Annotated in this window: 55 protein-coding genes, 1 tRNA gene and 4 pseudogenes (1 of these 60 cut by a window edge); 22 read left to right on the top strand and 38 right to left on the bottom strand. The window is 58.9% G+C overall.

Annotated features, from left to right (window positions below; genetic code table 11):
• The 19 genes from nuoL to AO268_RS17365 form a co-directional block, all read right to left on the bottom strand.
• Positions 1 to 88: the 5' end (the start) of an NADH-quinone oxidoreductase subunit L gene (gene nuoL / locus AO268_RS17455; protein ID WP_076963807.1), read on the bottom strand. It extends 1766 nt beyond the left edge of the window; only the first 88 of its 1854 coding nucleotides appear in the window; it begins with the start codon at positions 86 to 88; its stop codon lies off the left edge, out of view.
• Positions 85 to 393, bottom strand: a complete 309-nt coding sequence (nuoK, locus tag AO268_RS17450) for an NADH-quinone oxidoreductase subunit NuoK (protein ID WP_003174727.1) — start codon at positions 391 to 393, stop codon at positions 85 to 87. Before nuoK ends, nuoL begins: the two co-directional genes overlap by 4 nt.
• 2 nt (positions 394 to 395) lie before the next feature.
• Positions 396 to 899 (bottom strand): NADH-quinone oxidoreductase subunit J, encoded by a 504-nt coding sequence (gene nuoJ, locus AO268_RS17445; protein ID WP_017476146.1) that lies wholly within the window; start codon positions 897 to 899, stop codon positions 396 to 398.
• A 9-nt stretch (positions 900 to 908) separates the two neighbouring features.
• Positions 909 to 1457 (bottom strand): NADH-quinone oxidoreductase subunit NuoI, encoded by a 549-nt coding sequence (gene nuoI / locus AO268_RS17440; protein ID WP_003174725.1) that lies wholly within the window; start codon positions 1455 to 1457, stop codon positions 909 to 911.
• An 11-nt stretch (positions 1458 to 1468) separates the two neighbouring features.
• The gene (gene nuoH, locus AO268_RS17435; RefSeq protein WP_017737147.1) at positions 1469 to 2476 is read right to left on the bottom strand and encodes an NADH-quinone oxidoreductase subunit NuoH; all 1008 of its coding nucleotides are present in this window, start codon (positions 2474 to 2476) and stop codon (positions 1469 to 1471) included.
• Positions 2473 to 5187: an NADH-quinone oxidoreductase subunit NuoG gene (gene nuoG / locus AO268_RS17430; RefSeq protein ID WP_099169382.1), complete on the bottom strand. Its 2715-nt coding sequence runs from the start codon at positions 5185 to 5187 to the stop codon at positions 2473 to 2475. The genes nuoH and nuoG overlap by 4 nt, the downstream gene beginning before the upstream one ends.
• Before the next feature lie 135 nt (positions 5188 to 5322).
• Complete coding sequence (gene nuoF / locus AO268_RS17425; protein ID WP_076963809.1) at positions 5323 to 6678, bottom strand: NADH-quinone oxidoreductase subunit NuoF; 1356 nt, start codon at positions 6676 to 6678, stop codon at positions 5323 to 5325.
• On the bottom strand, positions 6675 to 7172 hold the full coding sequence (gene nuoE / locus AO268_RS17420) for an NADH-quinone oxidoreductase subunit NuoE (protein WP_029293358.1): 498 nt from the start codon (positions 7170 to 7172) through the stop codon (positions 6675 to 6677). The genes nuoF and nuoE overlap by 4 nt, the downstream gene beginning before the upstream one ends.
• An 8-nt stretch (positions 7173 to 7180) precedes the next feature.
• Positions 7181 to 8965: an NADH-quinone oxidoreductase subunit C/D gene (gene nuoC / locus AO268_RS17415; RefSeq protein WP_099169381.1), complete on the bottom strand. Its 1785-nt coding sequence runs from the start codon at positions 8963 to 8965 to the stop codon at positions 7181 to 7183.
• A gap of 71 nt (positions 8966 to 9036) precedes the next feature.
• Positions 9037 to 9711, bottom strand: a complete 675-nt coding sequence (locus AO268_RS17410; RefSeq protein WP_012724951.1) for a NuoB/complex I 20 kDa subunit family protein — start codon at positions 9709 to 9711, stop codon at positions 9037 to 9039.
• A 10-nt stretch (positions 9712 to 9721) separates the two neighbouring features.
• On the bottom strand, positions 9722 to 10135 hold the full coding sequence (locus tag AO268_RS17405; protein ID WP_003219575.1) for an NADH-quinone oxidoreductase subunit A: 414 nt from the start codon (positions 10133 to 10135) through the stop codon (positions 9722 to 9724).
• 657 nt (positions 10136 to 10792) lie between these two features.
• Entirely contained in the window at positions 10793 to 12118 is a 1326-nt protein-coding gene (gene aceA / locus AO268_RS17400) for an isocitrate lyase (protein WP_003219577.1), read from the bottom strand.
• A gap of 480 nt (positions 12119 to 12598) precedes the next feature.
• Entirely contained in the window at positions 12599 to 13339 is a 741-nt protein-coding gene (locus AO268_RS17395) for a secretin N-terminal domain-containing protein (RefSeq protein WP_076963810.1), read from the bottom strand.
• Positions 13340 to 13577: 238 nt separating this feature from the next.
• Positions 13578 to 14000: a GNAT family N-acetyltransferase gene (locus tag AO268_RS17390; protein ID WP_099169380.1), complete on the bottom strand. Its 423-nt coding sequence runs from the start codon at positions 13998 to 14000 to the stop codon at positions 13578 to 13580.
• On the bottom strand, positions 13993 to 15162 hold the full coding sequence (locus AO268_RS17385; RefSeq protein WP_076963812.1) for a ribosomal protein uL16 3-hydroxylase: 1170 nt from the start codon (positions 15160 to 15162) through the stop codon (positions 13993 to 13995). The genes AO268_RS17390 and AO268_RS17385 overlap by 8 nt, the downstream gene beginning before the upstream one ends.
• A gap of 85 nt (positions 15163 to 15247) precedes the next feature.
• On the bottom strand, positions 15248 to 16618 hold the full coding sequence (purB, locus tag AO268_RS17380) for an adenylosuccinate lyase (protein WP_029293372.1): 1371 nt from the start codon (positions 16616 to 16618) through the stop codon (positions 15248 to 15250).
• Positions 16619 to 16743: 125 nt separating this feature from the next.
• Positions 16744 to 17367, bottom strand: coding sequence for a high frequency lysogenization protein HflD (gene hflD / locus AO268_RS17375; protein WP_076963814.1), 624 nt, complete (start codon positions 17365 to 17367; stop codon positions 16744 to 16746).
• Positions 17364 to 18488 (bottom strand): tRNA 2-thiouridine(34) synthase MnmA, encoded by a 1125-nt coding sequence (mnmA, locus tag AO268_RS17370; protein WP_099169379.1) that lies wholly within the window; start codon positions 18486 to 18488, stop codon positions 17364 to 17366. The genes hflD and mnmA overlap by 4 nt, the downstream gene beginning before the upstream one ends.
• A gap of 59 nt (positions 18489 to 18547) precedes the next feature.
• Entirely contained in the window at positions 18548 to 18994 is a 447-nt protein-coding gene (locus AO268_RS17365) for an NUDIX hydrolase (protein WP_099169378.1), read from the bottom strand.
• Between the two features lie 275 nt (positions 18995 to 19269).
• Between AO268_RS17365 and AO268_RS17360 the strand changes: the two genes are divergently transcribed.
• Positions 19270 to 20166 carry a DMT family transporter gene (locus AO268_RS17360; protein ID WP_099169377.1) on the top strand — a complete coding sequence of 299 codons (897 nt, stop codon included), beginning with the start codon at positions 19270 to 19272 and terminating at the stop codon, positions 20164 to 20166.
• 78 nt (positions 20167 to 20244) lie between these two features.
• Complete coding sequence (locus AO268_RS17355) at positions 20245 to 21126, top strand: LysR family transcriptional regulator (RefSeq protein WP_099169376.1); 882 nt, start codon at positions 20245 to 20247, stop codon at positions 21124 to 21126.
• A gap of 51 nt (positions 21127 to 21177) precedes the next feature.
• Here AO268_RS17355 and AO268_RS17350 read toward each other — a convergent pair whose 3' ends face one another.
• Entirely contained in the window at positions 21178 to 23403 is a 2226-nt protein-coding gene (locus AO268_RS17350; protein ID WP_076963820.1) for an NADP-dependent isocitrate dehydrogenase, read from the bottom strand.
• A 495-nt stretch (positions 23404 to 23898) separates the two neighbouring features.
• Here AO268_RS17350 and icd point away from each other — a divergent pair, with 495 nt between their 5' ends.
• Positions 23899 to 25155 (top strand): NADP-dependent isocitrate dehydrogenase, encoded by a 1257-nt coding sequence (gene icd, locus AO268_RS17345; protein WP_076963861.1) that lies wholly within the window; start codon positions 23899 to 23901, stop codon positions 25153 to 25155.
• A 79-nt stretch (positions 25156 to 25234) separates the two neighbouring features.
• Here icd and cspD read toward each other — a convergent pair whose 3' ends face one another.
• Positions 25235 to 25531 (bottom strand): cold shock domain-containing protein CspD, encoded by a 297-nt coding sequence (cspD, locus tag AO268_RS17340; RefSeq protein ID WP_076963821.1) that lies wholly within the window; start codon positions 25529 to 25531, stop codon positions 25235 to 25237.
• A gap of 224 nt (positions 25532 to 25755) precedes the next feature.
• On the opposite strand from cspD, the gene clpS reads away from it, so the two are divergent.
• A complete protein-coding gene (gene clpS, locus AO268_RS17335) occupies positions 25756 to 26124 on the top strand; it encodes an ATP-dependent Clp protease adapter ClpS (protein ID WP_029293391.1) in 369 nt (122 codons plus the stop codon).
• Between the two features lie 29 nt (positions 26125 to 26153).
• Positions 26154 to 28424, top strand: coding sequence for an ATP-dependent Clp protease ATP-binding subunit ClpA (gene clpA / locus AO268_RS17330; RefSeq protein WP_070995983.1), 2271 nt, complete (start codon positions 26154 to 26156; stop codon positions 28422 to 28424).
• Positions 28425 to 28663: 239 nt separating this feature from the next.
• Here clpA and infA read toward each other — a convergent pair whose 3' ends face one another.
• The 3 genes from infA to aat form a co-directional block, all read right to left on the bottom strand.
• Entirely contained in the window at positions 28664 to 28882 is a 219-nt protein-coding gene (gene infA, locus AO268_RS17325) for a translation initiation factor IF-1 (RefSeq protein ID WP_002553999.1), read from the bottom strand.
• 100 nt (positions 28883 to 28982) lie between these two features.
• Complete coding sequence (locus AO268_RS17320) at positions 28983 to 29690, bottom strand: arginyltransferase (RefSeq protein ID WP_099169375.1); 708 nt, start codon at positions 29688 to 29690, stop codon at positions 28983 to 28985.
• A gap of 55 nt (positions 29691 to 29745) precedes the next feature.
• The gene (gene aat, locus AO268_RS17315) at positions 29746 to 30426 is read right to left on the bottom strand and encodes a leucyl/phenylalanyl-tRNA--protein transferase (RefSeq protein ID WP_076963823.1); all 681 of its coding nucleotides are present in this window, start codon (positions 30424 to 30426) and stop codon (positions 29746 to 29748) included.
• 520 nt (positions 30427 to 30946) lie between these two features.
• Between aat and AO268_RS17310 the strand changes: the two genes are divergently transcribed.
• The 6 genes from AO268_RS17310 to cysG are packed head-to-tail and all read left to right on the top strand — an operon-like array spanning position 30947 to position 38435.
• Positions 30947 to 33355 carry a DNA translocase FtsK gene (locus AO268_RS17310; protein WP_029293562.1) on the top strand — a complete coding sequence of 803 codons (2409 nt, stop codon included), beginning with the start codon at positions 30947 to 30949 and terminating at the stop codon, positions 33353 to 33355.
• Positions 33356 to 33412: 57 nt separating this feature from the next.
• On the top strand, positions 33413 to 34036 hold the full coding sequence (lolA, locus tag AO268_RS17305; RefSeq protein ID WP_029293564.1) for an outer membrane lipoprotein chaperone LolA: 624 nt from the start codon (positions 33413 to 33415) through the stop codon (positions 34034 to 34036).
• Between the two features lie 10 nt (positions 34037 to 34046).
• Complete coding sequence (locus tag AO268_RS17300; protein WP_099169374.1) at positions 34047 to 35372, top strand: replication-associated recombination protein A; 1326 nt, start codon at positions 34047 to 34049, stop codon at positions 35370 to 35372.
• Positions 35369 to 35743 (top strand): fluoride efflux transporter CrcB, encoded by a 375-nt coding sequence (crcB, locus tag AO268_RS17295; RefSeq protein ID WP_076963825.1) that lies wholly within the window; start codon positions 35369 to 35371, stop codon positions 35741 to 35743. The genes AO268_RS17300 and crcB overlap by 4 nt, the downstream gene beginning before the upstream one ends.
• A gap of 16 nt (positions 35744 to 35759) precedes the next feature.
• Positions 35760 to 37040 carry a serine--tRNA ligase gene (gene serS / locus AO268_RS17290; RefSeq protein WP_099169373.1) on the top strand — a complete coding sequence of 427 codons (1281 nt, stop codon included), beginning with the start codon at positions 35760 to 35762 and terminating at the stop codon, positions 37038 to 37040.
• Positions 37041 to 38435, top strand: a complete 1395-nt coding sequence (cysG, locus tag AO268_RS17285) for a siroheme synthase CysG (RefSeq protein WP_099169372.1) — start codon at positions 37041 to 37043, stop codon at positions 38433 to 38435.
• Positions 38436 to 38517: 82 nt separating this feature from the next.
• Here the strand turns inward: cysG and AO268_RS17280 are convergent, their stop codons facing one another.
• The 7 genes from AO268_RS17280 to AO268_RS17250 all read right to left on the bottom strand — a co-directional run bounded on the left by AO268_RS17280 (position 38518) and on the right by AO268_RS17250 (position 42728).
• Positions 38518 to 39513 carry a glutathione S-transferase family protein gene (locus AO268_RS17280; RefSeq protein ID WP_099169371.1) on the bottom strand — a complete coding sequence of 332 codons (996 nt, stop codon included), beginning with the start codon at positions 39511 to 39513 and terminating at the stop codon, positions 38518 to 38520.
• Between the two features lie 88 nt (positions 39514 to 39601).
• Entirely contained in the window at positions 39602 to 40603 is a 1002-nt protein-coding gene (locus AO268_RS17275; RefSeq protein WP_076963829.1) for a glycosyl transferase family protein, read from the bottom strand.
• Positions 40600 to 40935 carry a TusE/DsrC/DsvC family sulfur relay protein gene (locus AO268_RS17270; RefSeq protein WP_076963830.1) on the bottom strand — a complete coding sequence of 112 codons (336 nt, stop codon included), beginning with the start codon at positions 40933 to 40935 and terminating at the stop codon, positions 40600 to 40602. The genes AO268_RS17275 and AO268_RS17270 overlap by 4 nt, the downstream gene beginning before the upstream one ends.
• Positions 40932 to 41225 (bottom strand): sulfurtransferase complex subunit TusB, encoded by a 294-nt coding sequence (tusB, locus tag AO268_RS17265; RefSeq protein ID WP_076963831.1) that lies wholly within the window; start codon positions 41223 to 41225, stop codon positions 40932 to 40934. Before tusB ends, AO268_RS17270 begins: the two co-directional genes overlap by 4 nt.
• Positions 41225 to 41575, bottom strand: coding sequence for a sulfurtransferase complex subunit TusC (gene tusC, locus AO268_RS17260; protein WP_099169370.1), 351 nt, complete (start codon positions 41573 to 41575; stop codon positions 41225 to 41227). The genes tusB and tusC overlap by 1 nt, the downstream gene beginning before the upstream one ends.
• A gap of 1 nt (position 41576) precedes the next feature.
• Complete coding sequence (gene tusD / locus AO268_RS17255) at positions 41577 to 41969, bottom strand: sulfurtransferase complex subunit TusD (protein ID WP_076963833.1); 393 nt, start codon at positions 41967 to 41969, stop codon at positions 41577 to 41579.
• A gap of 87 nt (positions 41970 to 42056) precedes the next feature.
• Entirely contained in the window at positions 42057 to 42728 is a 672-nt protein-coding gene (locus tag AO268_RS17250; RefSeq protein ID WP_029293588.1) for a Bax inhibitor-1/YccA family protein, read from the bottom strand.
• Positions 42729 to 42880: 152 nt separating this feature from the next.
• Here AO268_RS17250 and AO268_RS17245 point away from each other — a divergent pair.
• The 7 genes from AO268_RS17245 to AO268_RS17210 all read left to right on the top strand — a co-directional run bounded on the left by AO268_RS17245 (position 42881) and on the right by AO268_RS17210 (position 47851).
• Positions 42881 to 42971 (top strand) — tRNA-Ser (locus AO268_RS17245).
• Between the two features lie 381 nt (positions 42972 to 43352).
• On the top strand, positions 43353 to 43796 hold the full coding sequence (locus AO268_RS17240) for an RES family NAD+ phosphorylase (RefSeq protein WP_099169369.1): 444 nt from the start codon (positions 43353 to 43355) through the stop codon (positions 43794 to 43796).
• Between the two features lie 750 nt (positions 43797 to 44546).
• Positions 44547 to 45020 (top strand): hypothetical protein, encoded by a 474-nt coding sequence (locus AO268_RS17230; RefSeq protein ID WP_099169368.1) that lies wholly within the window; start codon positions 44547 to 44549, stop codon positions 45018 to 45020.
• Positions 45017 to 45262, top strand: coding sequence for a hypothetical protein (locus AO268_RS17225; RefSeq protein ID WP_141562825.1), 246 nt, complete (start codon positions 45017 to 45019; stop codon positions 45260 to 45262). The genes AO268_RS17230 and AO268_RS17225 overlap by 4 nt, the downstream gene beginning before the upstream one ends.
• Positions 45263 to 45320: 58 nt before the next feature.
• Positions 45321 to 45689 carry a histone-like nucleoid-structuring protein, MvaT/MvaU family gene (locus tag AO268_RS17220; protein ID WP_099169366.1) on the top strand — a complete coding sequence of 123 codons (369 nt, stop codon included), beginning with the start codon at positions 45321 to 45323 and terminating at the stop codon, positions 45687 to 45689.
• Positions 45690 to 45745: 56 nt separating this feature from the next.
• Entirely contained in the window at positions 45746 to 46573 is an 828-nt protein-coding gene (locus tag AO268_RS32760) for a hypothetical protein (protein WP_176561388.1), read from the top strand.
• A gap of 81 nt (positions 46574 to 46654) precedes the next feature.
• Positions 46655 to 47851, top strand: a complete 1197-nt coding sequence (locus AO268_RS17210; RefSeq protein WP_141562824.1) for a hypothetical protein — start codon at positions 46655 to 46657, stop codon at positions 47849 to 47851.
• A gap of 105 nt (positions 47852 to 47956) precedes the next feature.
• On the opposite strand, the gene AO268_RS17205 is transcribed toward AO268_RS17210, so the two are convergent.
• From AO268_RS17205 to AO268_RS17195, 3 genes are all read right to left on the bottom strand, one after another.
• Positions 47957 to 48268: a hypothetical protein gene (locus AO268_RS17205; RefSeq protein WP_099169387.1), complete on the bottom strand. Its 312-nt coding sequence runs from the start codon at positions 48266 to 48268 to the stop codon at positions 47957 to 47959.
• Positions 48269 to 48330: 62 nt separating this feature from the next.
• Positions 48331 to 48942, bottom strand: coding sequence for a type VI secretion system-associated protein TagO (locus AO268_RS17200; RefSeq protein WP_176561387.1), 612 nt, complete (start codon positions 48940 to 48942; stop codon positions 48331 to 48333).
• 143 nt (positions 48943 to 49085) lie between these two features.
• Positions 49086 to 49667, bottom strand: coding sequence for a hypothetical protein (locus tag AO268_RS17195; RefSeq protein ID WP_099169363.1), 582 nt, complete (start codon positions 49665 to 49667; stop codon positions 49086 to 49088).
• Between the two features lie 450 nt (positions 49668 to 50117).
• Here AO268_RS17195 and AO268_RS33795 point away from each other — a divergent pair.
• Both AO268_RS33795 and AO268_RS17190 read left to right on the top strand, forming a co-directional pair.
• A pseudogene (locus AO268_RS33795) lies at positions 50118 to 50264 on the top strand (AraC family transcriptional regulator); the annotation flags it as partial.
• Between the two features lie 57 nt (positions 50265 to 50321).
• Positions 50322 to 50834: an AraC family transcriptional regulator gene (locus tag AO268_RS17190; RefSeq protein ID WP_373562146.1), complete on the top strand. Its 513-nt coding sequence runs from the start codon at positions 50322 to 50324 to the stop codon at positions 50832 to 50834.
• On the opposite strand, the gene AO268_RS17185 is transcribed toward AO268_RS17190, so the two are convergent.
• Entirely contained in the window at positions 50825 to 51565 is a 741-nt protein-coding gene (locus tag AO268_RS17185) for a substrate binding domain-containing protein (protein ID WP_099169361.1), read from the bottom strand. The genes AO268_RS17190 and AO268_RS17185 overlap by 10 nt on opposite strands.
• Positions 51566 to 51592: 27 nt before the next feature.
• Entirely contained in the window at positions 51593 to 51769 is a 177-nt protein-coding gene (locus AO268_RS17180) for a helix-turn-helix domain-containing protein (protein ID WP_099169360.1), read from the bottom strand.
• 384 nt (positions 51770 to 52153) lie between these two features.
• Here AO268_RS17180 and AO268_RS17175 point away from each other — a divergent pair, with 384 nt between their 5' ends.
• Entirely contained in the window at positions 52154 to 52603 is a 450-nt protein-coding gene (locus AO268_RS17175) for an SOS response-associated peptidase (RefSeq protein ID WP_373562144.1), read from the top strand.
• 44 nt (positions 52604 to 52647) lie between these two features.
• On the opposite strand, the pseudogene AO268_RS17170 reads toward AO268_RS17175, so the two are convergent.
• A pseudogene (locus AO268_RS17170) lies at positions 52648 to 53835 on the bottom strand (hypothetical protein).
• A 12-nt stretch (positions 53836 to 53847) separates the two neighbouring features.
• Positions 53848 to 54428, bottom strand: a pseudogene (locus AO268_RS17165) (nitrilase-related carbon-nitrogen hydrolase); the annotation flags it as partial.
• 604 nt (positions 54429 to 55032) lie between these two features.
• On the opposite strand from AO268_RS17165, the pseudogene AO268_RS17155 reads away from it, so the two are divergent.
• Positions 55033 to 55996 (top strand): annotated as a pseudogene (locus AO268_RS17155) (IS3 family transposase); the annotation flags it as partial.

Below are 55996 nucleotides of genomic sequence, written 5' to 3'. Positions count from 1 at the left end.
AGAGGTTTTCCGACCAGCGTCCACGGGAGAACGACAGCAGCAGGAAACCGATCAGGGGAAATACGAAAGTCAGAAAGATCATGTTCATCCGCGCATCTCACTGGCAGCGTCGATATCAAGCGTGTGGAAGCGACGATACAGTTGCAACAGGATCGCCAGGCCAATACTGGCCTCGGCAGCTGCCAGGCTGATCACCAGGATGAACATTACTTGCCCATCCGGCTGGCCCCAACGCGCACCCGCCACGATGAAGGCCAGTGCAGCAGCGTTCATCATGATTTCCAGGCTCATCAACACGAACAGAATGTTACGGCGAACCATCAGGCCGACCAGGCCAAGGCAGAACAGGATGCCGGCGACCGCCAGACCATGCTCCAAAGGGATAGCAGGCATCGTCATTGCTCCTTGGCTTCGTTGCGGCCCAAGTGGAAGGCGGTGATGGCTGCCGCGAGCAGCAGCATCGAAGCCAGTTCGACCACCAGCAGGTACGGGCCAAACAGGCTGATGCCCACGGCCTTGGCGTCTACGGTGGTGTGGCCGATGGCCTGGCCGCTCTGGTGAGCGAACAGCACATACAGCAGTTCAGCCAGCAGCAGCGCTGCCAGGATCACCGGGCCAAGCCAGATGCCGGGCTTGAGCCAGACGCGTTCCTGGGCGACCGAAGCCGGCCCCAGGTTGAGCATCATCACCACAAACACGAACAGCACCATGATGGCGCCAGCGTAGGCGATCACTTCCAGCACACCGGCGAACGGTGCGCCGAGGCTGAAAAAGGTCATGGCCACGGCGATCAGCGAAATGATCAGGTAGAGCAGGGCGTGCACGGGGTTGGTGTTGGTGATCACGCGAAGCGTGGACACCACTGCAATACCCGATGCGAAATAGAAAGCGAATTCCATCTTTCTTCCTTAAGGCAGCAAGCTCTTCACGTTGATCGGCTCGGCTTCGTTTTGTGCGGCGCCCTTGGGCTTACCGGCAACGGCCATACCTGCAACACGATAGAAGTTGTAATCAGGGTTTTTACCGGGACCAGAGATCAGCAGATCTTCTTTCTCGTACACCAGGTCCTGACGTTTGAACTCGGCCATCTCGAAATCCGGTGTCAGCTGGATCGCGGTGGTCGGGCAAGCTTCCTCGCAGAGGCCGCAGAAAATGCAGCGCGAAAAGTTGATGCGGAAGAAGTCCGGGTACCAGCGACCGTCTTCGGTTTCAGCTTTCTGCAGGGAGATGCAACCCACCGGGCACGCCACGGCGCACAGGTTGCAGGCTACGCAACGCTCTTCGCCGTCGGGGTCGCGGGTCAGTACGATGCGGCCGCGATAGCGCGGCGGCAGGTACACCGCTTCTTCCGGGTATTGCAGGGTGTCGCGTTTGCGAAAGCCGTGACCGAACACCATCACCAGGCTTCGCAACTGGGTACCGGTACCCTTAACGATGTCGCCAATATATTTGAACATGGGTCAAATCCTCACTGAACCGCGCCCGCTGGCGTGTTCAACAACACAACGGCAGCAGTCACCAGCAAATTGATCAGGGTCAGCGGCAGGCAGAAGCGCCAGCTGAAATCCATCACCTGGTCGTATCGTGGACGCGGAATGGAAGCGCGCAGCAGGATAAACAACATGATGAAGAACGCGGTCTTGAGGAAGAACCAGAAGAACGCCAACTGCGGCAGGATACCGAACGGACCGTGCCAGCCGCCGAAGAACAGCGTGACCAGCAGGGCCGAGATCAAGATGATGCCGATGTACTCACCCACGAAGAACATGCCCCATTTCATGCCGGCGTATTCGATGTGGTAACCGTCGGCCAGTTCCTGCTCCGCTTCCGGCTGGTCGAAGGGGTGACGGTGAGTCACGGCCACGCCAGCAATGAAGAAGGTACAGAAGCCGAAGAACTGCGGAATGATGAACCACAGGTTCTGCGCCTGGTACTCGACGATGTCGCGCATGTTGAATGAGCCCACCTGCACCACGATGCCCATCAGCGCCAGGCCCATGAACACTTCGTAGGACACAGTCTGGGCCGAGGCCCGCAAGCTGCCCAGCAGGGCGAACTTGTTGTTACTGGCCCAACCAGCGAACAGCACCGCGTAGACCGACAGGCCGGCCATGGCGAAGAAGAACAGCAAGCCGATGTTCAGGTCCGCCACGCCCCAGGTCGGGGTGATCGGGATGATCGCGAAGGCGATCAGCAAGGCGCTCATGGCCACGACCGGTGCCAGGGTGAAGATCACCTTGTCGGCAAACGGTGGGGTCCAGTCTTCCTTGAAGAACATTTTCAGCATGTCGGCGGCGATCTGGAACATGCCGAACGGGCCAACGCGGTTCGGACCGTAACGGTCCTGCCACCAGCCCAGCAGGCGACGTTCGACGAAGCTGAGCAGGGCGCCCGCGACGACCACGGCCAACAGGATCACGATGGCCTTGACGACCGAGATGATCACGTCGATCACTTCAGGGGTGAACCAGGTCATTGCGCTGCCTCCTGCAGACCGTCAACGGTTTGGCCAAAGATCGCAGGCGGAATCCCGGCGAGGCCTTTTGGCAGTGCAACCAGGCCAGCACCCAGCTCGTCGTTGATGCGCAGCGGCAGACGCAGGGTCTGGCCGGCCACGTTCAGGCTGAGCAGGGCACCGTCGTTGACGCCCAGGCGATCGGCTTCGGACTTGGCCACGGATACGTAGGCGGCGGGAATGCGCTCTTGCACCGGTGCGGCTTTGGAAGAGGTCTCTTCGCTGCCGAACAGGTGGAAGAACGGCACAACCTGCCAGGTGCCCTGGGCCGGGTTGAACGGACGCGGTACACCAGCGAACCAGTTCAGCGAATCACCGCTGCTTTCGATCAGGCGGGTGCCCGGGTCGCCAGCGCGGATATGCCCACCGACTTCGTCCTGGAACTTGTTCCAGGCCTGCGGCGAGTTCCAGCCCGGCGACCAGGCAAACGGCACCTGCTGACGCGGCTCGACCGAACCCGAGTAACCTTCCATGGAGAAGGCGAACGCGGTGTCGTTGTCTTGCGGGGTACGCGGTTCGTGCACGCTGATATCAGCGCGCATGGCGGTACGCCCGGAATAACGCAGCGGCTCACGGGCCAGTTTCATGCCCTTGATACGGAACGCGGCGGACGGTGCGGCATCGACGATACGCGCCAGTTGCGGGGCGCTCGCGGCGACGGCTGCGGTGACGTGGTCGAGCTGGGTCCAGTCGATCGGCTGGTTCAGCAGGGTTGCGCGCAGGGCATGTAGCCAGCGCCAGCCTTCGTGAACCAGGATACTGGCGTCCATGTACTTCGGATCGAACACCTGGAAGAAGCGCTGGGCGCGGCCTTCCTGGCTGACCAGGGTGCCGTCGCCTTCGGCGAAGGTGGCGGCTGGCAGTACCAGGTGGGCCCGCTCGCTGGTGGCGGTCTTCTGGTGATCGGCGACGATCAGCACTTTGGCTGCGTTCAGTGCAGCGTCAACCTTGGCCGCATCGGTGCGGGTGTACAGGTCGTTTTCCAGCACCACGATGGCGTCGGCATTGCCGTCGATCACCGCTTGCAGGGCGCTGTCCAGGGACTCGCCACCGAGCATGGCCAGGCCAAGGCTGTTGGCTTCCGGCACGACCAGGCTGATGGAGCCGTTCTTCTCGCGCAGCTTCAGGGCCTTGGCGATGTTGGCGGCGGCCTCGATCAGCGCCTTGGAACCCAACGAGGTGCCGGCAATGATCAGTGGACGCTTGGCCGCCAGCAGGGCGTCGGCGATGCGTTGAGCCAGGGCTGCGGCTTCTGCGTCCAGGCCTTCGACGGCAGGGGCGCTGGCGTCGAGGGCGTGGGCCACGGCGAAACCGATGCGCGCCAGGTCGTCGGGCGCGGCGTGCACGCATTCTTCGGCGATATCATCGAGCTTGGTTTCAGCGAGGCTGGCGATAAACAGCGGGTTCAGCGCGTGCTGGCCGATGTTTTTCACCGCGGCGTCGAGCCAAGGCTGCACGCGCATGGCGTCGGCCATTTCTTCGGCCTTGCCTTTGACCGACTGGCGCAGCGACAGGGCGATACGCGCGGCGGTCTGGGTCAGGTCTTCACCGAGTACGAAGATTGCGTCGTGGTCTTCGATGTCGCGCATGTTTGGCACTGGCAGCGGGCTGTCGTTCAGCACCTGGAGGACCAGGCGGATGCGCTCCAGCTCAGCGGCTTCGATACCACTGTAGAAGTGCTCGGCACCGACCAGCTCGCGCAACGCGTAGTTGCTTTCGAGGCTGGCGCGTGGCGAACCGATACCGACGATGTTGCGCCCGCGCAGCAGGTCGGCGGCTTTATCCAGTGCCGCGTCCAGGCTCAGCTTGGCGCCATCGGCCAGCAATGGCTGGCGCGGACGGTCTTCGCGGTTGACGTAGCCATAGCCGAAGCGGCCACGGTCGCACAGGAAGTACTGGTTGACCGAACCGTTGAAGCGGTTTTCGATGCGACGCAGTTCGCCGTAGCGCTCGCCCGGGGAGATGTTGCACCCGCTGGAGCAGCCATGGCAGATGCTCGGCGAGAACTGCATGTCCCACTTGCGGTTGTAGCGCTCGGAGTGGGTCTTGTCGGTGAACACGCCGGTCGGGCAGACCTCGGTGAGGTTGCCGGAGAACTCGCTTTCCAGAACGCCGTCTTCAACGCGACCGAAGTACACGTTGTCGTGGGCGCCGAATACGCCCAGGTCGGTGCCGCCGGCGTAGTCTTTATAGAAACGTACGCAGCGATAGCAGGCGATGCAGCGGTTCATCTCGTGGGAAATGAACGGGCCCAGTTGCTGGTTCTGGTGGGTGCGCTTGGTGAAGCGATAACGGCGCTCGTTGTGGCCGGTCATCACCGTCATGTCTTGCAGGTGGCAGTGACCGCCTTCCTCACAGACCGGGCAGTCGTGGGGGTGGTTGGTCATCAGCCATTCGACAACGCTGGCGCGGAACGCCTTGGATTCATCATCGTCGATGGAGATCCAGGTGTTGTCGGTGGCCGGCGTCATGCAGGACATGACGATACGACCACGGGTGTCGTTTTCATCGGTGTACTGCTTGACCGCACACTGGCGACAGGCACCGACGCTACCAAGCGCGGGGTGCCAGCAGAAATAAGGGATGTCGAGGCCTAGTGACAGACACGCCTGTAACAGGTTGTCCGCCCCATCGACTTCGAGCGCTTTGCCGTCTACGTGGATAGTGGCCATGGTTCAAAGTTCTTCGTTGGCCCGTTGTCAGCGGGCGTGGCTAATGGAATCTTGTTATGCATGTGCCTCAACACAGCCTTTACGGCGTCAGCACATGACAAGGCGAAGGGCACGGACCCTTCGCCTATTGAAACGTTACGCGCCGACTACGATCGGCTTTGCCAGAGGCGGGACGGCGGCGCTTTTGGGCGCGATGCCGGCCTCGAACTCCGAGCGGAAGTACTTGATTGCGCTGCCCAATGGCTCCACGGCGCCCGGTGCGTGAGCACAGAAGGTCTTGCCTGGGCCGAGGAAACCGACCAGGCCCAGCAGGGTCTCGATATCCCCCGGCTGGCCTTCGCCGTTCTCGATCGCCATCAGGAGCTTGACGCTCCATGGCAGGCCATCGCGGCACGGGGTGCAGAAACCACAGGATTCGCGAGCGAAGAACTGCTCCATGTTGCGCAGCAGCGAGACCATGTTCACGGTGTTGTCCACCGCCATCGCCAGGCCGGTCCCCATCCGGGTGCCCACCTTGCCGATACCGCCGGCATACATCTGTGCGTCGAGGTGCTCGGGCAGCAGGAAACCGGTGCCGGCGCCGCCTGGCTGCCAGGCCTTGAGGGTGTAGCCATCGCGCATGCCGCCAGCGTAGTCCTCGAACAACTCGCGGGCGGTCACGCCAAAGGGCAGTTCCCACAGGCCGGGGTTCTTGACCTTGCCGGAGAAGCCCATGAGTTTGGTGCCCATGTCTTCGCTGCCTTCGCGGGCCAGGGATTTGTACCAGTCCACGCCGTCGGCGATGATCGCCGGCACGTTGCACAGGGTCTCGACGTTGTTCACGCACGTAGGCTTGCCCCACACGCCAACGGCGGCAGGGAAGGGCGGCTTGGAGCGTGGGTTGGCGCGGCGGCCTTCGAGGGAGTTGATCAGGGCGGTTTCTTCACCGCAGATATAACGCCCGGCACCGGTGTGCACGAACAGCTCGAAGTCGAACCCCGAGCCGAGGATGTTCTTGCCCAACAGGCCGGCGGCCTTGGCTTCTGCCACGGCACGGTTCAGGTGCTTGGCGGCGGTGGTGTATTCGCCCCGCAGGAAGATGTAGCCCCGGTAGGTTTTCAGTGCGCGGGCACTGATCAGCATGCCTTCGATCAGCAGATGGGGCAGTTGCTCCATCAGCATGCGGTCTTTCCAGGTGTTGGGCTCCATTTCATCCGCGTTGCACAGCAGGTAGCGGATGTTGATGGATTCGTCCTTGGGCATCAGGCCCCACTTCACCCCCGTGGGGAAGCCTGCACCACCGCGGCCTTTAAGGCCGGCGTCCTTCACGGTCTGGACGATATCGTCCTGGGCCATGTCGGCAAAGGCTTTGCGTGCGGCGGCGTAACCGTTCTTGGCCTGGTACTCGTCAAGCCATACCGCCTCGCCGTCGTCGCGCAGGCGCCAGGTCAGCGGGTGAGTCTCGGCCGAACGCTTGATCAGGTTGGCGGGACCAAAGGAAGTCAGGGTCATGGGTAGCCCTCGAGCAATTGGGTGACGCCAGAGGCCTGGACGTCGCCGAATGTGTCGTCGTCGATCATCAACGCCGGCGCCTTGTCGCAGTTGCCCAGGCAGCACACCGGCAGCAGCGTGAAGCGCCCGTCTGCCGTGGTTTGGCCCAGGCCGATGCCCAGCTTGCTCTGGATCGCATCGACCACCGACTCGTGGCCACCGATGTAGCAGACCATGCTGTCGCACACGCGAATGATGTGGCGGCCGACCGGCTGGCGGAAGATCTGGCTGTAGAACGTCGCCACGCCTTCCACATCGCTGGCCGGGATGCCGAGGATCTCGCCGATGGCGTAGAGGGCGCCGTCGGGCACCCAGCCACGTTCCTTCTGGACGATCTTCAAGGCTTCGATCGACGCCGCGCGCGGGTCTTCGTAGTGATGCAGCTCGTGCTCGATGGCCGAGCGCTCGGTTTCACTCAAGGTGAAACGGTCTGTCTGGATAAGCGTGCTGTTCATGCTCATGCTTAGCGGTCCACGTCGGCCATAACGAAATCGATACTACCCAGGTACGCAATCAAGTCCGCGACCATCTCGCCTTTGATCACCGAAGGGATCTGCTGCAAGTGCGCGAAGCTTGGGGTACGAATCCGGGTGCGGTAGCTCATGGTGCCGCCATCGCTCGTCAGGTAATAACTGTTGATACCCTTGGTCGCTTCGATCATCTGGAAGGACTCGTTGGCCGGCATCACCGGGCCCCACGAGACTTGCAGGAAGTGCGTGATCAGGGTTTCGATGTGCTGCAGGGTGCGCTCTTTAGGCGGCGGCGTGGTCAGCGGGTGATCCGCCTTGTACGGGCCTGCCGGCATGTTGCGCATGCACTGCTCGATGATCTTCAGGCTCTGGCGCATTTCTTCGACGCGCACGATGCAACGGTCGTAGGCATCGCCATTGGCCGCCAGCGGAACTTCAAACTCGAAGTTCTCGTAGCCGGAGTACGGGCGCGCCTTGCGCAGGTCGAAATCGCAACCAGTGGAACGCAGGCCGGCACCGGTGACGCCCCATTCCAGGGCTTCCTTGGTGTTGTACTGCGCGACGCCGATGGTCCGACCCTTGAGGATGCTGTTATCCAGCGCAGCCTTTTGGTACTCGTCCAGACGCTTGGGCATCCAGTCGATGAATTCCTTGACCAGGCGCTCCCAGCCATTTGGCAGGTCGTGGGCCACGCCGCCGATGCGGTACCAGGCCGGGTGCAGGCGAAAGCCCGTGATGGCTTCGATGACCTTGTAGGCACGCTGACGGTCGGTGAAGGTGAAGAACACCGGGGTCATGGCGCCGACGTCCTGGATATAGGTACCCAGGAACAACAGGTGGCTGGTGATGCGGAAGAACTCGGCCATCATGATGCGGATGGTGTCGACGCGGTCCGGGACCTTGATGCCGGCCAGCTTCTCGACCGAGAGCACGTACGGCAGGTTGTTCATCACGCCGCCGAGGTAGTCGATACGGTCGGTGTACGGGATGAAGCTGTGCCAGGACTGGCGCTCGGCCATCTTCTCGGCACCACGGTGGTGGTAGCCGATGTCCGGTACGCAGTCGACGATTTCTTCGCCGTCCAGTTGCAGGATGATACGGAAGGCACCGTGGGCCGAAGGGTGGTTCGGGCCCAGGTTGAGGAACATGTAGTCCTCGTTGGTGCCGGAACGCTTCATGCCCCAGTCTTCCGGGCGGAAACGTGCAGCCTCTTCTTCAAGCTGTTGCTTGGCCAGGGTCAGGCTGAACGGATCGAATTCGGTAGCGCGGGCAGGGAAGTCCTTGCGCAGCGGGTGACCTTCCCAGGTTGGCGGCATCATGATGCGCGTCAAGTGCGGGTGGCCCGGGAAGTCGATCCCGAACATGTCCCAGACTTCACGCTCGTACCAGCTGGCGTTCGGCCAGATACCGGTCACGGTCGGGATGCTCAGGTCGCTTTCCGAGAGGGCGACCTTGATCATCACGTCGCTGTTACGTTCCAGCGACATCAGGTGATAGAACACGGTGAAGTCGGCGCCGCTCGGCAGCCCCTGGCGCTTGGTGCGCAGACGCTCGTCCACGCCATGCAGGTCATAGAGCATGACGTACGGCTTGGGCAGGTTGCGCAGGAAGGTCAGGACTTCGACGAGCTTGGCGCGCGCCACCCACAGCACCGGCATACCGGTGCGTGTGGCCTGGGCGGTGAAGGCGTCAGGGCCAAAACGGTTATTGAGCTCGACGACCACATCCTGGTCGTCTGCCTTATAAGGCGGGATGTACAGAGCACTGCCTGTAGTCATGGTTTTTTATCGCTTTCGGTCAACGTAAAGAATGAAGCCAGGTTTTCGTTCTATAAAAGAAGCGGGCTGGATCAGACTTCGTCGGGGCTGCGCAGGTTGGTGACTGCGATTCGCTGTTCGCGGCGCTGTTCCTTTTGCGAAGGCATCTCGGCGCGGTACACGCCTTGATCACCGACGACCCAGGACAGTGGGCGACGCTCCTTGCCAATCGACTCCTGCAGCAGCATCAAGCCTTGCAGGAATGCTTCTGGGCGGGGCGGGCAGCCAGGCACGTAGACGTCCACGGGCAGGAACTTGTCCACCCCCTGGACCACGGAGTAGATGTCGTACATGCCACCGGAGTTGGCGCACGAACCCATGGAGATAACCCACTTCGGCTCGAGCATTTGCTCGTAGAGACGCTGGATGATCGGCGCCATCTTGATAAAGCAGGTGCCGGCGATAACCATGAAATCCGCCTGGCGCGGCGATGCCCGGATAACCTCGGCGCCAAAGCGCGCGATGTCGTGGGGCGCCGTGAAGGCGGTGGTCATTTCCACGTAGCAGCACGAAAGGCCGAAGTTGTACGGCCACAGGGAATTCTTGCGCCCCCAGTTGACCGCGCCACTCAGCACGTCTTCCAGCTTGCCCATGTAGATGTTTTTGTGGACTTGGTCTTCTAACGGATCGGAGACGGTTTCCCGTTCGCCGATGGGGTACTGATCGTTAGGAGCATCCGGGTCGATCCTGGTGAGATTGTATTGCATCGCCAAAGCCTCATTGTTTCAGCTTCGCTTGCCGCTTGCGACGAGCTTCTGGAGCCCAGTCAAGGGCGCCTACTCGGAACAGGTAGACAAGACCTGCCAACAGAATTGCTATGAAAACGAGAGCTTCGACGAATCCGGTCCAGCCGCTTTCGCGGACGGACACAGACCAGGCAAAGAGAAAGAGGGCTTCGATATCGAAGATCACGAACAGCATCGCGACCAGATAGAATTTGGCTGAGAGCCGCAAGCGGGCGCCACCTGTAGGTAGCATGCCGGACTCGAACGGTTCGTTTTTGCTGCGGCCCCAGGCTTTTGACCCAAGGAGGCTGGAAACACCGAGCATGAAGGCGCAGAGGCCGACAACACCGAGGAGGAAAATGGCAAAGCCCCAGTTGTGGGCCATGAGTCCTGTCGCTTCGGTCATGCTGGAAATCCTTAACAGAGAGCAAAGGTCTCTGAGCTCGAAAAAGTAACGGCGCAGTGACGATATGTCGCAGCGCAATCAATCAGGGTGATTTTATGGCTAAACACCTAGCAAGTAAAATTCCTGTAGCTAAATTATTCGCTGAAATAAGGACATAGTGCACCTTTATGGGGCTGTAGCCCAGACGCTGCGGGCATTAGCTTGATTTTAATCAATTGTGTTTTGTTTAGGGTGTAACGAAGTTTTATTGCTCTAAATGATAATGAATATTGTTTGCGAGAGTTTTAAGTGGGTGTTGGGTGCGTCGCGGGGAAAGTTGTTGTTACTTGCCCGTTTGGCGCAAGTTGCCAGCGCGCAACTTTTAACGGATTTTTCCTAAGCGAATACCGCCCTGGATCAAGGTTTTGCGCAAAAACATCAGGCTGAGCGCATTTTCATAGTGGGGGCGGGCTTGCTCGCGATAGCGGTGTGTCAGCCAGCACTTTCTTGACTGACATATCGCTATTGCGAGCAAGCCCACTCCCACATTTTGATCTTCGCTGGGTCAGGAGAGATTTTTTCAGGATAAAAAAACGCCCCGAACCAGTCGGGGCGTCAGATCGTGCGGCACTGCGGTTAGCTTTCTATCGGGCCCGCAATGGCCGTGTACTCAGTTGCTTAGTGAAACTGTTCTTCTTCGGTCGAGCCGGTCAGCGCGGTCACGGACGAGGTGCCGCCCTGGATTACGGTGGTCATGTCGTCGAAGTAGCCAGTGCCCACTTCCTGCTGGTGCGCCACAAAGGTGTAGCCTTTGGCGGCGTCAGCGAATTCCTGCTCCTGCAGTTTCACGTAGGCCGTCATGTCGTTGCGGGCGTAGTCGTGCGCCAGGTTGAACATGCTGTGCCACATGTTGTGAATGCCGGCCAGGGTGATGAACTGGTGCTTGTAGCCCATGGCGGACAGCTCGCGCTGGAACTTGGCGATAGTCGCGTCGTCCAGGTTCTTCTTCCAGTTGAAGGAAGGCGAGCAGTTGTAGGACAGCAGTTGGTCCGGGTATTCCTTCTTGATCGCCTCGGCGAAGCGACGGGCTTCGTCCAGGTCTGGCTTGGCGGTTTCGCACCAGATCAGGTCGGCGTACGGTGCGTAGGCCAGGCCGCGGGCAATGGCTTGGTCCAGGCCAGCGCGTACCTTGTAGAAGCCTTCCTGGGTGCGCTCGCCAGTCACGAACGGCTGGTCGTACGGGTCGCAGTCCGAGGTCAGCAGGTCAGCGGCGTTGGCATCGGTACGGGCCAGGATGATGGTCGGCGTGCCGGCTACGTCAGCGGCCAGGCGGGCAGCGGTCAGCTTCTGTACGGCTTCCTGGGTCGGAACCAGTACCTTGCCGCCCATGTGGCCGCATTTTTTCACGGACGCCAGTTGGTCTTCGAAGTGCACGCCGGCAGCGCCTGCCTCGATCATGCTCTTCATCAGCTCGTAGGCGTTCAGGACGCCACCGAAACCGGCTTCGGCGTCAGCCACGATTGGCGCGAAGTAGTCGATGTAGCCTTCGTCACCCGGACCTTTGCCGGCTTTCCACTGGATCTGGTCGGCGCGGCGGAACGAGTTGTTGATGCGCTTGACCACGGTTGGTACGGAGTCCACCGGGTACAGCGATTGGTCAGGGTACATGGACTCGGCGGAGTTGTTGTCCGCCGCCACTTGCCAGCCGGACAGGTAGATTGCCTGGATACCGGCCTTGACCTGTTGCACAGCCTGGCCGCCGGTCAGGGCGCCCATGCAGTTGACGAAATCTTTCTCGGGGCGGAAGGACGGCTTGGCGCCCTGGGTAACCAGCTTCCACAGCTTCTCGGCGCCCAGTTTTGCAAAGGTGTGCTCAGGTTGAACCGAGCCGCGCAGGCGGACGACGTCAGCAGCGGAGTAAGCGCGAGTCACGCCTTTCCAGCGTGGGTTTTCAGCCCAGTCTTTTTCAAGGGCTGCAATTTGCTGTTCGCGTGTCAGTGCCATGGGGAAAAACCTCGTCGCATAGGTCTGGGTGGAAAATTCCGTTTGCCAGCCACGTATTCAGTGCGTGGGATTGGCTGCTCGCTGACCAGAAGCTTAGGCGGTCAAGTTGGGCTTGGCGGGGAAGGCGACGGGATGAACGATGGGCTCAAGGGAGAAAGTGAGCAGGTAGAGGCGAACCGAGAACAGTCTTCGGGCGTCGTGGGCCTTGGTACGATCCATCAGTGTGTTGCCGGGTTACCTGGTTAGCTTCCGTCCCTCGGGACAACTTCGTTCCAGTCGCAACCTCGTCAAACACGCCTTGTGGGCGGTACAGACACGAATCGGCTCGGGTAGGTAGCTTGGAGCGACGATCCGAAGGCCCTTGCCAGGGCCCCTGATTAGCGGGAGCGAGGCCATCATGCCCATGCTTTTTTGGATCGTCAAATGTTTTGTAGTGCTTTTTTTGTGGCACTACATCTTTGGTCTAATACGACTAATCAGTCAGTTTTTGGTGCTTGAGTTCAAGGTCTCGACTTTGACCCTCAGTGTCAGGTCATCCCGGCCCTGGGTCGAGTAGCTGCGGGTTGCGCCCTGTTTGTCGGCCTGGGTCTGGCGATTGATACCGGCCAGGGTGATCCACTCGCCCAGGCGCCCGCTGACGGTTGTGTCGGTACTTTGCACATTCACTACATCGGGACGTTCCTGGCTCATACGGTCACGATTGGTACTGATGCTCAGGTGTACGGTCTCGCCGGTGACGCTGGCCGTGACGTAAAAGCCCTGGGTGACGTTGCGGTACTGGGTCTGGTTTTGCGGGCGACCATAGGCATCGGGCTGGGTGGTGGTCAATGGCACGCTCTGGCCGACCTGGATCAGCGCAGGCACGCCTTCGCTGGCCTGGATCTGCTGGATCCCGCCGTCTCGGCTTTCGGTGCTGTAGGTGATGATGTGGCTATTGGTTTGCTGGTTGTTCTCGTTGGTGTCGACGGTGATCAGCAAGCGTTTGGAGGGGGTGTCCAGCTGTGCGAGCAGGGCGCGCAAGCCCTGGATTTTGTCCGGCTCGGCATTGACGATCAATTGATTGCCGTAGGCGCTGACCGTGCCGTCCTTGCCAATGAAATTCTGCGCCACGGGTAGCAGGTCGGCGCTGGTGCGGTTGTTCAGGGGGACGACTTCGGTGGCCGCCATTGCCGAAAAGCTGACGGTCATGAGCAGGCTGGCGACTAGGGTGCGTAGGGACATGTCCGTGATCTCTGCAAGTCATTTGGGCTTGATGGTGCCAGTTTATCGGCCTGGCGGGGCGCAAGTTGAATCGTAGACGGCAAAAGGCCCTGGCATCGGGGGATGGCAGGGCCTTTTGGGGTGTTGCTGATATGGTCATCGCAGGCAAGCCAGCTCCCACACCGACCGCGTTGCTCAAGACATATGTGGTCAAATATGGGCGCTGGCTTGCCTGCGATGGCCGCGCCACGGTCTTAAATCAACCCTCGCGCTCCATATCAACATGGGGAATCCCGACTTCCAGGAATTCTCCGCTGACGATCTTGAAGCCCAGTCGCTCATAAAACGGCGCGGCATACACCTGCGCGCTGAGGAACTGCCGGGTCTGGCCGCGTTTCTCGGCCTCGCCAATCACCGCTTCCATCAGCTTGTCGCCGACTTTCTGCCCGCGCCAGTCCTTGAGGACCGACACGCGACCGATCTCGCCGCTGGGCAGCAAGCGAGCGGTGCCAATGGGAAAGTCGCCTTCAAACGCGAGGAAATGCATGGCCCCGGCGTCGTCTGCGTCCCATTCCAGCTCAGGCGGGACCGATTGTTCAGCGATAAACACCGCTTCACGAATGCGCCGAATCTCGGCGATATCCTTTTGCCAGTCCGCGACACTTACGTGAATTTTATTCATCGGCAAACCCCAGGCTTCCTTGCTTGACCAGTTCGCACAGCAGGTCGCGGCCATCTTCATCGGCCAGCCACGGACCCAGGTTGTCCACGTGCAGGGCATCGGCAGCGCAGATCATCTTCAGCAGTTCGCGCAGTTTGCCCGGCAGGTAACGGCTCTGGCCGCTGGCGAACAGCAGTACGTCGTCGTCCACTTCCGACCAGGCCAGGCGCGCGCTTGGGTTGCGGATCAGTACTGCACCGTCTTCCAGGCTGCTGATGACTTCATCCTGCGCCAATTCTTCGGGGCCGGCGACCAGTTCCGGGTAGCGCGGCTCGGTCATGAACTGGCCGAACCAGGTCAGCAGCATGCGCTCGTCGCTCATGTGCTCGGCCAGCAGGCTTTTCAGGCGGTCGAGGGCGTCGCTCTGGATCTGGTGCGGGTCGCTGACGGGCTGGGCGTCGGCGTCGGTGTAGCGCTCTTCATCCGTCAGGTACTGGCTGAGGAAGTCGGTGAAGTGGGTCAGCACTTCGGCAGCGCTTGGTGCGCGGAAGCCAACCGAGTAGGTCATGCAGTCATCTTCAGCGATGCCGAAGTGCGCCAGGCGCGGCGGCAGGTAGAGCATGTCGCCCGGCTCCAGGACCCATTCGGCGCTCTCCTCGAATTCGGCGAGGATGCGCAGGTCGGCGTGTTGCAGCAGCGGGCTCTCTGAGCTGCACATCTGGCCGATCTTCCAGTTGCGCTTGCCCTGGGCTTGCAGCAGGAACACGTCGTAGTTATCGAAGTGCGGACCTACGCTGCCACCGGGGGCGGCAAAGCTGATCATCACGTCGTCGATGCGCCAGCTTGGCAGGAAGCGGAACTGCTCCAGCAGCTCGGCCACTTCCGGTACGAACTGGTCGACCGCCTGCACCAGCAGGGTCCACTCGCGCTCGGGCAGGGTGCTGAAGGCGTCTTCGGCAAACGGGCCGCGGCGCAGTTCCCATGGGCGCTCGCCGTGCTCGATCACCAGGCGCGACTCGACTTCTTCTTCCAGCGCCAGGCCGGCCAGTTCGTCGGCATCGATCGGGCTTTCGAAATCAGGGATGGCCTGGCGGATCAGCAGCGGTTTTTTCTGCCAGTAGTCGCGCAGGAATTCCCGTGCCGTGATGCCGCCCAGAAGTTGAAGAGGAATATCAGGATTCATGTGTAACCTATTGAAAAAAAAGCACTTTTCAGACGGGAATAAAAACGCCCGGCGCTGCCGGGCGTCTCAAGGGGTCAAGCCGCAATCAGATGCGTTTGGCTTGGTCTACAGCGTTGCCGATGTAGTTGGCCGGGGTCAGCAGTTTCAGCTCGGCCTTGGCCGCGGCTGGCATGTCCAGGCCGTCGATGAAAGTTTGCAGCGCCTCGGGGCTGATGCCCTTGCCGCGTGTCAACTCTTTCAGCTTTTCGTACGGGTTTTCGATGTTGTAGCGACGCATCACCGTCTGGATCGGCTCGGCCAGGACTTCCCAGCAAGCGTCCAGGTCAGCGGCGATTTTCTGCGCGTTGAGTTCCAGTTTGCTGATGCCTTTGAGGCTGGCTTCGTACGCGATCACGCTATGGGCAAAGCCCACGCCGAGGTTGCGCAGTACGGTGGAGTCGGTCAGGTCGCGCTGCCAGCGGGAGATCGGCAACTTGCTGGCCAGGTGCTGGAACAAGGCGTTGGCGATGCCCAGGTTGCCTTCGGAGTTTTCAAAGTCGATCGGGTTGACTTTGTGCGGCATGGTCGACGAGCCGATTTCGCCCGCGATGGTGCGCTGTTTGAAGTAGCCCAGGGAGATGTAGCCCCAGATATCGCGATCGAAGTCGATCAGGATGGTGTTGAAGCGCGCAATGGCGTCGAACAGCTCGGCGATGTAGTCGTGGGGTTCGATCTGCGTGGTGTACGGGTTGAAGCCCAGGCCCAGCTCGTCTTCGATGAAGGCGCGGGCGTTGGCTTCCCAGTCGATCTCAGGGTAGGCCGACAGGTGGGCGTTGTAGTTGCCCACGGCGCCGTTGATCTTGCCCAGCAATGGCACGGCGGCCACTTGCGCGATCTGGCGCTCCAGGCGGTACACCACGTTGGCCAGTTCTTTGCCCAGGGTGGTCGGCGAGGCCGGCTGGCCGTGGGTGCGCGACAGCATCGGCACGTCGGCGAAGCGGATGGCCAGTTCGCGGATGGCGTTGGCGGTCTGGCGCATCAGGGGCAGCATCACGTCATCACGGCCTTCGCGCAGCATCAGGGCGTGGGACAGGTTGTTGATGTCCTCGCTGGTGCAGGCAAAGTGGATGAACTCGCTGACCTGGGCCAGTTCCGGCAGCTTGGCCGCTTGTTCTTTGAGCAGGTACTCGATGGCCTTGACGTCGTGGTTGGTGGTGCGCTCGATCTCTTTCACACGCTCGGCGTGCTCCAGGGAGAAGTTTTCCGCCAGGGTGTTCAGTACAGCGTTAGCCTCGGCGGAGAACGCCGGCACTTCGCTGATGGCGGGGTGAGCGGCCAGGCGCTGGAGCCAGCGCACTTCAACCAGTACACGAGCACGGATCAGGCCGTATTCGCTGAAAATAGGGCGCAGGGCCTGGGTTTTGCCGGCGTAGCGGCCGTCAACAGGGGAAACCGCAGTGAGCGAAGAGAGCTGCATGGGGTGTTCTCGGACAGTCGGGCAACGAAATGGGGCGCGTATCATACATGAAAAAATCCGCCGGTCCGTTGCCAACTGACCGGCGTATTACGCGTAACGGCTTGAAAATGGCCCGTGGCTGCGACTTATTCGTTGCGCATCAACGGGTAAAGCTCTTTGAGCAATTTGCGACGGCTGATGACCAACTGCCAACGATGACCACCCAACTGCCGCCACAACCGCGCCGAACGAATACCGGCCAGCAGCAGGGCGCGGATTTTCGAGGCGTTGTTGGGCTGTTGCAGGTTGCGCATGTCGCCGTGGACCTGGATCCGCTGGCGCAAGGTGCTCAAGGTGTCCTGGTACAAAGCGCCACAGGCGGCGATCACGTTCTCGTGGGCCGGGCCGAAGTGCTCGACCTGGGACTGGATCTGCGGCAGGCGCTTGCCGATGGTTTCCAGCAGATCGTCGCGCTTGGCCAGTTGCCGCTCAAGACCGAGCATCGACAAGGCATAGCGCAGTGGCTCGCGCTGCAGGGTGCTCGGGTCGCGCTCCAGGGCGCCGATCAGGGCGCGATAACCTTCGCGCAGGCTCAGGTCATCGCCGCCGTACACGTCCAGGGTGTCCTTCGGGTCGACCACCAGCAGGCTGCCGAGCATGCAGGTCATGCCGGCCTCGGTCACCTGGCCGGTCTTGGCGATCTTGTCCACCAGCACGGCGGCGAGAAATACACCGCCCAGTGCCGTCAATTGCTCCTGGGTCGGGCTCATGCCGGGGTGCTCCAGGGTTCGGCGACTTCAATCACGCCGCCCCCCAGGCAGATCTCACCGTCGTAGAACACCACGGACTGGCCGGGCGTGACCGCGCGTTGCGGGTCATCGAACGTGGCGCGGTAGCCATTGGCGGTTTTTTCCAGGGTGCAGGGCTGGTCGCTCTGGCGGTAGCGCACCTTGGCGGTCAGACGGCGCGGGCTGCTCAGGTCGATCGGGTTGACCCAATAGATCTCCGAGGCCAGCAGCGCACCGGAGAACAACAGCGGATGCTCGTTGCCCTGGCCGACGATCAGCACGTTATTTGCCAGGTCTTTGACCAGCACGTACCACGGCTCGTCACCGGCGTCTTTCAGGCCGCCGATGCCCAGGCCCTGGCGCTGGCCGATGGTGTGGTACATCAGGCCGTGGTGACGGCCGATGACTTCGCCTTCGGTGGTCTTGATCTCGCCCGGCTGTGCCGGCAGGTACTGCTTGAGAAAGTCACTGAAGCGGCGCTCGCCAATAAAGCAGATCCCCGTGGAGTCCTTCTTCTTGGCGGTGGCCAGGCCGTGTTTCTCGGCGATCTTGCGCACTTCGGGTTTTTCCAGCTCACCCACCGGGAACAGGGTCTTGGCGATCTGTTCACCGCCCACGGCGTGCAGGAAGTAGCTCTGGTCCTTGTTCGGGTCCAGGCCCTTGAGCAATTCGGTGTGGCCCTCGATATCGCGACGGCGCACATAGTGGCCAGTGGCTATCAGGTCGGCGCCGAGGATCATGGCGTAATCGAGGAACGCCTTGAACTTGATTTCGCGGTTGCACAGGATGTCCGGGTTCGGCGTGCGGCCGGCCTTGTATTCGGCCAGGAAGTGCTCGAACACATTGTCCCAGTACTCGGCGGCGAAGTTGGCGGTGTGCAGCTTGATGCCAATCTTGTCGCACACGGCCTGGGCGTCGGCCAGGTCGTCCATGGCGGTGCAGTATTCCGTTCCATCGTCTTCCTCCCAGTTCTTCATGAACAGGCCTTCCACCTCATAACCCTGCTCCATGAGCAGAACGGCGGAAACGGAAGAATCCACGCCGCCGGACATACCGACGATGACGCGCTTCTTTTGTGTGTCAGAAGGGGCTGGATCACGCATAGGATTTCAACGGGTGTCTTGAAAAAGGACGCGATTCTAGCAGGCCCGAGCCCGCAAGGCTAAAGAGAAGGGCGGATCAGTTCGAGACTGTGGCAGTGACCGGCCAGATAATCATCGATACAGCGAATGATCAACTCGCTGCGCCAGTCGTCGCGTACCGCCATCAGCTCGTCTCGGGTCAGCCAGCGGGCGCGCACGATACCTTCGTCGAGCTGATAGTCCGGGCGGTGTTGCAGGGCCTTGGCAATGAAGCAGACCCGCTGGTAGGTCACGCCATTGCTGGGGGCGGTATATAGGTAGAGGCCGACGACACCGGTGGCTTCGACGTCCCAGCCGGTTTCTTCAAGGGTTTCGCGCACGGCGGCTTCGGTCAGGGTTTCGTGCGGGTCGAGATGGCCGGCAGGCTGGTTGAGCACGGCGCGGCCGCCCTTGAGCTCTTCGACCATGAGGAAGCGGCCATTGTCTTCGACGATGGTGGCGACGGTGATGTGGGGTTGCCAGGTCATGGAAAGCCTCAGTTTAAAGTGCGACGCGGTCTTTAGGCTGGAATGCAGTCTGTGTGGGAGCGGGCTTGCTCGCGATGGCGCTGTATCAGTCGCCGAATATGTTGGCTGAACTACCGCTATCGCGAGCAAGCCCGCTCCCACATTTTGATGCGGTTTATTCAGTGAGATTGTGCTGCATAAGCAATCTGCATGGTGTGCCTGACATTATGTGATTTTACCGGAGCCAGGCGGGAGCGCAGCTTACTTCTCCAGAACAGTCGTTATTGGAGAGTGTCATGAATCAGATTGCCCACAAAGGCTACGAAGTGCGTCTTACGTCGCCGCTGCCCATTGCCTTCATCCTGCTGTGGAGTTCTGGTTATATCGGCGGAGCATTTGGTGTGCGTTATGGCGAGCCCTTCACCATGACGTTCTACCGTTTTGCTTTGGCGGCTTTGGTTTTTCTGGGGGTGGCGCTCGCTATCAAGGCGCAATGGCCAAAACGGCCAGCACCTTACCTTCATGCAGCAGCAGTGGGCGTCCTCCTGCAAGCTCTGCAGTTCGGTGGCCTTTACACCGGAATCAGTCAGGGGGTTCCTGCGGGGCAGGCGGCATTGATTGTCGGGCTGATGCCAGTTTTCGTCGTAATCGGTGCCTATTTCTGCCTGGGTGAGCAATTAAGTTGGCGTGACCTGCCGGGCTCGATCCTGGGCGTTGGCGGTGTCGCCATTGTTGTGGCCAACAGTTTTTTTGGCTCCGAGGCATCAATTGGCGGTTATGGCGCAGTAGGTCTGGCTCTGGTGGGAATTACGCTCGGCACGCTCTATCAAAAGCGCTTTCTCGGTGGGGTCAACCTGTGGGTGGGGTGCTTCATTCAGATGGTCACCGCGTCGTTGGTAATGCTGGTGTTGGCCTACACCACAGAAACCATGCAAGTCACCGAATGGGCACCCTTCGCCGCTTCGGTGGCCTGGATCACCCTGATGAACTCGGTAGGTGCACTGACGCTGTTGTATCTGATGATTCGTCGCGGTGAAGCGAGCAAGGCTACCAATCTGTTCCATGTGATTCCTGCGGTCACGCAGATCATGGCCTCTATGACCCTGGGTGAAGTCCCTGGTGCACTGGCGATTGCAGGTTTTGTGGTGTCCGGGGTTGGCGTTTACATGATGAATCATGCGCGTGCCCGTTAGGGGCTAGCGTTCTTGACAGACAGGGGCGCAGCCTTGCACTAATGCTCGGGCGCATTTACTCACTCGCTTCGGTGTGCCATGAGAATCAATCTTGATATTCAGTCCCTGCGCAGCTTCCTCAAGGTTGCGCAGCTGGGCAGTTTTACCCGGGCCGCCGAGGCGCTGAGCCTGACGCAACCTGCTATCAGCCAACAGATCCGGCGGTTGGAGGAGTTGCTGAGTGTCGGTCTTTTTGTTCGCGATAACCGCCAGGTGTTGCTGACCCTGGAAGGTGAGCGGCTGATCGGTTATGCCCAGCAGATCCTGGAGGTCAACGATAAGGTCGGGAGGTTGTTTGATGTCAGTCGCACCCAGGAGTCGGTGGCGCTCGGTATCCCTGAATATTTTTGCGAGGAGATTCTGCAGCGTGTTATTGCAGCGGTGGCCGTTGAATTGCCGTCGGTGCGAATCGGGGTCAAGGTGGCGCGCTCCCTGGTGCTTGCGCAAGCGTTCAATGAGGGCGCAATTGATATTGGCCTGATGATTGATGAGCTGCCAAAGGTCGCCGGGGAGCCTTTACATACGCTTTCGCTGAAATGGCTGGGTGGCAAGCAGGCCGCCGTGCCTGCCGAGGGGCAGGAAGTTTTGCTGGCCTTGTTCAAGGCGCCTTGCATATTCAGGAGTCTGGCGATCCGGCGCCTAGAGGAGAGCGGTATCAGATGGCGCTGTGTGTATGAATCCGAGGACCTGGTGTCGTTGCGTTCGGCGGTCCAGGCTGGGGTTGGTGTAACGTTGTTGCCCGGGTTTGCTCAGGTGCAGGGCTTGAAAAGCCTGGAAGCGCTTGCGCATCTGCCGGCGCTACCCAGGTTTGGTGTCGGGCTCAAACAGAGGCCGGGTTGGGAGCCTTGGTATCGGTCGCAGTTACTGGCGATTATTGAAAACGCCTGGCGTGCGGAGTACGGCGCGCTTTTAAAGGGCTGAAAACACAAACCCCGGCACATGGCCGGGGTGTGTGATGTCGCCCTTACAGCATTACTTCAACGCAGCAATCGCAGCATTGAGCGTAGCACTCGGGCGCATAGCCTTGCTGGTTAGCTCAGGATTCGGTGCGTAGTAGCCGCCGATGTCCACTGGCTTGCCCTGTACGGCGTTGAGTTCGGCAACGATGGTTGCTTCGTTCTCGGCCAGGGTTTTTGCCAGTTGAGCGAATTGCCCTTGCAGCGCGGTATCTTCAGTCTGGGCGGCCAGGGCCTGGGCCCAGTACAGTGCCAGGTAGAAGTGGCTGCCGCGGTTGTCGATGTTGCCGACTTTGCGCGATGGCGATTTGTTGTTGTCGAGGAACTGGCCGGTGGCCTGGTCCAGGGTCTTGGACAGTACCAGGGCTTTCGGGTTGTTGTAGTTCACACCCAAATGCTCAAGGGAGGCTGCCAGGGCCAGGAATTCGCCCAGGGAGTCCCAGCGCAGGAAGTTTTCTTCCAGCAGTTGCTGCACGTGCTTTGGCGCCGAACCGCCAGCGCCGGTTTCAAACAGGCCGCCACCGTTCATCAGCGGTACGATCGACAGCATCTTGGCGCTGGTGCCCAGTTCCATGATCGGGAACAGGTCAGTCAGGTAGTCGCGCAGTACGTTGCCGGTCACCGAGATGGTGTCCAGGCCCTTGCGGGTGCGTTCCAGGGTGAACTTCATCGCGTCGACCGGCGACATGATGCGGATGTCCAGGCCTTCGGTGTTGTGGTCTTTCAGGTAGGCCTGGACTTTCTCGACCACGACGCCGTCGTGGGCGCGCAGTGGGTCCAGCCAGAAAATGGCCGGGGTGTTGCTGGCGCGGGCGCGGTTGACGGCCAGTTTGACCCAGTCCTGGATCGGCGCGTCTTTGGTCTGGCACATGCGGAAGATATCGCCGGCTTCAACCGACTGTTCCATCAGCAGCTTGCCCTTGCTGTCGGTGACGCGGACGACGCCGTCAGCCTTGATCTGGAACGTCTTGTCGTGGGAGCCATACTCTTCGGCCTTCTTCGCCATCAGGCCAACGTTTGGCACGCTGCCCATGGTGGTAGGGTCGAAGGCGCCATGGGCCTTGCAGTCTTCGATGACCGCCTGGTAGATGGTGGCGTAGCAGCGATCCGGGATCACGGCCTTGGTGTCGTGCAACTGACCGTCAGTGCCCCACATCTTGCCGGAGTCACGGATCATGGCTGGCATCGAGGCGTCGACGATCACGTCGCTCGGTACGTGCAGGTTGGTGATGCCTTTGTCGGAGTTGACCATCGCAAGCGATGGGCGAGCGGCGTAGACCGCCTGGATGTCGGCTTCGATCTGCGCTTGCTGGTCGGCCGGCAGGGCCTTGATGCGGGCGTACAGGTCGCCGATGCCGTTGTTCAGGTTGAAGCCGATCTCTTCCAGCACGGTCGCGTGCTTGGCCAGGGCGTCTTTATAGAACTCGGCAACGATCTGGCCGAACATGATCGGGTCGGAGACCTTCATCATGGTGGCTTTGAGGTGAACCGACAGCAGCACGCCCTGTTGCTTGGCGTCTTCGATTTCGGCGGCAATGAACGCGCGCAGGGCGTTCTTGCTCAGCACGGCGCTGTCGAGGATTTCGCCGGCCAGTGCGCTGGTCTTTTCTTTCAGGACGGTGGTGCTGCCATCCTTGCCGACCAACTCGATTTTGACAGCATCGGCCGCTTCGATCTGTACGGCTTTTTCGCTGCCGTAGAAGTCGCCGTTGCTCATGTGAGCCACGTGGGACTTGGAGTCAGCGGCCCAGGCGCCCATTTTGTGCGGGTGCTTGCGTGCGTAGTTCTTGACCGACAGGGGCGCGCGGCGGTCGGAGTTGCCTTCGCGCAGGACCGGGTTCACGGCGCTGCCCTTGACCTTGTCGTAACGTGCACGGGTTTCTTTTTCCGCGTCGGTGGTTACGGTTTCCGGGTAGTCCGGCAGGGCGTAGCCCTGGGCCTGCAGTTCCTTGATCGCGGCTTGCAGCTGCGGGGTCGAGGCGCTGATGTTGGGCAGCTTGATGATATTGGCTTCAGGGGTCACGGCCAGGGCGCCCAGTTCGGCGAGGTGGTCCGCAACGGCCTTGGTGCCCAGTTGCTCGGGGAAGCTTGCGAGGATGCGCCCTGCGAGGGAGATATCGCGGGTTTCCACTTCAATATCAGCGGAAGCGGTGAAGGCCTCTACGATAGGCAGCAGTGAATAGGTGGCGAGGGCTGGGGCTTCGTCGGTGAAGGTATAGATGATCTTCGAGCGGGTGGGCATATTCGGATTAACTCTCTTCTTTGCTAAAAGCGTGCGCGGAAACTCGAGATGCGCCGGGTAAAGCGCGTTCGTTCAAAGTCATCCATGAGCCGAATGTCGATGTTTCTTCGCGGTGATGTTGGGTTGCATCAGTCGAGCGTCAAGCGGGTGGGCTACGGTGGCAGCCCGGCTTTTTCAGGCGCAGGTGCTCGATATAGAGCGGTCGGCCATCGTGACTCTTTGGTCAGCGGCGGCATTATACATAGGTCGCTATGCTTACGCCGAGCCTTCATACAAAAGGTGGGTCGTCCATTGGTCTAAAGGTCGCAGGGACCGGATTGCGCCTAAAGTCGCACGTAGTGCTCAAGTTTGGCGTTTTTCCCTTTTGTTTCAAGGTTGTAGACCACTAAATCTAGGTTTTTCGCAGCAAATGTGCCGGGCGCAAGGTTCCAGTCCACATTCAACTGGAGTAGGCTCGGGCACAGCCAGATGTTCAATCCACAAACGGAGTTCAGCATGGGATACAAGAAGATTCAGGTTCCGGCAGTCGGCGACAAAATCACCGTCAACGCAGACCATTCTCTCAATGTTCCTGACAACCCGATCATCCCTTTCATCGAAGGTGACGGTATTGGCGTCGACATCAGCCCGGTGATGATCAAGGTGGTCGATGCAGCTGTTAACAAGGCCTACGGCGGCAAGCGCAAAATCTCCTGGATGGAGGTGTATGCCGGCGAGAAGGCCACTCAGGTTTACGACCAGGACACCTGGCTGCCCCAGGAAACCCTGGACGCGGTCAAGGATTACGTGGTTTCCATCAAGGGCCCGCTGACCACGCCGGTCGGGGGCGGTATCCGCTCGCTGAACGTGGCCCTGCGCCAGCAGCTGGATCTGTATGTCTGCCTGCGCCCGGTGCGTTGGTTTGAAGGTGTGCCAAGCCCGGTCAAGAAGCCCGGCGATGTGGACATGACCATCTTCCGTGAGAACTCCGAGGATATTTACGCCGGCATCGAGTGGAAGGCCGGTTCGCCGGAAGCCATCAAGGTCATCAAGTTCCTCAAAGAGGAAATGGGCGTCACCAAGATCCGTTTCGACCAGGATTGCGGGATTGGCGTCAAGCCGGTTTCCAAGGAGGGCACCAAGCGCCTGGCGCGCAAGGCCCTGCAATATGTGGTGGATAACGACCGTGAGTCGCTGACCATCGTGCACAAAGGCAACATCATGAAGTTCACCGAAGGTGCCTTCAAGGAGTGGGCCTACGAAGTGGCGGCCGAAGAGTTCGGTGCGACCCTGCTCGATGGCGGGCCGTGGATGCAGTTCAAGAACCCGCGCACCGGCCGCAATGTGGTGGTCAAGGATGCGATTGCCGACGCCATGCTCCAGCAGATCCTGCTGCGTCCGGCCGAATACGATGTGATCGCCACCCTGAACCTCAACGGCGACTACCTGTCCGACGCCCTGGCGGCAGAAGTGGGGGGCATCGGTATTGCACCGGGCGCCAACCTGTCTGACACCGTGGCCATGTTTGAAGCCACCCACGGCACGGCACCAAAATATGCCGGCAAGGACCAGGTCAACCCGGGTTCACTGATCCTGTCGGCGGAAATGATGCTGCGCCATATGGGCTGGACCGAAGCGGCTGACCTGATCATCAAGGGCACCAACGGGGCGATTTCGGCCAAGACCGTGACCTATGACTTCGAGCGCTTGATGGAGGGCGCCAAGCTGGTGTCGTCGTCGGGCTTCGGCGATGCGTTGATTTCGCATATGTAAGTCCAAAGCTATAAAAAACGGCCATCCTGATTGCTCGGGATGGCCGTTTTTTTTTGCAGGGTTGCTACTCAGTGGCTGATCAGGCCGTTTGCTTCTTTTTGGAATGAGCGCAGTTGTCTGCCTTGTCGTGCTTGTCTTCGTGGGATTTTCCAGGCGGAGCCGTTGCTGCACAAATTTCGACAGCATGCAGGCCCTTGGGGCCCTGGATGACTTCAAAGGTCACCAGTTGGCCTGCTTTCAGCGTTTTGTAACCCTCCATGGTGATCGCCGAGTAATGCGCAAAAAGGTCTTCTTCCTTGCCGTCTTCATTAATGAAGCCGTAGCCCTTGGCATTATTGAACCATTTGACCTTGCCACTGATCTTGACGCCAGACATACCCATATCCCTCTGCACCAGACTCCATCACTGGAGTATCATCCAGTTTATCCGTCCTAACCCGAATAAATAAGGTTGACTGCGCGGACCTTTTTTACCCACTGTGGGTTCTATTGGTTGTAACACCGTTTTGCCGATAGTCAAGGTGACCAGTCGGTCGGAGTTGAATTTCTGACAGGTCGCCCCCATCACTGTAAATGCACAACTGACGAACCTTTCTTTCCATGCATGCATTCAGCCAGATTCGACTAACATTCAATCAGGATCGCCCGGATCATCTAGAAGACGATGACGGTTCTGCAGGCATCGCTGTTCAGGAGGCCAAGCCTGCTTTACAGGCACCACCGATGTACAAGGTGGTTTTGTTCAATGATGACTACACGCCGATGGATTTCGTCGTCGAAGTACTCGAGGTGTTTTTTAATCTGAACCGCGAGTTGGCGACCAAGGTAATGCTGGCCGTTCATACAGAAGGACGGGCAGTATGTGGAGTGTTTACCCGTGACATCGCCGAGACAAAGGCCATGCAGGTCAACCAGTACGCCAGGGAAAGCCAGCATCCGCTACTCTGTGAAATCGAGAAGGACGGTTAACGCCGACCACTTGGGTATGAGGTGAAGCTATGTTAAACCGCGAGCTCGAAGTCACCCTCAATCTTGCCTTCAAGGAGGCCCGCTCGAAGCGTCATGAATTCATGACCGTCGAGCACCTGCTGCTGGCACTTTTGGATAACGAAGCTGCCGCCACGGTTCTGCGTGCGTGTGGCGCCAACCTCGACAAGCTCAAGCATGACCTGCAGGAGTTCATCGACTCCACCACGCCACTGATCCCCGTGCATGACGAGGACCGTGAGACCCAGCCAACCCTGGGCTTCCAGCGGGTGTTGCAGCGCGCCGTGTTCCATGTGCAGAGCTCCGGCAAACGTGAAGTGACCGGCGCCAATGTATTGGTTGCCATCTTCAGCGAGCAGGAAAGCCAGGCAGTGTTCCTGCTCAAGCAGCAGAGCGTGGCGCGTATCGATGTCGTCAACTACATCGCCCATGGCATCTCGAAAGTGCCAGGGCATGGCGATCACTCCGAGGGTGAGCAGGATATGCAGGACGACGAGGGCGGTGAGTCTTCTTCTTCAAGCAACCCGCTGGATGCCTACGCCAGCAATCTCAACGAACTGGCGCGCCAGGGGCGGATCGACCCGCTGGTGGGGCGCGAGATGGAAGTTGAGCGTGTTGCGCAGATCCTCGCGCGCCGTCGCAAGAACAACCCGCTGCTGGTGGGCGAGGCAGGCGTGGGCAAGACCGCGATTGCCGAAGGCCTGGCCAAGCGCATTGTTGATAACCAGGTGCCTGACCTGCTGGCCAATAGCGTTGTGTACTCCCTTGACCTGGGCGCGTTGCTCGCCGGGACCAAGTACCGTGGCGACTTTGAAAAGCGTTTCAAGGCATTGCTTGGCGAGCTGAAAAAGCGTCCGCAGGCGATTTTGTTCATTGATGAGATCCACACGATCATTGGCGCCGGTGCGGCTTCCGGTGGGGTGATGGATGCGTCCAACCTGCTCAAGCCGCTGTTGTCTTCGGGGGATATCCGCTGCATCGGCTCGACCACGTTCCAGGAGTTTCGCGGGATCTTCGAGAAAGACCGTGCCCTGGCGCGTCGCTTCCAGAAAGTCGATGTGTCCGAGCCGTCGGTCGAAGACACCATTGGCATCCTGCGTGGGCTCAAAGGGCGTTTCGAGGCGCACCACGGCATCGAGTACAGCGATGAGGCGTTGCGTGCGGCCGCTGAGCTGGCGTCGCGCTACATCAATGACCGGCATATGCCGGACAAGGCCATCGATGTGATCGACGAAGCGGGGGCTTACCAGCGCCTGCAGCCGGTCGAGAAGCGGGTGAAGCGCATTGAAGTGGCGCAGGTCGAGGATATCGTGGCGAAAATTGCGCGAATCCCGCCAAAACACGTCACCAGTTCCGACAAGGAGCTGCTGCGTAACCTGGAGCGCGACCTCAAGCTGACGGTGTTTGGCCAGGATGCGGCGATTGATTCGCTGTCGACGGCGATCAAGCTGTCCCGGGCCGGCCTCAAGTCGCCGGATAAACCGGTGGGTTCGTTCCTGTTCGCCGGCCCTACCGGCGTCGGCAAGACCGAAGCGGCGCGGCAGTTGGCCAAGGCCATGGGCATTGAGCTGGTGCGGTTCGACATGTCCGAATACATGGAGCGGCATACCGTGTCGCGCCTGATCGGTGCGCCTCCGGGCTATGTCGGGTTCGACCAGGGCGGCCTGTTGACCGAGGCGATCACCAAGCAGCCGCATTGCGTACTGCTGCTCGATGAAATCGAAAAGGCCCACCCGGAAGTCTTCAACCTGCTGCTGCAGGTCATGGACCACGGGACCCTGACCGACAACAACGGGCGCAAGGCGGACTTCCGCAACGTCATCGTGATCATGACCACCAACGCCGGTGCCGAGACGGCCGCGCGGGCTTCCATTGGCTTTACTCATCAGGATCACTCTTCCGATGCGATGGAAGTGATCAAGAAGAGCTTCACGCCGGAATTCCGTAACCGCCTGGACACCATTATCCAGTTTGGTCGCCTCAGCCATGAGGTGATCAAGAGCGTGGTGGACAAGTTCCTTACCGAGCTGCAGGCGCAGTTGGAAGACAAGCGTGTGCAGTTGGAGGTGACGGAAGCGGCACGCAGCTGGATCGCCGAGGGCGGCTACGACGCGGCAATGGGCGCCCGCCCAATGGCGCGCCTGATCCAGGACAAGATCAAGCGGCCACTGGCCGAAGAGATCCTGTTCGGCGAGCTTTCCGACCATGGTGGCGTGGTGCATATCGACTTGAAGGACGGCGAGCTGACCTTCGAGTTCGAGACCACGGCCGAAATGGCCTGATGTTTGACAGCAATAGAAAAGGCGCCGAAAGGCGCCTTTTTGCTGCCCGCCAAATCCCAGTCAATGAAGATCAAATGTGGGAGCTGGCTTGCCTGCGATAGCGGAGTGTCAGTCACAGGCCTGTTGGCTGACACTCCGCTATCGCAGCAAAGCCAGCTCCCACACTCATTCTGCGGTGCTGGTTAAATCCCACACACACAAAAACGCCCGGCATAACCGGGCGTCTTGTATTGACTTGTTTAGCGAGCGCGGTAAGTGATGCGCCCTTTGCTCAAGTCATAGGGCGTCAGCTCGACGCGCACTTTGTCACCGGTAAGAATACGAATGTAGTTCTTGCGCATCTTGCCGGAGATATGCGCGGTTACGACGTGCCCATTTTCCAACTCCACGCGAAACATGGTGTTGGGCAGGGTGTCGACGACAGTGCCTTCCATTTCGAAGCTGTCTTCTTTCGACATGCAGTAAAGCCCTCGGTATCCAGTGAATGGCCCGGTGCAACTGCGCCAGGCAAAAGCGGCGTGCATTGTGCCCGAAAAAGGGTGTTCAAGCCAAGGGGTTCTAGTTAAGCGTGACCCATCTTTGATTAATCAGCAGCTCAATGGGCCGATATTGGGTCTTGTAGTTCATCTTTTTGCAGTTTTTGATCCAGTATCCAAGGTACACCGCGTCCAGTTTTTGCCGGGAGGCTTCACCGATTTGCCACAAAATGGCAAAGCGCCCGAGGCTGCGGCGTTCTTCGGCGGGCTCGTAAAAGGTGTAGACCGCCGACAAGCCATTGGGCAACAGGTCCGTGACCGCGACCGCTAGCAGTTTGCCTTCTAGGCGGAACTCGTAGAAGCGCGAGAATGGCAGGTCACGTACCAAAAACGTGGAAAACTGGTCGCGGCTGGGGGGGAACATGTCGCCGTCGGCGTGGCGTTGTTCAATGTAGCGCTGGTAGAGATCGAAGTACTCTTCGCTGAAGCCGGGCTTGGCGGGGGTCACGGTCAGGTCGGCATTACGCTTGAGGATGCGTTTTTGATTACGGTCCGCCAAGAATTGCCCCACGGGGATACGCGCCGGCACACAGGCGTTGCAGTTTTGGCAGTGCGGCCGGTACAGGTGGTCGCCGCTGCGCCGAAAGCCCATCTCTGACAGATCGGCATACACATGCACGTCCATCGGCTGGCTGGGGTCGAGGAACAGCGTAGTGGCCTGTTCTTCGGGCAGGTAGCTGCAAGAGTGGGGTTGAGTGGCATAAAACTTCAAGCGCGCCAACTCGGTCATGATCAACCCTCGGATAAGCGTTGAAATAAGTGTAAGCCAGGTGTGCGCATGTCGCCTAAGAAACCCATGGCCCGCTGCTGGCTTGATCAAGGTGGTCGCTCAGGTAGCCGGCAAAGTCGCTGCGGGGGATGGCGCGGGCGCCGAGGCTGTGCAGGTGGTCGGTGGGCATCTGGCAGTCAATCAGCACAAAGCCCCAGGCCTGCAATTGTCTGACTAGGGTGGCGAAGCCGTATTTCGAGGCATTGTCTGCGCGGCTGAACATCGATTCGCCAAAAAACAGCCGGCCCATGGCCAGGCCATACAGGCCGCCGACCAGTTCGCCCTGGTCCCATACCTCGACGGAATGGGCATAACCCCGCTGGTGCAGTTGCAGGTAGGCGTTTTGCATGGCCTTGGTGATCCAGGTGCCGTCTGCATAGCTGCGAGGGGCAGCGCAGGCCTGGATGACGGCGGCAAAGTCCTGGTCGAAGGTCACCTCATAGCGTTGCTGGCGCAGCAGCTTGGCGAGGCTGCGGGACACGTGCAGCTCGGCGGGGAACAGTACCGTGCGTGGGTCTGGCGACCACCACAGGATCGGCTGGCCCTCCGAGAACCAGGGGAAGCAGCCATGGCGATAGGCCTGGACCAGGCGGTCGGCGGACAGGTCGCCGCCGGCTGCCAGCAGGCCGTTGGGTTCACGCATGGCCTTGGCCAGCGGTGGAAACGTCAGGGTGTTGCGTTGCAACCAGGTGAGCATGGTAGTCGGGCTTACGGAAGGGGAGGGCGGTGACAGGCCGGAGCCCGCCGCGTAGGCAGTGATTATTGTCGACCCGGCGCCACTCGGCCAGCCCGATCACGTAATCCGTACCCTGATGCATGAGCGGGTGTTTCTGCAACTCTACAGCGGTGATGCGGTCGTAATCGCGTCATCTCGCCATCCGTTGGGCGGGAATGCGGGGCAAAGCTTGTCCAGTCTGCTAAAAACAGCTCATAAGCCTTTGTCAGTAAAGACAATGCATGCTCAAATTGAGGCGTATGGCCAATGCGCTTGCCTAGGTTTCCTGAGCGAGGCCGGCAGCGTGGCAACGGGCACACAAACCCGTACAATGGCGACACGATGTCCTTGTGGGCTGGCGTTAACGCCCGTTCATGATTCAGTCTCGGAGTGTTAAAGGACGCTTGACGACGCTCGTTCACTTTTCATCTGCCCGGATTGGGCAGTATTTTTATCGTCATTCAACTGTTGGACGCGCTTAAGGCGCAGGAAAAGACCCGTTTTGAAGAAATCCGCCGCAGCACCCAAAACAGCAGTGGTACCGGCCTGGCGCCAGCACTTGCACTATCGGCTCAAGGAAGGCGCGCTGATTGCCATCGGTGCTTTATGCCTGTTCCTGATGATGGCCTTGTTGACCTATGGCAAGGATGATCCGGGCTGGAGCCATAACAGCAAGATCGACGATGTGCAGAACTTCGGCGGACCTGTGGGTTCCTACAGCGCCGATATCCTGTTCATGATCCTCGGCTATTTCGCCTATATCTTCCCGTTGTTGCTGGCGATCAAGACCTGGCAGATCTTCCGCCAGCGCCATGAGCCGTGGCAGTGGAGCGGTTGGCTGTTTTCCTGGCGCCTGATCGGCCTGGTGTTCCTGGTGTTGTCGGGCGCGGCGCTGGCGCATATCCACTTCCATGCCCCGACCGGCCTGCCGGCGGGTGCGGGGGGTGCCCTGGGCGAAAGCCTCGGTGACCTGGCCCGCAAGACCCTGAATATCCAGGGCAGCACGCTGATGTTCATTGCCCTGTTCCTGTTTGGCCTGACGGTATTTACCGACTTGTCGTGGTTCAAGGTCATGGATGTGACCGGCAAGATCACCCTCGACCTGTTCGAGCTGTTCCAGGGCGCCGCCAACCGCTGGTGGGCCGCCCGTGTGGACCGCAAGCGCATGGTGGCGCAGTTGCGTGAAGTCGACACTCGGGTCAATGAAGTGGTGGCCCCGAGTACGCCGGACCGCCGTGAGCAGGCCAAGGTCAAGGAACGCCTGATCGAACGCGAGCAGGCCCTGACCAAGCACATGTCCGACCGCGAGAAGCAAGTGCCGCCGGTTATCGCTCCCGCGCCGGTCAAGGCGCCCGAGCCCAGCCATCGGGTGCAGAAGGAAAAACAGGCGCCGCTGTTTATCGACAGCGCCGTCGAAGGCACCTTGCCGCCGATCTCGATCCTCGACCCGGCCGAAAAGAAACAGCTCAACTATTCCCCGGAATCCCTGGCGGCCGTCGGCCATCTGCTGGAAATCAAACTCAAGGAGTTTGGCGTCGAGGTGTCGGTGGACTCGATCCACCCTGGCCCGGTGATTACCCGTTACGAAATCCAGCCGGCCGCTGGGGTCAAGGTCAGCCGTATTGCCAACCTGGCCAAGGACCTGGCGCGTTCCCTGGCCGTGACCAGCGTGCGTGTGGTGGAAGTGATCCCCGGCAAGACCACCGTGGGCATCGAGATTCCCAACGAAGACCGGCAGATCGTGCGCTTCTCCGAAGTGCTGTCGACCCCGGAATACGACAACTTCAAGTCGCCGGTTACCCTGGCCCTGGGGCACGATATCGGCGGCAAGCCGGTAATCACTGACCTGGCGAAAATGCCCCACCTGCTGGTTGCCGGTACCACTGGTTCCGGTAAGTCGGTGGGGGTGAACGCAATGATCCTGTCGATCCTGTTCAAGTCCGGCCCAGAAGACGCCAAGCTGATCATGATCGACCCGAAGATGCTCGAACTGTCGATCTACGAAGGCATCCCGCACCTGCTGTGCCCGGTGGTGACCGACATGAAGGACGCTGCCAACGCCCTGCGCTGGAGCGTGGCCGAGATGGAGCGGCGCTACAAGCTGATGGCGAAGATGGGCGTGCGTAACCTGTCCGGCTTCAATGCCAAGGTCAAGGAAGCCCAGGACGCCGGCACGCCCTTGACCGACCCGCTGTACAAGCGCGAAAGCATTCACGATGAAGCGCCGCTGCTGACCAAGCTGCCGACCATTGTCGTGGTGGTCGACGAATTCGCCGATATGATGATGATCGTCGGCAAGAAGGTCGAAGAGCTGATCGCCCGTATCGCACAAAAGGCCCGTGCTGCGGGGATCCACTTGATCCTCGCGACCCAGCGGCCGTCGGTGGACGTGATCACCGGCCTGATCAAGGCCAACATCCCGACCCGCATGGCGTTCCAGGTATCGAGCAAGATCGACTCGCGGACCATCATCGACCAGGGTGGCGCCGAGCAACTGCTGGGTCATGGTGACATGCTCTATATGCCGCCCGGCACCAGCCTGCCGATCCGCGTTCATGGCGCCTTCGTTTCCGATGACGAAGTGCACCGTGTGGTCGAGGCGTGGAAACTGCGCGGCGCGCCGGAATACAACGACGATATCCTGGCGGGTGTCGAGGAGGCCGGCAGCGGCTTCGACGGTGGCAGCGGTGGCGGCGACGATGATGCCGAGACCGACGCGCTGTACGACGAAGCGGTGGCGTTCGTGCTGGAAAGCCGTCGCGCCTCGATCTCGGCGGTGCAGCGTAAACTGAAGATCGGCTACAACCGCGCCGCGCGTATGATCGAATCCATGGAAATGGCCGGCGTCGTCACGGCCATGAACACCAACGGCTCGCGCGAAGTGATCGCGCCCGGGCCGATGCGCGACTGACCTCGCGCCGCGTGGTAGCACGCAGCGCGCCTTTCACATCATTCTATGAGGACTCCCATGCGTCTTATCCGCATGCTGTTGTTGCCGGCATTGGCCCTGACCGCGTTTTCGGCCCACGCCGACCAGGCATCTGTCGCGAGCCTGACCAACCTGCTGGACAAATCCAAGACCCTGACTGCGCGCTTTTCCCAGTTGACCCTGGACGGTGGCGGCACGCAGTTGCAGGAAACGGCCGGTGAAATGGCCGTGCAGCGTCCAGGCCTGTTCTTCTGGAAAACCGACGCGCCCAACGAGCAGACCATCGTTTCCGATGGCAAGAAAGTCACGCTGTGGGACCCGGACCTGGAGCAGGCGACCATCAAGACCCTCGACCCGCGCCTGAGCCAGACCCCGGCCTTGCTGCTGTCGGGTGATGTGTCGCAGATCAGCGAGAGTTTCGAGATCACGTCCAAGCAACAAAGCAACGTGATCGACTTCACCCTCAAGCCCAAGTCCAAGGACACGCTGTTCGACAGCCTGCGCCTGTCGTTTCGCAACGGCGTGATCAATGATATGCAACTGGTTGACAGCGTCGGCCAGCGCACCAATATCCTGTTCACCGGGGTCAAGGCCAATGAGCCGGTTCCGGCCTCCACGTTCAAGTTCGACATCCCCAAGGGTGCCGATGTGATCCAGGAGTAAAACGCAGCCCATGGACCTGTTTCGCAGTGACCCGATTGCCCAGCCTTTGGCCGCGCGCCTGCGCTCGACCAACCTGGATGAGTATGTCGGGCAGGAGCACTTGCTGGCTCGCGGCAAGCCCCTGCGCGAAGCCCTGGAGCAGGGTGCCCTGCACTCGATGATCTTTTGGGGGCCGCCGGGGGTGGGCAAGACCACCCTGGCGCGGCTGCTGGCGAAAGTCTCGGATGCACACTTTGAAACGGTCTCGGCGGTATTGGCCGGGGTCAAGGAAATCCGCCAGGCGGTGGAAGTCGCCAAGCAACAGGCCGGGCAGTACGGCCGGCGCACCATCCTGTTTGTGGACGAAGTGCATCGCTTCAACAAGTCGCAGCAGGATGCGTTCCTGCCTTATGTGGAAGACGGCACGCTGATTTTTATTGGCGCCACTACGGAAAACCCCTCGTTTGAACTGAACAACGCCTTGCTCTCGCGGGCGCGGGTGTATGTGCTCAAGAGTCTCGACGAAGCGGCGATGCAGAAGCTGCTGCAGCGGGCGCTGAGCGAAGACAAGGGCCTGGGCAAGCGCCACCTGAGCCTGGGGGATGAGGGTTTCAAGATTTTGCTGGCAGCGGCTGACGGCGATGGCCGGCGGTTTCTCAACCTGTTGGAAAACGCCTCGGACCTGGCCGAAGACAATAGCGAGATTGGCGTCGACCTGCTGCAAAGCCTGCTGGGCGATACCCGACGGCGCTTCGACAAGGGCGGCGAGGCCTTCTACGACCAGATTTCCGCGCTGCACAAATCCGTGCGCGGCTCCAACCCGGACGGCGCACTGTATTGGTTTGCGCGCATGATCGATGGCGGCTGCGACCCGCTGTACCTGGCCCGGCGCGTGGTGCGCATGGCCAGCGAAGACATCGGCAATGCCGACCCGCGGGCCCTGAGCCTATGCCTGGCGGCCTGGGAAGTCCAGGAGCGCCTGGGCAGCCCGGAAGGCGAGTTGGCGGTGGCGCAGGCCATCACCTACCTGGCTTGCGCACCGAAAAGCAATGCGGTGTACATGGGCTTCAAGTCGGCCTTGCGGGCGGCGGCCGAGCACGGCTCGCTGGAGGTCCCGCTGCACCTGCGCAATGCACCGACCAAGCTGATGAAACAACTGGGTTATGGCGACGAATACCGCTATGCCCACGATGAGCCGGATGCCTATGCCGCCGGTGAAGACTACTTTCCCGACGACCTTGCGCCACAGCCGTTCTACCAGCCGGTGCCCCGTGGCCTGGAGCTGAAGATCGGGGAAAAGCTCAATCACCTGGCGCAACTTGACCGCCTGAGTCCCAAACAGCGGAGAAAACCATGATTGCCTTGGTGGCCGCAGTCTCCGTTGGCGGTGTAGCCGGTACGTTATTGCGCTTTGTCACTGGCAATTGGATCAGCGCCAATTGGCCGAAACACTTCTATACCGCGACGCTGGCCGTTAATATCGTGGGCTGCCTGCTGATCGGCGTGTTATACGGCCTGTTTCTGTTACGCCCGGAGGTGCCTGTTGAAGTGCGCGCCGGGTTGATGGTGGGCTTCCTTGGCGGCCTGACCACCTTTTCATCCTTTTCACTGGATACCGTGCGCCTGCTGGAAAGTGGGCAAGTGCCGCTGGCAATAGGCTATGCGGCCATCAGTGTATTCGGCGGGCTGCTTGCCACCTGGGCCGGCCTGTCCTTGACCAAACTTTGATAAACGAGAGACCGACATGCTCGATTCCAAACTGTTACGTAGCAACCTTCAGGACGTAGCGGACCGCCTGGCATCCCGTGGCTTTGCCTTGGATGTTGCGCGCATCGAAGCGCTGGAAGAACAGCGCAAGACCGTCCAGACCCGCACCGAAGCACTGCAGGCTGAACGCAATGCGCGCTCCAAATCCATCGGTCAGGCCAAGCAGCGTGGCGAAGACATCGCGCCGTTGATGGCGGACGTCGAGCGCATGGGCAGCGAGCTGTCCGACGGTAAAGTTGAGCTGGACAAGATTCAGTCCGAGCTGGATTCGATCCTGCTGGGCATTCCCAACCTGCCGCACGAGTCGGTGCCGGTCGGTGAAGATGAAGACGGCAACGTCGAAGTGCGCCGCTGGGGCACGCCAAAAACCTTTGATTTCGAGATCAAGGACCACGTCGCCCTGGGCGAATTGACCGGCGGCCTGGATTTTGAAACCGCCGCCAAAATGTCCGGTGCGCGCTTTGCCTTGCTGCGCGGCCCGATCGCGCGCATGCATCGGGCCCTGGCGCAGTTCATGCTCAACCTGCACACCGGCGAGCACGGTTACGAAGAGGCTTACACCCCGTACCTGGTGCAGGCCCCGGCGCTGATGGGCACCAGCCAGCTGCCGAAGTTCGAGGAAGACCTGTTCAAGATCAGCCGCGATGGCGAAGCCGATCTGTACCTGATCCCGACCGCCGAAGTGTCGCTGACCAACATCGTGGCCGGCGAGATCCTCGACGCCAAGCAGTTGCCGATCAAGTTTGTCGCCCACAGCCCGTGCTTTCGCAGTGAGGCCGGTGCCTCAGGCCGTGACACCCGTGGCATGATCCGCCAGCACCAGTTCGACAAGGTCGAGATGGTGCAGGTGGTCGAGCCCTCGACCTCCATGGCGGCCCTGGAAGGCCTGACGGCCAACGCCGAGCGCGTCCTGCAACTGCTGGAGCTGCCGTACCGCGTATTGGCGCTGTGCACTGGCGACATGGGGTTCAGTGCGGTGAAGACCTATGACCTGGAAGTGTGGGTGCCGAGCCAGGACAAATACCGCGAGATCTCCTCGTGCTCCAACTGCGGTGATTTCCAGGCCCGGCGCATGCAGGCGCGTTTCCGCAACCCGGAAACCGGCAAGCCGGAATTGGTCCACACCCTCAACGGCTCGGGCCTGGCCGTAGGCCGTACCCTGGTCGCGGTGCTGGAAAACTACCAGCAGGCCGACGGTTCGATCCGCGTACCTGAAGTGCTCAAGCCGTACATGGCGGGCGTTGAGGTCATCGGCTAAATGGAATTTCTGCCACTGTTCCATAACCTGCGCGGTAGCCGTGTGTTGGTCGTCGGTGGCGGGGAGATTGCCTTGCGCAAATCCCGGCTGCTGGCCGATGCCGGCGCGTTGTTGCGGGTAGTTGCTCCCCTGATTGAAGACCCGTTGCGTGAACTGGTACAGGGCAGTGGCGGTGAACTGATTGTGCGTGGTTACCAGGCGGCAGACCTTGATGGCTGCACCCTGGTCATCGCGGCAACCGACGACGAGCCGCTGAATGCGCAAGTATCCAGCGAGGCCCGGCGCCGGTGTGTGCCGGTCAATGTGGTGGACGCGCCGGCCTTGTGCAGCGTGATCTTCCCGGCGATTGTCGACCGCTCGCCCTTGGTGATTGCGGTGTCCAGTGGCGGCGATGCGCCGGTGCTGGCACGCTTGATCCGTGCCAAGCTGGAAACCTGGATTCCGTCCACCTATGGCCAATTGGCCGGGCTGGCCGCGCGCTTTCGGGCGCAGGTCAAAGGTTTGTATCCTGATGTGCAGCAACGTCGGGCCTTCTGGGAAGAGGTTTTCCAGGGGCCGATTGCCGATCGGCAACTGGCCGGGCAGGGCGATGAAGCCGAGCGTTTGCTGGTGGCGAAAGTCAACGGCAAGCCGCCCCACGCGCCGGGTGAAGTGTATCTGGTGGGCGCAGGCCCCGGTGACCCGGACCTCCTGACCTTCCGCGCCCTGCGTTTGATGCAGCAAGCCGATGTGGTGCTGTATGACCGCCTGGTGGCGCCCGCGATTCTTGAACTGTGCCGGCGCGATGCCGAGCGCGTGTATGTCGGCAAGCGCCGCGCCGATCACGCCGTGCCGCAAGAGCAGATCAACCAGCAACTGGTGAACCTGGCCAGGCAGGGCAAGCGGGTGCTGCGCCTCAAGGGCGGCGACCCGTTTATTTTTGGGCGTGGCGGCGAAGAAATCGAGGAACTGGCGGCCCATGGCATCCCGTTCCAGGTGGTGCCGGGGATTACCGCGGCCAGTGGTTGTGCGGCTTACGCTGGCATCCCCCTGACCCATCGCGATTATGCGCAATCAGTACGCTTTATCACCGGGCACCTGAAAGACGGCACCTCGGATCTGCCCTGGAATGACCTGGTGGGACCGTCGCAGACCCTGGTGTTCTACATGGGCTTGATCGGCTTGCCGATTATCTGCGAACAATTGATCCGCCATGGTCGTGCGGCGGACACTCCGGCTGCGCTGATCCAGCAGGGCACTACATCCAACCAGCGTGTGTTTACCGGCACCCTGGCTGACCTGCCGCGCCTGGTGGCGAAGCATGAAGTGCATGCGCCGACGCTGGTGATCGTAGGAGAAGTGGTGGTGTTGCGTGAGAAGCTGAAGTGGTTCGAGGGCGCCCAGTCCCAGGTCTAACCTGTTCGCCCGGCTACACAGGTCAACTGTGGGAGCCGGGCTTGCCCGCGATGGGGTCAGTGCATTCAACGCAAGACTTGAATCAGCGCCAGATCCCTTTACCGCTCAGTCTGTCTCGATCATGTTCGCGGGCAAACGCCTGAAACGGCCCCTTCGGCACAATCCCTGTAGGATTGATCGTGCGGTGGCTGGCATAGTAATGCCCCTTGATATGGGCAAAATCCACAGTCTCGGCCACGCCCGGCCATTGATACAGCTCTCGTAGCCAATTCGACAGATTCGGATAGTCCGCAATCCGCCGTAGGTTGCATTTGAAGTGGCTGTAATACACCGCGTCAAACCGGATCAGGGTAGTGAACAAACGTACATCGGCTTCGGTCAGGTATTCGCCCGCCAGGTAGCGATGCTCGCTCAGGTGCTGTTCCAGGTGATCCAGTTCGGCAAATACCTCATCAAAGGCACTGTCGTACGCCTGCTGTGAAGTGGCAAAACCTGCGCGATACACGCCATTGTTCACGGCGGGATAGATCCGCCCGTTCAGCGCGTCGATGGTCGGGCGCAGCGCCTCAGGGTAGAAGTCCAGGGTGTTGCCGGTCAGCCCGTTGAACGCGCTGTTGAACATGCGGATGATCTCCGCCGATTCATTGCTGACGATGCGGTTCAGCTTCTTGTCCCACAGCACCGGCACCGTAACGCGCCCGGTGTAGTTGGCGGTGTCGGCGGTGTAGCGCTGGTGCATGTAGGTAAAGTCGTCGAGCTTGTCACCAGTAGCGCCATGGGCCTTGTCGAAGGTCCAGCCATTTTCCAGCATCAACCAACTGACCACCGACACGTCGATCAGGCTTTCCAGGCCTTTGAGCTTGCGCAGGATCAGGGTCCGGTGCGCCCACGGGCAGGCGAGGGAGACATACAAGTGGTAGCGGCCGGCTTCGGCCTTGAAGCCGCCATCTCCACTCGGGCCAGGTTGGCCATCGGCCGTGACCCAGTTACGGCGTTGCGCCTGCTCCCGTTGGAAGGTGCCATCTGCGCTACTTTCGTACCACTGGTCATGCCAGCGTCCTTCAATCAACAAACCCATGACTGACTCCTTGGCGATTAAGCGTTGGCATGCAGTTTAATCGTCTGGATCCGAAGAAATAGCGCAAAGGCTCGGGGTTAATGATCGATTAAATCGATTTATCCCGCGCGTCCCAATACTGTTGGGCCAGGGCGAAGGCCTGTTCCCGTGGATGCCCCAGGCCGCGCAGGGCCAGGGCCATGGTGGCGATCAGCGCCAGTTGCGGGTAGCTGTCTTGCACCGTGCCGCGCCACAGGGCCTTCAAATGCTCAGGGTCGAGGCTGGCCGGCTTGACGTGGCGCTGGGCGGAGAGGGCCGGCCACTCCTCATCCCAGCTTGCGCCGCCGGTAGTGCCGTACAAGTGGCTGGTGGTGTCGGGATTGATCTCGATCTCGCCGCCATCGCCCTTGATCACAAGGGTGTTGTCACCCAGCAAGCCACTGGCATCGCGGTGTACCCCCTGGTAGCCGGGGTGGAAGATGCTTTGCAGGCCGCAACGTGCACCCAGCGGGTTGAGGATGCGCGCCAGGGAATGGATCGGCGAGCGCAGGCCGAGGATGTTGCGCAGGTCAATCATGCGTTGCAACTGCGGGGCCCAGTCACCCAGTGGCATAAATGCCAGGTTGCCTTGCGCCAGGGCGGTCTCGACCTGCTGCCAGTTGCGGCACAGTGGAATTTGCAGCTCGCCCAGCAATTGTTCGGTGTACAACCGACCGGCCGTGTGCGCGCCGCCGCCGTGCATGAAAATCCGCACGCCGTTCTGCGCCAGGCACTTGGCGGCCAGCAGGTACCACGGCAGGTGGCGTTTTTTCCCGGCATAGGTCGGCCAATCGACATCGACTTGCAATGAGGGCGGGTTGAGGCGCGCGCGCAGGGCCTCGGTGAAACCGGCGAGTTCCTCCGGGCTTTCTTCCTTATGGCGCAGCAGCATCAGGAACGCGCCGAGCTGGGAGTCCTCGACCTTGTCGTCGAGCAGCATGCCCATGGCTTCCCGGGCTTCTTCGCGCGTCAGGCTGCGGGCGCCGCGCTTGCCTTTGCCGAGGATCCGTACAAACGGCGCAAAGGGGTGTTCGGCGGGAGTTTCGGTGGTCAGCGGGGCAAAGTCGGTCATAAGCAGTTCGTCGGCCTGGGCAGGCCCGCCAGCTTGGCGGCAAGTTTGGCGGGAGTGCCTTTGAACAGTCGGTTGAGGTGCAGGCTGTTTCCCTTTTCCGGGCCCAGCTTCAGGGCGGTGTATTTGATCAGCGGGCGGGTGGCCGGGGACAACTGGAATTCCTGGTAAAAACCCCTGAGCAGCTCAAGGATTTCCCAGTGTTCGTCGGTCAGTTCCAGCGCTTCGGCGCTGGCCAGGGCGTCGGCCACCTCGGTCGACCAGGCATTCAGGTCAACCAGGTAGCCGTCCTTGTCCAGCTCAAGGGTGCGCGCGCCTACGGTCAGGGTGTTCATAGCCAGGTGTTGACCTTGTCGTGTTCGATCGACAACTGCACAAAACCTGGGTAGTCGACACGTTGAGCCCACTCCGGCAACGCCAGGCCACGGGCCTGGGCATCCTCAGCTAGCACGAAGACATTCAGGGCCTTGGCGTGCAAGGCCTGGAAGGGGGCGCTGCCGGCTTGCAGGGCATAGGTTGCATCGCCGCACAACAGGATCGCATCCTGCGCGCCACACAGGCGTAGGCAACTGCCCAGGCGGCTGTCGGTAAACGGGGAGTGGGACAACATATGCAAGGTCGACATCAGAGGGTCATCACCTGATCGTAACGGTCAATCATCTGGGAAATCTGGGCGCTGCTCAGTGGCTGTGCACTATCAGGGGCGGTCAACCCGCGCTCGGCCAGGCTGTGGCTGCAGGCGAACACATCATCGATGCCAAACAGCGAGAGTGCCTGCAGGTTGGCCGTCAGGTCCTTTTGCTGCACGGCCTTGGCATCCTGCGCAGTGGCCAGTTGAAATACCCCGTCATCGAGAAACAGCAGCCCAATCGGCAAGTCGAATGCGCCACCGGCCAGCACCACATCCAGCGCTTCCCGCGCACTGGGCCCGGACCACGGCGCCTGACGGCTGATTACCAACAAGGATCTGGACATTTTATGGCCCTCCAAAGCAGATCAGGCGGTCGGCGTCCTGGATGGCATCGTGCAATTGCCCAAGGCCCGACAGCGCCCACGGCGCATCCAGATTCACCGCACTGCGCTGGTAGCGCACGGCTTCCTCGGCATTCAGCACCCCGCGCCGTAACGCCGCCGCGATACAGACTACGCCATCAAGCTGATGCTCGCTGACGAAGGCGCGCCATTGTTGGGCGATATCCGGCTCATCCTGGGGCGTGACCACCGAGTTGGCGGCGCTGTAGACGCCATCCTGATAGAAAAACAGCCGCACAATCTCATGCCCGCCGGCCAGCGCCGCCTGGGCAAACTGCAGGGCGCGGCGCGAGGAGGGCGCATGGGCGGCGGAAAAAAGCGCAATCGCGAACTTCATGGAACACTCTGTCGGCAAACCTTGGCCAATGATAAAGCCGCAGGCAACAAAAAGCCCGCCGAAGCGGGCTTTTTGATCAGGCTGGGATCAGTCGTCGCGGCTCATGATGCCGAAGATCTGCAACAGGCTGACAAACAGGTTGTAGATCGATACATACAGGCTGATGGTCGCCATGATGTAGTTGCGCTCGCCGCCATGAATGATGGCGCTGGTCTGGAACAGAATGCAGACCGAGGAAAACAGCACGAAACCGGCGCTGATCGCCAATTGCAGGCCGCTGATCTGGAAGAACATGCTCGCCAGCACCGCCGCCAGCAACACGAAGAAGCCAGCCGTGATGAAACCGCCGAGGAAGCTCATGTCCTTGCGGGTGATCAGCACATAGGCCGACAGGCCACCAAACACCAGGGCCGTCATGGCAAACGCCGAGCTGACCACTTCCGCGCCGCCCTGCATGCCCAGGTAACGGTTAAGGATAGGGCCCAGCAGGAACCCCATGAAACCGGTCAGGGCAAACGCCGACACCAGGCCCCAGGCCGAGTCGCGCAGCTTGTTGGTGAGGAAAAACAGGCCGTAGAAGCCGATCAATACCACGAAAATATTCGGGTAGCCGACACGCATCTGCTGCGCCACATACGCCATCACGCCGCTAAATGCGAGGGTGAGGGCGAGCAGGCCGTATGTATTGCGCAGGACGCGGCTAACCTCTAGCTGCTCAGCCTGCACGTTGCTATTAACTGCGTAATCCTGTTCGCGCATGGCGACACTCCTTCAGTTTTGAAACGTTCAGTCGCAAAGATCATAACAGACGCTCTGTAACAAGCTATGCAGAGAGTTTGACAGTGTGTTTCATTCGGGTATTATGGCGCCCGCTGAGGCAGGATAGGCTAGTATAATCCTGTGTTGCACAAGGGAAATTGGCAGAGTGGTTGAATGCACCGGTCTTGAAAACCGGCGAACGTTAATAGCGTTCCCAGGGTTCGAATCCCTGGTTTCCCGCCAAACATGAAAGAGAAATCCCGCGAGCCAGAGGCTTTGCGGGATTTTTTTTGCCTGCGGTTTGGATTTTTACCCCCGTCTGTGCCCCCGTTTGTGACGGGATTTGCAGGGCCCGTGAGGGCCGGTATGGCGGCGGGGGTGTGAGCAAAAGTGACAGGCCGGCAGCAATGCACGGTTCAGCGAGGCCGAATCCGAGCGGGTGGTGCGTGACACGTGTGTATGCGGAGGCGGTCGAACTGTTTTGCGGTCATGAGCGAGCGGCGATGTTGTGGCCGACTACCTGCCTGACCAGCCGGCGATCTCGCCGTTGCACCTGCCGGTGATGGACTCGGGTACCCGCCTGATCGAGTCCCATATCCGCCGCACCACCCACGACATCTTCTGATGCAGCTGTGGCGCATTTCAGCCTTCCAGGGGTTGAGTGGGTTGGGTGGGCATCACACCGATGGCCGTTGGCACACCTTGCCACGCTCGGTGATCTATACGGCTGAGCATCCTGCGTTGGCCATGGTTGAGGTATTGGCGCATATGCGCCTGAGCCTGGCGAACATCCCATCGACACTGCAGTTGATCCGCATTGAGGTGGCTCCAGGCGTGCTGATTGGATCGACGCCAGCGTTGCGGCTCGGTTGGCAGGCCAATGAGCCGACCTCGCAGTCGGTGGGCAATCGTAGGTTGGATGCGGGGGCGGAGCTTCTATTGCCAGTACCGTCAGCGTTGATTCCGTATGCGACCAATTATTTGATCAACGCGCCCCACTCTCAGGCGCAAACGCATCTGGTCGAGAGCATTGAGCTGTTTTGGTTTGATAAGCGCTGCCTACGTTAAGGCAGACAGTAGGGTAGGATGAATTCACACTCATCGACCTTTTTTGGGGCTAAGGGCTAAGCCTTCTAATTACTTCGTCCTTGCCATGTATTCCAGTGACTTAGCCCAACTTTCGCCGGTTGGGCTTTTTCATGCAGGCGAATAGTCCTAACGGTGTGCATGTTTGCCGTTCGCTTGGCGTGCCAATTAAAGCTGGCGGGGATAGTCGATGAAAGTTTGATACTGGTAATAATTGGCGAGTTAACCAGATCCAGAGTCGTGCATGTTGCAATGCAAGGTGAAACGCTCACAGGGGGAAACCGGTGCAGTTCGGGGCACTGCCGCATCTCATCACACCTTACTTATTGACGCAGAGCTTCTATGCACTGCACCGCGATGCTGCCCTAGGTGTGGATGGCATGTCGTGGCGAGAGTATGAGGAAGGTATTCTCCAGCGGCTGAACGATTTGCACGGGAGATTTCACAATGTTGTTTCAGGCTCTTGACTCCCTCGACATCCTGCAGCTGCACTCTCGTAATTTTTAGGAATATGTACTTAGGCGCCCAACAGAATGACTATTTGTGGTGGACATCGACCGTTAGCAAGAGGCGCGCTGGTCAGACGTGATCCTGACTTTTATCAACATCACCTATGGAAGTGACGACTCACTGCGGAATGAGTTCAGCCCTACCGACAATGAGGACAGGCTCTCAGTTGAGCTAGCCTGATGATCTGTGGCCTACTGCCAGCTGGTAGGCCACAGGACAGCTATGATTCCAGACGCATTCACTCATGACGATCAGCCGGTCTACGCAGGCGACTACACCACAGCACAGTGGGACGCCCTGAAGGCCCAGAGCCTTGAAAACCCATTTGCATTCAAAATGGGGTGTTGCTCGTCCCGTGCGGTTCTCAAGACCAGCATCAACGGCCTGCCGTTCTTCGCTCACTACTCAGACGAATGCGCTACCGCACCTGAGACCAAATGGCACATCGCCGGTAAAGACATGATTATCGGCGCGCTCAACCTCTACGGCGTGAATCCATGCATGGAATTGCCAGGTGGTACGGGAAAGGATCGCTGGAAGGCTGACGTGTATTTCGAGGTGGGTGACCGCAAGATTGCCATCGAACCCCAACGGTCGTACCAGCACCTCGGGATTTCGTTCGTCGTCAGGAGCGGTACGAGCGTTATGGCGTCGAGTGTTACTGGCTGGTCAGGGATGAGGTGGCTAAGCCTTTGAGTAAGTCGATTATGCGCAAACGCTGGATTGAAGAATTCAATAGGATGATGCCTCCGGACGGTTTCTTTGTGACTCTACCGACGTTCTTCTTCGGCATCCTGAACCCCGAGGCTAATGTTCATGGGAATGTCCATTCGCCCAGGCTGTCCACGAGCCACTTCGAATTGCTGGCCGCAATCTTCAACAACGATCTCCGCTGGAACGGTAAGCACTGGTCTATCACGCCGGATGCAGCTGTGTAACCTGTATTCCGCCAGGCCTTATCCCTATACTCGCGGCACTAAACATCTGTGGTATTACATGTCCCGTCTTGCTGAATTCCGTCAACTCGAAAAACACCTGGCTGAGCAACTTGCCGCTCTTGAAGCCATGAAAGGCGACGTAGGCCTGAAGAAAGAGGTCGAGTTCGAAACCAAGCTTCGCGCTCTGCTCGGCGAGTACGGCTACAGCTTGCGCAACGTGATTGCAATCCTTGATCCACAAGCCTCGCGTCGTGCTCCTGCAGCCACCGAATCCAAGGCAGGCACCCGCAAGCCACGCCAGGTGAAAATCTACAAGAACCCACACTCGGGCGAAGTCGTTGAGACCAAAGGCGGCAACCACAAGATCCTGAAAGAGTGGAAAGCAGAGTACGGCAGCGCTGAAGTTGAGTCCTGGTTGGCTCAGTAAGACTGTTTGAGTACAAACGGAGGGCCCTGCGGGGCCCTTTTTGGTGAGGATATGGAATGTTTAAATTTCTGAAGGATCGATTTGAGCGGAGGCTTTTTTTCTGGGCAACCGTGGCCTTGGTCTGCCTATGCGTAGTCAAAATTAAGTTTATGGCCAGCGACTACATGCTAATTAATTGGCCGAATGTTGTGATGTTATTCCAGTCGAAGGCTTTCGAAGATATTGTTGGCGATTTGCTAACAGGCTTGATTGCGGCGTATTTCTTCTATGTAGTAATCGACATCATCCCACGGATGAGGAAGGAAGAGCAGAACTTGGAGGTCTTGAATCGCCTCGTCGCCTCCGTGGTTGACTCTTACGCGAAAGCTCACTTCTTCGGTCACACCATGGCTATCACCCAGGTAGACCTCACGCTGCTCGCGCTGGATAGCATCGACGAGATGATCGCTGAGGTGAAGAAGGAGCCTGACTTCTTGAAGCTGAAGTGCGCGCTTTTCACGGCCCACTCCAGACACTCCGACTTCTCAGCAACCTTGACCATTGCTTCTTCGATCAGCTCAGAACGTGCACTCCAGTGGCTGGTGCTGACTGACAAGGTTCGCCTGCTCGTCGACAACTATGGTGAAGATCCAGAAAGCGAGGAATACGGCCCAGCTCATGTCTTCGGCAGCGGACGATCCCTGATCGATGACACTGCCGTCGATTTCCTGCACTACGAGTCAGCACTGGATGGGTACAGGGGTAGTCTTCAGATCGGCGTCCTGGAGTACCTGGAGCAGACCAGAAACTGGATCAGCCCTGTATCGGCTAACGATCCTTCAAACGCGCCGACCGACCTCAAAGACCAGAACACCGAGACGGCACCCGGAGCAGCCGCTGGCTGATCAGGGCGTGCCAGCAGTATGATGTCAGTTTGAGTGCAAATGGGCCCTGCGGGGCCCTTTCTTATAGCGCGTGAGGAAGGTATGCCGGACAGGATTTCCCCAGAAAAGCAGCAGCGGATTGATTTTGAGAGTCAATTCATAAAATTTGAAATGATCGATCTTCTTTCGAAAACTATTTTGGATGAGCTGGAGTGTTGGGCGAATGAAAACATCTTCAAACCATTAGGTGGGAATCTGACAGTCCAGCGTCCTTTGAATGAGTCTGTCAATGCCTGCGCTATAGCCAATCCCAAAAGGCCCGTAGAAGCCGTCATTAAAATAAATATGGGCATGATTCGGGAGATATACCGGGATTCTTTTGTTTTTCCTCCTTTCTCTGAGCAGTTTGTCAAGGACTCTTCAAATGTAGCTGGCCTTAATGCACAGTTTAGGAACTTGGGTTTTACATTTGGGTCGGGGCTTCCAGTAATCCCTAGAAACAAAAGAAATGCGTTTTACTTTTCGTTCGAAGAAATTTATGTCGGGAGAAATGAGCGATTTACAGAAGACGCAACTGCGTGCCGGTGCATGTATTTCGAGGTCGCACTAGCATGGGTGTTTTTTCATGAGCTAAGTCACCTGGTTCAATGTCACTATAAGCTTAAAAGTCAATTGTCAGCGGGCACTGATTTTATTGAATTTTATGAGTTGAACTCATCTGGCTCAAACTCGGAAGAGAACTCAAAGGAGCAGTCGAGAGAAATACTTGCCGACATGGAAGGCATTGATCTCACGTTGAAATATATGATCCGAAAGGATATTTTCAGCGCCGGGGCGCTTTACATATTTATGTGCGCCCTTGGATGTCTGTATAATCGATTTTACAATGGTTACCCCGAAAGAATTGATATCGGACAAGGTTCGCATCCGCATCCTATAATTCGTCATGAGTTTTCGGTAGCGTTTATTGCAAATGCCATAAGTCAAAAGCTGATTGAGATGGGATACGCCAAAGATAAAGAGAACGTTGGTATTGCCATCGTATATCTTAGCGTCCGAGCTAATCTTTTGTCAGGAATCTACTGGGGATGGCGCTATGAGGATAAGGAAAAGGGAGCGCTTACCTCCTTTATGAAATACTCAACCAGTCATGACCACGAGTCGCGCAGGGCATGTTGCTTAGCTTTGGAGGTGGAAATGAATATGCAGTTGGTCACGGTTGCTTCTAATCACTTGATGCGCGATAACTTTCTTGCTTCTCTATCGCAGATGAAATCTTTTTTTGACCAAAGCGACTAACAGAAATTTTGAGGCTTGCACTCTTCTTGACGACGTAGAGTGCAGTGCCCTTTTTTATTCACTCAGAGCCTTCAGCGTTTGGTATTGATCAAAGTCTCGATCATCTTAATGATCGAAGCGTTTGCCGTTTGTCGAGAGAAGGTACAGCCAATCCGAATAGGGTAGCCGTGCAATGATTTTGGATTTCTCGACGACGCCTGCCATTGTCATTCCCCGGCAGAGCAAACTCACTCCACCCTGCATCCGGTCGCACATAGCATCGGGGCTATCGACAAAATTCATTTTATTCAAACGGAGGATTATCACCGTACGACCTTCAGGGACTACTCCTATAGGAGGGACAATGAATAATGTGAATTGAGTGTAAATGGCTATCGCAACGGCCAGCAGTAGACTAATAGCTATCAGCTTTTTCATGGCCACATCCGTCATACATTCCAATGATGATTGTTTCGGACCGATCTAGTTGCTGAACTAGATCACCACTTGCACGCAGTGCGAATTTCTTTCATTGCTTCACCAGCACCTGAAATATCAAATGTAGCGGTAATAGGGTTTTCACTGTAGGGCGTCACATTCGCTACAAAAGTGTCTGCACCAATCATCGCTTTGAGTGAAGCCACTGGCGATCCAGGGAAAAATGAGGATTTGTGATCGGTAGAGACTACCCACGACGATTTCACCGCTTTAGCTCTGCCGATCCGATGAGTGACAGATATGCTTTCGGTACCCAAAAATGAAGCCCAATTTATGTAGAAGTCAGTCTGCCCCTTGGAGCAGCGTACTACCAAGTCGATCCCATCCCCGAAGCGCCCTCGTCCAGAGCTAGCGTCGAGAATCGCTATGTAAATAGACTTGTCGGTAAGCGGATCTGTAGACGTGCTCGTCGACCACTGCCCCTTGCCAGCGCTGGTCGTCGCTACGGTCTTCGGTGCGAGATTATTCGTACTGGCAATTTCATCGTAACAAGCGAGACGCTCAACGGAGCCGCTCATCGATGCACACAATGCCACTTGCTTATCTTCGATTGCAGCGCTAGCTACAAGCGGAGCCAGTAAAAGCATTACCGTTGTGATTCCATTCTTTTTCATTTCACGACCTTGTGATGGCAAATGGGAATCATAGCAGCGGATATTGGCCAGGCACATACTAATCCGAGCTTTTCTGAGTGTTTTAAATTGGTGAGCTGATTCTGTTTAGCTCGCGTACGTTGCACACGGTCACGCCAAATGGGCTAGGCTGTTGCGGGGATCAGTCCGAGCTTCTGCACCCCAAGGAGGACCAGGTAAACGCAAGTGAATAGCCCTATGTAGAACAGAGCGCTAAAAATGCGGATTTTGAGCCGGCTTATAACCTGCATGGGTTGTGTCTCCACGTACTGGGCAACGCATTGGTCGCTTCGAACCGTGGCGAGGTCAGGCAGCGCTCCATTCACCGACAGAATATGGATGCTCAAGCTTTCTTTCGGAGAGAGGCTGTCGAACACGATGGCGTAGCGGTTATCAGGCATCACGTGTTCGGTGTGATGCCGCAATGGCCAGATGTTACAGATCGGCTTCCAATTGAAAACAATTTCGACCTTTGTCGACGTTTCACGACCAGCGTTGTGCACGATGAATGATCTTGTGTTCGCGGTTTGCACCTCACGAACTAGTTCACCCTCCGGATTAAACAGTGGTTGCTGCACCAAAAAATTATGGCTGTGTGACTGAGAGTATTGAAGCCGGGCCTTTCCCTTGAAGCGATCTAGCAACCAAGGAACCGCAGCCACAATCACCGCGAAGATCTCTTTGCCATACGTTTCAAGAAGGCTCATGCGCAAGTACCTGTTGAGTAATGGCCTTATCATAGCATTCAGCTAAGTGCGGATACTTGCACTGACTTGATCCCGCATTTGGACGCTTGAGTTGAAAGCGGCGCTGGCCGAGGGCATGCACAGTGGGCAGCCGCAACTTGCCGAAGATGTCTTTGATGCGATCGATCGCAGGTGCGTGAGCTGGCCAAGTCGAGAGGTTAGTGGTCGTGAGGGTGCAGATTCCGACGCGTGCAGTGCAGGATCCGCAGGAGATCGGCTTTTAAATTGGGGGGCCACGGGTCATGAATCCCATCGCGCAACCAGTCAAGTGTGATATGAGAAGACTAACAATCACGTAGGGTTCAATGCACATCCATCAACCGCTGCAAGGCGGCATCACGGATCGAAAGTATCTCAAATAGTCCCAGTGCACGCAGAGCCGGCAAACTGTCGATCAGGTCGTGCTCGGCAGTGATCCGCAGGGACCTTGAGCGGCGTGTTACCGAGCGCCACTGTCATGCGCGGGGTCAGTTGCTTGGGGCAACTCAAGGCTTGCTTTCGGTCGATGCCAGCATCAGTCAGTGGGTGGTACCCACGACCCATGCGGTGTGGATACCACCCAATATCCCCCACGGGGTGCGCTCGCATGGGCCTTTCGCGGGGTGGAACGTTTACGTGAGTGAGGTGGTGTGCATCGATTTACCCGAAACGCCGTGCATCCTTGCGGTGTCCGGGCTTCTGCGAGAAGCTGTGGCGCGTGCCGCTGAATGGGCAGTGGAACCGTTTAATGACGCGCAGTCACGTTTGGCAGGTGTGCTGCTTGATGAGATACGGACCCTGCCTCGGGTAGTCTTGGGTTTGCCGATGCCTCAGGACGCCCGGTTGCGCAAGATTGCCCAGGCACTCTCGGATCACCCTGATGACCCGCGTGGGCTGCAGGCGTGGGCGGCCTGGGCGGGTCTGGCACCACGCACGCTGACACGGCGCTTTGTCGTGGAGACCGGCTTTAGCTTTACCGAGTGGCGCCAGCGGGTACGACTGTTGCGAGCCCTGGAGATGCTGGCAGCGGATATGTCAGTTACCCGCGTGGCCCTGGAACTGGGATATGAAAACGTCAGCGCTTTTATTGCACTGTTTCGTCGCACGTTCGGTGTCACGCCTGGCCGCTACTTTGCAAACTACCGTTGAGGCTGTACGTGTTCTTCCCGAGCAAAATCATCAATTGCCATATTCCAGAGCGCAGGGTTGCCCAGGCGCACCTTTAGCAACTCGACCAAGGCGTTGATTTTGTTTGAGCCTCGTTTCGAGGGTTTGAATATCACTGAAATCATACTGTCGGTGGGGGCGTGGGCGGGCAACACCGTCACCAGTTCCCTGGCGACAATGGCATCGGCCACCAAAAAGGTTGGCAGGATGGCCAGCCCCAGGCCGGCCCTGGCCGCATCCAGCAGTTGGAAGCCGCTGTCGCTGCTCAGTCGTGAGAGGATAGTGAAGCGGTGGAGTTCACCGTCCACCGGCAGGCTCCAGAAACGTTGGTGTTGGCCCAGGCTGTAAAACAGTCCGTTATGTGTGTTCAGTTCGCTGGGGTGGTGCGGCACACCGTGTGTGGCGAGGTAGGCAGGGCTTGCGCAGATGACATGCCGATTGGGCACCAGGGGTTTGGCAACCACGGCGCCATCTGGAATTCGTCCCGCACGAATGATCAAATCGAAGCGCTCATCCAGCGGGTTGACGAAGTCATCACTGGCCCGAATATCCAGGCGCAAGTCAGGGGGCGCTGCGGCGAACTCGGTCAGAATCGGTGAAAGGTAGCGCAGCCCCAATACCATTGGCGTGGCGATGCGCAGGTTGCCGCTGAAGTCTGAGTAGGTGGATTGCAGAAGATCCTCCGCGCTGGCGACATCGTCGAGGATGCCCACGCAGTGTTCGTAAAAACGCTGCCCAGCCTAATTGACCTGCAACTGGCGGTCGCGACTGAATAACGCCACTTTCAGGCGTGCCTCCAGCGCGGTCAGCCGCGCACTGCCCACCGATTTGCTGGTGCACAACGTGCGTGCGGCAGTGGCGAGGCTGCCTGCGTCGACCACCGCCACGAACGTGCTCATTTCCACCAGTTTGTTCAAACGCCTGATTCCTTGCTAATGGGCGCGTTGCTTCAGTCTATGCCAGCAGCCTTGGCGCGATCTGCTCTTTTAGGGTTCGTAAAACACGAACGATGCATCGATTTTTTCTGCCTGTGCCAGTTGCTCGCGCACGCCTAGATTGGCCTCGACTATCCCCGGCACGGCCGGAGAAGCGAGGTAATGTGATGAAAAAACCAACCGATTTGATCAACCCCGGTCGCAGAAAATTGCTTGGCCAGACATTGGCGTTGTCCGCTGCGAGCCTGGTGGCAGGTGGGCTGGGACTCGGTTCCGAGGCCCTATGCCGGTCCATCATCCGGCAAAGGTCAGAGCGATACCGAGTTTGATGTGATTGTCGTGGGGGTTGGATCGGCGGGCGCTGTTATGGCTGCGCGCTTGAGCGAAAACGGCCGGCGTACTTACAACGCGCGCTCGGAGACAGCGGCGGAAAAACCGTCGTTCCGCAATGCCTGGCGGCGTGCGCAACACTGCATTATTCCCGCGCAAGCGATTTATGAACCGGACTGGCGTTCGGGCAAAGCGGTGGCGACGCGGATTACGCGGCGTGATCACGAGCCGATGGGGATTGCCGGATTGTGGGAGTGTTGGACCGATCCGGCGGGCGAGGAGGTGTTCAGCTATTCGATGCTGACGGTCAATACCAGCAATAACGAATTGATGCGCAATTTTCATCGGCCTGAGGATGAGAAGCGCATGGTGGTGATTTTGCCCAAAGGCTTGTACGGCGATTGGTTGAGAGCGTCGGCGGCGGAGAGTATGGAGTTTATGCGGCAGTACCCGGCAGAACGTTTGGCTGCGGCAGCGGGGGACTGAGGCACCAGGCGAGTATTCAGTAGAAACTCGCCTGGTACAGCGAGCTAAAGCGTCAGCAATGCGCCAATCACCGGCACGATCAACGCTGTACTGATGGCCATCGACAGCACATTGCCAATATACGAATGCATGTACCTCGGTAACCGCCCGGCAATTGCAACGGCAAGCGGTGGGGCAATCAGCGCGCCCAGTATGGCGCTGATGACGATGGGGCTGCCACCATGGACCAATATCGCCGCCGGTACTACTGACACCAACGGCACATAGGTTGGATACCACCCGCGTTTTAGCCATGGCTGTCGCCATAACAGAATGCCAAGCAATGAGGTCAACGCTTGACCCATAACTAACTGTGGTAGCCAGCCTGATCCATAAGCGGGACTCAGCGGATTCAACACATAGGCCAGCAACATCCCAGCAAGCAACCCCAAGCTCGCCCACTCGTTGCCGAAAAATGGGGCTTCGGAAAAGTCCGCCAAGACCCGACGTATTGTCCAGCGAACTCCGTAGTTCGGTGGCTTAGCGGGGGGAGGGGAGGTGCAACAATGCTCTCAGGGGAGCGGGTCACCAACTCCGGAAATGTTCGACATATTAAAAACGCCACCATGCATTCCCAATGCCATCCCCAGCACATTGCCAATCACCACCGGCAACCCCAGCGGAATGCACAGGTAATTTACAAACAACAGGCAACTCGGCGTCACCAGAACCGCACCAAGCACGGCCCCATTCAGCGTGACCTTCCACCCCCCACCAAACAGCAACACCATCGCCGCCGGCAACGACACAAATGCAGCAAACGTGGGCTGCCAAGACTCGGCGGTCACCGTCCAGCCCCACAGCGCATTACTCAGCAATAGCCCCAGTAATGAACTGGTCACCAGCCAGGGCCACAGCCCCGTCCCATAAGCAATGCTCAACCCCTGCCAGCCCTGGGCATAACGACTGGTCCAGTAGCCGAACGCGGCGCCTAGCAGCAAACCAATGGAGGCAAACTCGTGTTTGTAAAACGCCACTTCATTGATATCGCCCACCACCCACCGCAGCCAAGAAATGGGCGAGGGCAGGCTGCTCACCATATCGTTGTAGCCGGGCCAGTAAGCTGTTGCAGAGGTTGAATACACAACCGAGAGGCCGGCGATCAGCCCGACCGTAGCGACTGTCACTGCAGCCAAAATCACCAGATAACGAGCAGCCGAGCCCTGCGACGGATTTGCCGAAATAGAGTCCATGATCGGCCCCCATCAGCGCGGCAGGCACGGGTGCTGGCAATAGCCGTGCATGCCGTCATACAGATCCACGCGATGATCGCGTTGCAAGTCGTTCAGGTCATTCCAGATTGGTGCACTGCGTGCGCTGCATAGGTCGATATCGGCGTACAAAATCGCCTGTTCATTGGGCGACGCGACCTTGCCGATGGGCCAGCCGTTGGTGCCGGCAATCAGCGAACAACCGAGGTAACGCCCGCCATGCTCCTCCCCGATCCGATTGGCCGCAGCGATGAACACATTGTTGACGTGGGCAGCGGTCATGGTCAGGTACGAGGCCATGCATTTTCCGGCTTCGTCGAACAGCGGCGGCGGGGTCCATACCCAGTTGTTCAGGCTGCAAATAATATCGGCGCCTTGCTGGGTCAGGATGCGCGGGACTTCGGGAAACCAGATGTCCCAGCAGATCAGCAAGCCGATGCGGCCTATGGGTGTTTCAAACACCGGGAAGCCCAGGTTGCCGGGCGTAAACCAGAGTTTTCCTTATTCCACAGATGGGCCTTGCGGTACTTGCCGATCAGTCCAGCTGGACCCATCAGTACGGCGGTGTTGAAAACGTTGGAACTGAAGGCAGCCTTGGCCGAAGGTATGCAAAACGAACAGTCGCGACCTGCTGATGAAGTCTTTGATGAGATCGAGGTGCATGTTCGCGAGCTGGCTAAGTCTAGAGGCTGATGGTGGTGCAATTGTACCTTTCGCCGCGTGCTGCTCGTGACTTGCAAGAGATCGCGCTCTATATCGCACGGGACAATCCTCAACGAACCCTTAGCTTTAAAAGTCGTGAAGTTGAACTCGCCAACAATTGGTACTAATGGCCCCTTGATTAACTACGTACCAAGCTTAGCTCATTGAGGTCTTTGAAAACCTGAATGAGGGATTCAGCATTTCAGGTGATGGGCTGCTACTTCTATAAGGGACCTGTCGTCCTGCAGGACTTATTTTGGTAAATATCATTAGGTATGGCTTATGAAAAACTTCAGTATGGTTTTGGCTATTTTTCTCTTGGCTTTATCGGGCTGCGCCTCTGATCATGAGACACCAACCACCGGTAATCCAGGTCCATCTCCATTTGCATGTCAGGGCGAGCCTCAATGTACTGTAGTGGTCTAATGAAACCGGACACCCATTTAGGCGAGAATGCTCGCCAGATCGAGGTGTCAGATGACCAAACAACGCCGCTCCTTTCCTCCTGAATTCAAGCGCGAGGCTGCCGACCTTGTGCTCAAACAAAACTACAGCTACATCGAAGCCAGCCGTTCACTCGGCATTGGTGAATCGGCATTGCGCCGCTGGGTTGACCAGATTCAGAAAGAACATAAAGGCGTCACCCCGCAGAGCAAGGCACTGACTCCGGAACAGCAAAAAATTCAGGAGCTGGAAGCCCGGATTGCTCGGCTTGAGCGAGAGAAATCAATACTAAAAAAGGCTACCGCGCTCTTGATGTCGGAAGATCACGAGCGTTCGCGCTGATTGACCAGTTGAGCGCCCATGAGCCGGTTGATTGGCTGTGCAAGGTGTTTGACGTCACTCGCTCGTGTTACTACGCCCAGCGCCTGCGGCGCCGCACGCCCGATGCTGAACGGCTTCGATTGCGTAGTCGCGTCAGTGAGCTGTTCTCGCAAAGTCGCAGCTCTGCGGGCAGTCGCAGCATCCTGTNGCACGCCCGATGCTGAACGGCTTCGATTGCGTAGTCGCGTCAGTGAGCTGTTCTCGCAAAGTCGCAGCTCTGCGGGCAGTCGCAGCATCCTGTAGCTGATGCGTGAAGACGGTGAGCAACTCGGTCGATTCAAAGTGCGTAGCTTGATGCGCGAGCTTGATTTAGTCAGCAAACAACCCGGCTCCCATGCCTACAAACGAGCAACAGTAGAAAGACTGGATATCCCGAACACATTGAACCGTGAGTTCGACGTGCCAGCGCCCAATCAAGTCTGGTGCGGCGATATCACCTACATTTGGGCGCAAGGAAAGTGGCATTACCTGGCTGTCGTCCTGGATCTTTGTACGCGTCGGATCGTGGGCTGGGCGCTGTCGGAAAAGCCAGACGCTGAGCTGGTGATCAAAGCGCTGGATATGGCTTACGAGCAGCGTGGCAGGCCTTCGGATCTGCTATTCCACTCGGACCAGG

The organism is Pseudomonas sp. ICMP 8385 (genome assembly GCF_002699915.1).
Classification (GTDB): domain Bacteria; phylum Pseudomonadota; class Gammaproteobacteria; order Pseudomonadales; family Pseudomonadaceae; genus Aquipseudomonas; species Aquipseudomonas gessardii.
Note: the sequence above shows the minus strand (reverse complement) of the source record. Positions and strands in the feature narration are given on the sequence as shown.

Excerpts from the sequence above, each read along its gene's own strand:
- hflD (WP_076963814.1), bottom strand. The coding sequence starts at position 17,367 with ATGAGCCCGACCCAGGAGCAATTGACGGCACTGGGCGGTGTATTTCTC.
- AO268_RS17275 (WP_076963829.1), bottom strand. The coding sequence starts at position 40,603 with ATGACCGACTTTGCCCCGCTGACCACCGAAACTCCCGCCGAACACCCC.
- nuoH (WP_017737147.1), bottom strand. The coding sequence starts at position 2,476 with ATGACCTGGTTCACCCCTGAAGTGATCGACGTGATCATCTCGGTCGTC.
- AO268_RS17350 (WP_076963820.1), bottom strand. The coding sequence starts at position 23,403 with ATGCCCACCCGCTCGAAGATCATCTATACCTTCACCGACGAAGCCCCA.
- purB (WP_029293372.1), bottom strand. The coding sequence starts at position 16,618 with ATGCAGCTCTCTTCGCTCACTGCGGTTTCCCCTGTTGACGGCCGCTAC.
- AO268_RS32760 (WP_176561388.1), top strand. The coding sequence starts at position 45,746 with ATGTTTAAATTTCTGAAGGATCGATTTGAGCGGAGGCTTTTTTTCTGG.
- crcB (WP_076963825.1), top strand. The coding sequence starts at position 35,369 with ATGATTGCCTTGGTGGCCGCAGTCTCCGTTGGCGGTGTAGCCGGTACG.
- tusB (WP_076963831.1), bottom strand. The coding sequence starts at position 41,225 with ATGTCGACCTTGCATATGTTGTCCCACTCCCCGTTTACCGACAGCCGC.
- AO268_RS17175 (WP_373562144.1), top strand. The coding sequence starts at position 52,154 with ATGGCTGCGCGCTTGAGCGAAAACGGCCGGCGTACTTACAACGCGCGC.
- tusC (WP_099169370.1), bottom strand. The coding sequence starts at position 41,575 with ATGTCCAGATCCTTGTTGGTAATCAGCCGTCAGGCGCCGTGGTCCGGG.
- lolA (WP_029293564.1), top strand. The coding sequence starts at position 33,413 with ATGCGTCTTATCCGCATGCTGTTGTTGCCGGCATTGGCCCTGACCGCG.
- AO268_RS17360 (WP_099169377.1), top strand. The coding sequence starts at position 19,270 with ATGAATCAGATTGCCCACAAAGGCTACGAAGTGCGTCTTACGTCGCCG.
- AO268_RS17405 (WP_003219575.1), bottom strand. The coding sequence starts at position 10,135 with ATGACCGAAGCGACAGGACTCATGGCCCACAACTGGGGCTTTGCCATT.
- AO268_RS17250 (WP_029293588.1), bottom strand. The coding sequence starts at position 42,728 with ATGCGCGAACAGGATTACGCAGTTAATAGCAACGTGCAGGCTGAGCAG.
- tusD (WP_076963833.1), bottom strand. The coding sequence starts at position 41,969 with ATGAAGTTCGCGATTGCGCTTTTTTCCGCCGCCCATGCGCCCTCCTCG.
- AO268_RS17410 (WP_012724951.1), bottom strand. The coding sequence starts at position 9,711 with ATGCAATACAATCTCACCAGGATCGACCCGGATGCTCCTAACGATCAG.
- icd (WP_076963861.1), top strand. The coding sequence starts at position 23,899 with ATGGGATACAAGAAGATTCAGGTTCCGGCAGTCGGCGACAAAATCACC.
- AO268_RS17270 (WP_076963830.1), bottom strand. The coding sequence starts at position 40,935 with ATGAACACCCTGACCGTAGGCGCGCGCACCCTTGAGCTGGACAAGGAC.
- nuoE (WP_029293358.1), bottom strand. The coding sequence starts at position 7,172 with ATGAACAGCACGCTTATCCAGACAGACCGTTTCACCTTGAGTGAAACC.
- cspD (WP_076963821.1), bottom strand. The coding sequence starts at position 25,531 with ATGTCTGGCGTCAAGATCAGTGGCAAGGTCAAATGGTTCAATAATGCC.
- clpA (WP_070995983.1), top strand. The coding sequence starts at position 26,154 with ATGTTAAACCGCGAGCTCGAAGTCACCCTCAATCTTGCCTTCAAGGAG.
- nuoI (WP_003174725.1), bottom strand. The coding sequence starts at position 1,457 with ATGTTCAAATATATTGGCGACATCGTTAAGGGTACCGGTACCCAGTTG.
- AO268_RS17390 (WP_099169380.1), bottom strand. The coding sequence starts at position 14,000 with ATGAATAAAATTCACGTAAGTGTCGCGGACTGGCAAAAGGATATCGCC.
- nuoK (WP_003174727.1), bottom strand. The coding sequence starts at position 393 with ATGCCTGCTATCCCTTTGGAGCATGGTCTGGCGGTCGCCGGCATCCTG.
- aat (WP_076963823.1), bottom strand. The coding sequence starts at position 30,426 with ATGCTCACCTGGTTGCAACGCAACACCCTGACGTTTCCACCGCTGGCC.
- AO268_RS17210 (WP_141562824.1), top strand. The coding sequence starts at position 46,655 with ATGCCGGACAGGATTTCCCCAGAAAAGCAGCAGCGGATTGATTTTGAG.
- AO268_RS17280 (WP_099169371.1), bottom strand. The coding sequence starts at position 39,513 with ATGGGTTTGTTGATTGAAGGACGCTGGCATGACCAGTGGTACGAAAGT.
- AO268_RS17385 (WP_076963812.1), bottom strand. The coding sequence starts at position 15,162 with ATGAATCCTGATATTCCTCTTCAACTTCTGGGCGGCATCACGGCACGG.
- AO268_RS17320 (WP_099169375.1), bottom strand. The coding sequence starts at position 29,690 with ATGACCGAGTTGGCGCGCTTGAAGTTTTATGCCACTCAACCCCACTCT.
- AO268_RS17195 (WP_099169363.1), bottom strand. The coding sequence starts at position 49,667 with ATGAGCCTTCTTGAAACGTATGGCAAAGAGATCTTCGCGGTGATTGTG.
- AO268_RS17300 (WP_099169374.1), top strand. The coding sequence starts at position 34,047 with ATGGACCTGTTTCGCAGTGACCCGATTGCCCAGCCTTTGGCCGCGCGC.
- mnmA (WP_099169379.1), bottom strand. The coding sequence starts at position 18,488 with ATGCGTGATCCAGCCCCTTCTGACACACAAAAGAAGCGCGTCATCGTC.
- aceA (WP_003219577.1), bottom strand. The coding sequence starts at position 12,118 with ATGGCACTGACACGCGAACAGCAAATTGCAGCCCTTGAAAAAGACTGG.
- AO268_RS17395 (WP_076963810.1), bottom strand. The coding sequence starts at position 13,339 with ATGTCCCTACGCACCCTAGTCGCCAGCCTGCTCATGACCGTCAGCTTT.
- nuoC (WP_099169381.1), bottom strand. The coding sequence starts at position 8,965 with ATGACTACAGGCAGTGCTCTGTACATCCCGCCTTATAAGGCAGACGAC.
- nuoG (WP_099169382.1), bottom strand. The coding sequence starts at position 5,187 with ATGGCCACTATCCACGTAGACGGCAAAGCGCTCGAAGTCGATGGGGCG.
- AO268_RS17365 (WP_099169378.1), bottom strand. The coding sequence starts at position 18,994 with ATGACCTGGCAACCCCACATCACCGTCGCCACCATCGTCGAAGACAAT.
- AO268_RS17200 (WP_176561387.1), bottom strand. The coding sequence starts at position 48,942 with ATGAAAAAGAATGGAATCACAACGGTAATGCTTTTACTGGCTCCGCTT.
- cysG (WP_099169372.1), top strand. The coding sequence starts at position 37,041 with ATGGAATTTCTGCCACTGTTCCATAACCTGCGCGGTAGCCGTGTGTTG.
- nuoF (WP_076963809.1), bottom strand. The coding sequence starts at position 6,678 with ATGACCCTGACTTCCTTTGGTCCCGCCAACCTGATCAAGCGTTCGGCC.
- AO268_RS17355 (WP_099169376.1), top strand. The coding sequence starts at position 20,245 with ATGAGAATCAATCTTGATATTCAGTCCCTGCGCAGCTTCCTCAAGGTT.
- serS (WP_099169373.1), top strand. The coding sequence starts at position 35,760 with ATGCTCGATTCCAAACTGTTACGTAGCAACCTTCAGGACGTAGCGGAC.
- infA (WP_002553999.1), bottom strand. The coding sequence starts at position 28,882 with ATGTCGAAAGAAGACAGCTTCGAAATGGAAGGCACTGTCGTCGACACC.
- clpS (WP_029293391.1), top strand. The coding sequence starts at position 25,756 with ATGCATGCATTCAGCCAGATTCGACTAACATTCAATCAGGATCGCCCG.
- nuoJ (WP_017476146.1), bottom strand. The coding sequence starts at position 899 with ATGGAATTCGCTTTCTATTTCGCATCGGGTATTGCAGTGGTGTCCACG.
- AO268_RS17240 (WP_099169369.1), top strand. The coding sequence starts at position 43,353 with ATGCAGCTGTGGCGCATTTCAGCCTTCCAGGGGTTGAGTGGGTTGGGT.
- AO268_RS17220 (WP_099169366.1), top strand. The coding sequence starts at position 45,321 with ATGTCCCGTCTTGCTGAATTCCGTCAACTCGAAAAACACCTGGCTGAG.
- AO268_RS17205 (WP_099169387.1), bottom strand. The coding sequence starts at position 48,268 with ATGAAAAAGCTGATAGCTATTAGTCTACTGCTGGCCGTTGCGATAGCC.
- AO268_RS17230 (WP_099169368.1), top strand. The coding sequence starts at position 44,547 with ATGATTCCAGACGCATTCACTCATGACGATCAGCCGGTCTACGCAGGC.